The 57,671-nt window shown below is 70.3% G+C and carries 47 protein-coding genes and 1 pseudogene (2 of these 48 cut by a window edge); 28 read left to right on the forward strand and 20 right to left on the reverse strand.

The window, feature by feature from the left end:
- Together mptB and F4553_RS40710 are read left to right on the forward strand one after the other, a co-directional pair.
- On the forward strand, positions 1-452 hold the 3' end of the coding sequence (mptB, locus tag F4553_RS06470; RefSeq protein WP_221469799.1) for a polyprenol phosphomannose-dependent alpha 1,6 mannosyltransferase MptB. 1,033 nt of this gene lie to the left of the window's left edge; only the last 452 of its 1,485 coding nucleotides appear in the window; the start codon falls outside the window, past its left edge; it ends in the stop codon at positions 450-452.
- Between the two features lie 134 nt (positions 453-586).
- Positions 587-1,297 (forward strand): annotated as a pseudogene (locus F4553_RS40710) (glycosyltransferase family 87 protein); the annotation flags it as partial.
- 279 nt (positions 1,298-1,576) lie between these two features.
- On the opposite strand, the gene F4553_RS06480 reads toward F4553_RS40710, so the two are convergent.
- Both F4553_RS06480 and F4553_RS06485 read right to left on the reverse strand, forming a co-directional pair.
- Positions 1,577-2,770, reverse strand: a complete 1,194-nt coding sequence (locus F4553_RS06480; RefSeq protein ID WP_312875119.1) for a glycosyltransferase — start codon at positions 2,768-2,770, stop codon at positions 1,577-1,579.
- Positions 2,767-3,933, reverse strand: a complete 1,167-nt coding sequence (locus tag F4553_RS06485; protein ID WP_184833482.1) for a glycosyltransferase family 4 protein — start codon at positions 3,931-3,933, stop codon at positions 2,767-2,769. The genes F4553_RS06480 and F4553_RS06485 overlap by 4 nt, the downstream gene beginning before the upstream one ends.
- Positions 3,934-4,160: 227 nt before the next feature.
- Here F4553_RS06485 and F4553_RS06490 point away from each other — a divergent pair, with 227 nt between their 5' ends.
- Complete coding sequence (locus F4553_RS06490) at positions 4,161-5,330, forward strand: alkaline phosphatase PhoX (protein WP_184833484.1); 1,170 nt, start codon at positions 4,161-4,163, stop codon at positions 5,328-5,330.
- A 29-nt stretch (positions 5,331-5,359) separates the two neighbouring features.
- The gene (locus tag F4553_RS06495; protein ID WP_184833486.1) at positions 5,360-6,703 is read left to right on the forward strand and encodes a carbohydrate-binding domain-containing protein; all 1,344 of its coding nucleotides are present in this window, start codon (positions 5,360-5,362) and stop codon (positions 6,701-6,703) included.
- A 90-nt stretch (positions 6,704-6,793) separates the two neighbouring features.
- Here F4553_RS06495 and F4553_RS06500 read toward each other — a convergent pair whose 3' ends face one another.
- Complete coding sequence (locus F4553_RS06500) at positions 6,794-7,624, reverse strand: M23 family metallopeptidase (protein ID WP_184833488.1); 831 nt, start codon at positions 7,622-7,624, stop codon at positions 6,794-6,796.
- A 129-nt stretch (positions 7,625-7,753) separates the two neighbouring features.
- Between F4553_RS06500 and F4553_RS06505 the strand changes: the two genes are divergently transcribed.
- Positions 7,754-8,980 carry a phospholipase D-like domain-containing protein gene (locus tag F4553_RS06505; protein ID WP_184833490.1) on the forward strand — a complete coding sequence of 409 codons (1,227 nt, stop codon included), beginning with the start codon at positions 7,754-7,756 and terminating at the stop codon, positions 8,978-8,980.
- Between the two features lie 83 nt (positions 8,981-9,063).
- Here the strand turns inward: F4553_RS06505 and F4553_RS06510 are convergent, their stop codons facing one another.
- Positions 9,064-9,768: a GntR family transcriptional regulator gene (locus F4553_RS06510; protein ID WP_184833492.1), complete on the reverse strand. Its 705-nt coding sequence runs from the start codon at positions 9,766-9,768 to the stop codon at positions 9,064-9,066.
- Positions 9,769-9,917: 149 nt separating this feature from the next.
- Between F4553_RS06510 and F4553_RS06515 the strand changes: the two genes are divergently transcribed.
- The 7 genes from F4553_RS06515 (at position 9,918) to F4553_RS06545 (ending at position 16,511) form a co-directional block, all read left to right on the forward strand.
- A complete protein-coding gene (locus tag F4553_RS06515; RefSeq protein WP_184833494.1) occupies positions 9,918-11,015 on the forward strand; it encodes a TIGR03364 family FAD-dependent oxidoreductase in 1,098 nt (365 codons plus the stop codon).
- Positions 11,012-11,713 (forward strand): phosphonatase-like hydrolase, encoded by a 702-nt coding sequence (locus F4553_RS06520; protein ID WP_376776194.1) that lies wholly within the window; start codon positions 11,012-11,014, stop codon positions 11,711-11,713. Before F4553_RS06515 ends, F4553_RS06520 begins: the two co-directional genes overlap by 4 nt.
- A gap of 194 nt (positions 11,714-11,907) precedes the next feature.
- Positions 11,908-13,071: an ABC transporter substrate-binding protein gene (locus F4553_RS06525; protein WP_184833496.1), complete on the forward strand. Its 1,164-nt coding sequence runs from the start codon at positions 11,908-11,910 to the stop codon at positions 13,069-13,071.
- 27 nt (positions 13,072-13,098) lie between these two features.
- Entirely contained in the window at positions 13,099-13,995 is an 897-nt protein-coding gene (locus F4553_RS06530; protein ID WP_246466201.1) for an ABC transporter permease, read from the forward strand.
- The gene (locus tag F4553_RS06535) at positions 13,983-14,801 is read left to right on the forward strand and encodes an ABC transporter permease (protein ID WP_184833500.1); all 819 of its coding nucleotides are present in this window, start codon (positions 13,983-13,985) and stop codon (positions 14,799-14,801) included. The genes F4553_RS06530 and F4553_RS06535 overlap by 13 nt, the downstream gene beginning before the upstream one ends.
- 1 nt (position 14,802) lies before the next feature.
- On the forward strand, positions 14,803-15,852 hold the full coding sequence (locus tag F4553_RS06540) for an ABC transporter ATP-binding protein (RefSeq protein WP_184833502.1): 1,050 nt from the start codon (positions 14,803-14,805) through the stop codon (positions 15,850-15,852).
- Complete coding sequence (locus F4553_RS06545; RefSeq protein WP_184833504.1) at positions 15,849-16,511, forward strand: HAD family hydrolase; 663 nt, start codon at positions 15,849-15,851, stop codon at positions 16,509-16,511. Before F4553_RS06540 ends, F4553_RS06545 begins: the two co-directional genes overlap by 4 nt.
- A 277-nt stretch (positions 16,512-16,788) precedes the next feature.
- Here F4553_RS06545 and F4553_RS06550 read toward each other — a convergent pair whose 3' ends face one another.
- Together F4553_RS06550 and F4553_RS06555 are read right to left on the reverse strand one after the other, a co-directional pair.
- Positions 16,789-18,231 carry a pectinesterase family protein gene (locus F4553_RS06550; protein WP_184833506.1) on the reverse strand — a complete coding sequence of 481 codons (1,443 nt, stop codon included), beginning with the start codon at positions 18,229-18,231 and terminating at the stop codon, positions 16,789-16,791.
- Between the two features lie 2 nt (positions 18,232-18,233).
- Positions 18,234-19,712: an RICIN domain-containing protein gene (locus F4553_RS06555; RefSeq protein ID WP_221469800.1), complete on the reverse strand. Its 1,479-nt coding sequence runs from the start codon at positions 19,710-19,712 to the stop codon at positions 18,234-18,236.
- Positions 19,713-20,010: 298 nt separating this feature from the next.
- Between F4553_RS06555 and F4553_RS06560 the strand changes: the two genes are divergently transcribed.
- A complete protein-coding gene (locus F4553_RS06560; protein ID WP_184833508.1) occupies positions 20,011-22,179 on the forward strand; it encodes a sigma-70 family RNA polymerase sigma factor in 2,169 nt (722 codons plus the stop codon).
- On the opposite strand, the gene F4553_RS06565 is transcribed toward F4553_RS06560, so the two are convergent.
- The 3 genes from F4553_RS06565 to F4553_RS06575 form a co-directional block, all read right to left on the reverse strand.
- Positions 22,176-22,826: a TetR/AcrR family transcriptional regulator gene (locus F4553_RS06565; protein WP_184833510.1), complete on the reverse strand. Its 651-nt coding sequence runs from the start codon at positions 22,824-22,826 to the stop codon at positions 22,176-22,178. The two genes, F4553_RS06560 and F4553_RS06565, sit on opposite strands and share 4 nt — an antisense overlap.
- Positions 22,827-23,124: 298 nt before the next feature.
- Positions 23,125-23,703: a dienelactone hydrolase family protein gene (locus F4553_RS06570; RefSeq protein ID WP_184833512.1), complete on the reverse strand. Its 579-nt coding sequence runs from the start codon at positions 23,701-23,703 to the stop codon at positions 23,125-23,127.
- Positions 23,704-23,787: 84 nt separating this feature from the next.
- A complete protein-coding gene (locus F4553_RS06575; protein ID WP_184833514.1) occupies positions 23,788-25,545 on the reverse strand; it encodes a hypothetical protein in 1,758 nt (585 codons plus the stop codon).
- Positions 25,546-25,634: 89 nt separating this feature from the next.
- On the opposite strand from F4553_RS06575, the gene F4553_RS06580 reads away from it, so the two are divergent.
- The 3 genes from F4553_RS06580 (at position 25,635) to F4553_RS06590 (ending at position 31,179) form a co-directional block, all read left to right on the forward strand.
- Positions 25,635-26,864, forward strand: coding sequence for a transglutaminase domain-containing protein (locus F4553_RS06580; protein WP_184833516.1), 1,230 nt, complete (start codon positions 25,635-25,637; stop codon positions 26,862-26,864).
- A 110-nt stretch (positions 26,865-26,974) separates the two neighbouring features.
- The gene (locus tag F4553_RS06585; RefSeq protein WP_184833518.1) at positions 26,975-28,354 is read left to right on the forward strand and encodes a serine/threonine-protein kinase; all 1,380 of its coding nucleotides are present in this window, start codon (positions 26,975-26,977) and stop codon (positions 28,352-28,354) included.
- A 194-nt stretch (positions 28,355-28,548) separates the two neighbouring features.
- Entirely contained in the window at positions 28,549-31,179 is a 2,631-nt protein-coding gene (locus F4553_RS06590) for a glycoside hydrolase family 97 protein (protein ID WP_184833526.1), read from the forward strand.
- A 77-nt stretch (positions 31,180-31,256) separates the two neighbouring features.
- Here the strand turns inward: F4553_RS06590 and F4553_RS06595 are convergent, their stop codons facing one another.
- Positions 31,257-32,180: a formylglycine-generating enzyme family protein gene (locus F4553_RS06595; protein ID WP_184833528.1), complete on the reverse strand. Its 924-nt coding sequence runs from the start codon at positions 32,178-32,180 to the stop codon at positions 31,257-31,259.
- A 106-nt stretch (positions 32,181-32,286) separates the two neighbouring features.
- Here F4553_RS06595 and F4553_RS06600 point away from each other — a divergent pair, with 106 nt between their 5' ends.
- Entirely contained in the window at positions 32,287-33,807 is a 1,521-nt protein-coding gene (locus F4553_RS06600; RefSeq protein ID WP_312875120.1) for an arylsulfatase, read from the forward strand.
- Positions 33,808-33,872: 65 nt separating this feature from the next.
- Here the strand turns inward: F4553_RS06600 and F4553_RS06605 are convergent, their stop codons facing one another.
- Entirely contained in the window at positions 33,873-35,513 is a 1,641-nt protein-coding gene (locus tag F4553_RS06605) for a hypothetical protein (RefSeq protein WP_184833530.1), read from the reverse strand.
- A 215-nt stretch (positions 35,514-35,728) separates the two neighbouring features.
- Here F4553_RS06605 and F4553_RS06610 point away from each other — a divergent pair, with 215 nt between their 5' ends.
- The 3 genes from F4553_RS06610 to F4553_RS06620 are packed head-to-tail and all read left to right on the forward strand — an operon-like array spanning position 35,729 to position 37,460.
- On the forward strand, positions 35,729-36,862 hold the full coding sequence (locus tag F4553_RS06610) for a hypothetical protein (protein WP_184833532.1): 1,134 nt from the start codon (positions 35,729-35,731) through the stop codon (positions 36,860-36,862).
- Positions 36,855-37,133, forward strand: coding sequence for a hypothetical protein (locus F4553_RS06615; RefSeq protein WP_184833534.1), 279 nt, complete (start codon positions 36,855-36,857; stop codon positions 37,131-37,133). The genes F4553_RS06610 and F4553_RS06615 overlap by 8 nt, the downstream gene beginning before the upstream one ends.
- Before the next feature lie 30 nt (positions 37,134-37,163).
- Positions 37,164-37,460 (forward strand): hypothetical protein, encoded by a 297-nt coding sequence (locus tag F4553_RS06620; protein ID WP_184833536.1) that lies wholly within the window; start codon positions 37,164-37,166, stop codon positions 37,458-37,460.
- A gap of 131 nt (positions 37,461-37,591) precedes the next feature.
- Here F4553_RS06620 and F4553_RS06625 read toward each other — a convergent pair whose 3' ends face one another.
- Both F4553_RS06625 and thrS read right to left on the reverse strand, forming a co-directional pair.
- Positions 37,592-39,445 carry a M14 family metallopeptidase gene (locus F4553_RS06625; protein ID WP_184833538.1) on the reverse strand — a complete coding sequence of 618 codons (1,854 nt, stop codon included), beginning with the start codon at positions 39,443-39,445 and terminating at the stop codon, positions 37,592-37,594.
- Between the two features lie 80 nt (positions 39,446-39,525).
- Positions 39,526-40,755, reverse strand: a complete 1,230-nt coding sequence (gene thrS, locus F4553_RS06630; protein WP_184833540.1) for a threonine--tRNA ligase — start codon at positions 40,753-40,755, stop codon at positions 39,526-39,528.
- Positions 40,756-41,042: 287 nt separating this feature from the next.
- Between thrS and F4553_RS06635 the strand changes: the two genes are divergently transcribed.
- Complete coding sequence (locus tag F4553_RS06635) at positions 41,043-43,412, forward strand: toll/interleukin-1 receptor domain-containing protein (protein ID WP_184833542.1); 2,370 nt, start codon at positions 41,043-41,045, stop codon at positions 43,410-43,412.
- Between the two features lie 5 nt (positions 43,413-43,417).
- Here the strand turns inward: F4553_RS06635 and F4553_RS06640 are convergent, their stop codons facing one another.
- The gene (locus F4553_RS06640; RefSeq protein WP_184833544.1) at positions 43,418-45,205 is read right to left on the reverse strand and encodes a DUF2510 domain-containing protein; all 1,788 of its coding nucleotides are present in this window, start codon (positions 45,203-45,205) and stop codon (positions 43,418-43,420) included.
- A gap of 386 nt (positions 45,206-45,591) precedes the next feature.
- Here F4553_RS06640 and F4553_RS06645 point away from each other — a divergent pair, with 386 nt between their 5' ends.
- From F4553_RS06645 to F4553_RS06660, 4 genes are all read left to right on the forward strand, one after another.
- Positions 45,592-47,031 (forward strand): cellulase family glycosylhydrolase, encoded by a 1,440-nt coding sequence (locus tag F4553_RS06645; protein ID WP_184833546.1) that lies wholly within the window; start codon positions 45,592-45,594, stop codon positions 47,029-47,031.
- Between the two features lie 374 nt (positions 47,032-47,405).
- Positions 47,406-48,224, forward strand: coding sequence for an ABC transporter permease (locus F4553_RS06650; protein ID WP_184833548.1), 819 nt, complete (start codon positions 47,406-47,408; stop codon positions 48,222-48,224).
- Between the two features lie 26 nt (positions 48,225-48,250).
- A complete protein-coding gene (locus F4553_RS06655) occupies positions 48,251-49,300 on the forward strand; it encodes a taurine ABC transporter substrate-binding protein (RefSeq protein WP_184833550.1) in 1,050 nt (349 codons plus the stop codon).
- Positions 49,284-50,063, forward strand: coding sequence for an ABC transporter ATP-binding protein (locus tag F4553_RS06660; protein ID WP_184833552.1), 780 nt, complete (start codon positions 49,284-49,286; stop codon positions 50,061-50,063). Before F4553_RS06655 ends, F4553_RS06660 begins: the two co-directional genes overlap by 17 nt.
- Before the next feature lie 248 nt (positions 50,064-50,311).
- Here F4553_RS06660 and F4553_RS06665 read toward each other — a convergent pair whose 3' ends face one another.
- Positions 50,312-51,100, reverse strand: a complete 789-nt coding sequence (locus F4553_RS06665; protein WP_184833554.1) for an ABC transporter permease — start codon at positions 51,098-51,100, stop codon at positions 50,312-50,314.
- On the reverse strand, positions 51,097-52,080 hold the full coding sequence (locus F4553_RS06670) for an ATP-binding cassette domain-containing protein (RefSeq protein ID WP_184833562.1): 984 nt from the start codon (positions 52,078-52,080) through the stop codon (positions 51,097-51,099). Before F4553_RS06670 ends, F4553_RS06665 begins: the two co-directional genes overlap by 4 nt.
- Positions 52,081-52,174: 94 nt before the next feature.
- Here F4553_RS06670 and F4553_RS06675 point away from each other — a divergent pair, with 94 nt between their 5' ends.
- Complete coding sequence (locus F4553_RS06675) at positions 52,175-52,951, forward strand: TetR/AcrR family transcriptional regulator (RefSeq protein ID WP_312875121.1); 777 nt, start codon at positions 52,175-52,177, stop codon at positions 52,949-52,951.
- Here the strand turns inward: F4553_RS06675 and F4553_RS43130 are convergent.
- Positions 52,918-55,155, reverse strand: coding sequence for a glycoside hydrolase family 20 protein (locus F4553_RS43130; protein WP_312875122.1), 2,238 nt, complete (start codon positions 55,153-55,155; stop codon positions 52,918-52,920). The genes F4553_RS06675 and F4553_RS43130 overlap by 34 nt on opposite strands.
- Before the next feature lie 190 nt (positions 55,156-55,345).
- On the opposite strand from F4553_RS43130, the gene F4553_RS06685 reads away from it, so the two are divergent.
- Positions 55,346-55,984: an alpha/beta hydrolase gene (locus F4553_RS06685; RefSeq protein WP_221469801.1), complete on the forward strand. Its 639-nt coding sequence runs from the start codon at positions 55,346-55,348 to the stop codon at positions 55,982-55,984.
- On the opposite strand, the gene F4553_RS06690 is transcribed toward F4553_RS06685, so the two are convergent.
- Positions 55,965-56,387: a DnaJ family domain-containing protein gene (locus tag F4553_RS06690; RefSeq protein WP_184833568.1), complete on the reverse strand. Its 423-nt coding sequence runs from the start codon at positions 56,385-56,387 to the stop codon at positions 55,965-55,967. The genes F4553_RS06685 and F4553_RS06690 overlap by 20 nt on opposite strands.
- Entirely contained in the window at positions 56,387-56,779 is a 393-nt protein-coding gene (locus F4553_RS06695) for a ribosomal maturation YjgA family protein (RefSeq protein ID WP_184833570.1), read from the reverse strand. The genes F4553_RS06690 and F4553_RS06695 overlap by 1 nt, the downstream gene beginning before the upstream one ends.
- 228 nt (positions 56,780-57,007) lie before the next feature.
- On the opposite strand from F4553_RS06695, the gene F4553_RS06700 reads away from it, so the two are divergent.
- Complete coding sequence (locus F4553_RS06700) at positions 57,008-57,541, forward strand: hypothetical protein (protein ID WP_184833572.1); 534 nt, start codon at positions 57,008-57,010, stop codon at positions 57,539-57,541.
- 6 nt (positions 57,542-57,547) lie between these two features.
- On the opposite strand, the gene F4553_RS06705 is transcribed toward F4553_RS06700, so the two are convergent.
- Positions 57,548-57,671 carry the end of a helix-turn-helix domain-containing protein gene (locus F4553_RS06705; protein WP_184833574.1) on the reverse strand. The gene runs 137 nt beyond the window's last position, so only the last 124 of its 261 coding nucleotides appear in the window; its start codon lies off the right edge, out of view; its stop codon occupies positions 57,548-57,550.

Below are 57,671 nucleotides of genomic sequence, written 5' to 3' on the forward strand. Positions count from 1 at the left end.
CCGGCTCCGCCTACGCCGCGTCGGCGATCCCGGCCACCCGGTGGCTCTTCCTCGCACTCTTCGTCGTCAGCATCGCGGCACTGTGGCTGCTGCGGCACTGGCTCGGCCCCGTTCTCGCCATCGGGCTCGGGCTCGGCGCGTTCGCGCTCCTCGGCCCCGTGACCCGCCCCTGGTACGCCCTGTGGGGAGTGGTGATCGTCGCCGCAGCCTCCGCCCACCCGGTCCTGCGCTGGTGGTGCGCCGGGATCAGCGCCGGGCTGGCCCTGCTGGTGCTGCCCAGCGGGTTCGGGCCTGACGGCACCCAGCTCCGGCTCGCGGCGGGTGGCGTCGCCCTCGCCACCGCCCTGTTCGCGGCAGCAGCACCCCTGTCACGTTTTGCAGCAAAGCGTGGCTTCGCGCGCGATAACAACCACGCTTTGCTGCAAAACGTGACACCGGCGGTGCTGCGGTGACCGGGCGGACGGGTTCGCCGTCGACCGCTGTCAGGGCGGTCCGGCTCGCCGCGCTCGCGACCGTGATCGGCGTGGTGCTCGCGGTGATCCCCGGGCACCGGGGCTGGTTCGACGTGGGTGTCTACCACGGCGCCGTGACCTGGTGGGTCCACGGCGGCGACCTCTACGAATACCTCCGACCCGGGACGGAGTACGGGTTCACCTACCCGCCCTTCGCCGCGCTGTGCCTGTCGCCGCTGGCGCTGCTGCGGTGGCACCCCGCCGTCGTGGCGAGCATCATCGCCAACGCCGTCGCCGGTGCGCTGCTGGTCCGGTGGCTCTTCGTGCCGGTGCTCCGGCGAGCCGGGCGGCCGGCCTGGGAGGCCTTCGGCCTCGGCGCCTGCCTGCTCGCCGTCTTCGAGCCCGCCCGCGACACCGTCAGCTTCGGCCAGGTCAACCTGGTGCTGCTCGCCCTGGTCTGCGCCGACCTGCGCCTGCTCACCTCCCGCTACGCCCGCTACGCCGGCATCTGCATCGGACTCGCCGCCGCGATCAAGCTCACCCCGGCGCTGTTCATCGTCTACCTGTTGGTGGCCCGGCAACGGCGCGCGGGTCTGGTGGCGGCCGCTGTCAGCCTCGCCGCGACCGGGCTCGCTGCCCTGGTGGCACCGGCGGCGACCCATACCTTCTTCACCGAGGCGCTGTGGCAGACCTCGCGGGTCGGCAACCTCGCCTACGTCTCCAACCAGTCCCTGCAGGGAGTCGTGGCGCGGCTGCACCTGCCGGGCCACGACCGCCTGGTGTGGCTCGCCGCGGTCCTCGCGGTCCTCGTCGTCTGGGCGGCCCGGGTCCGGCGCGCGGCCGCCATCGGCGATCAGCGGGCCGGTTTCGCGCTGACCGGGCTCGCCGCCTGCCTCATCAGCCCGATCACCTGGGTGCACCACCTCGTCTGGTGCCTGCCCGCGCTGATGCTGTTCGTCGAGCGCACCCGCACCCCGTGGACCCGCCGGTCCGCCGCCGCCGTCGTCGGCTACGCCCTGATGTGCAGCAGCGTCGTCTGGCTCTTCGCCAACAACTACGCCGGGTTCATCGGATTCGTCGGCTCCAACACCTATGTCTGGGTCGGGCTGGCGCTGCTCCTCGTCCTACCGGTGCACGGTGCAGGCGATGACGCTGCACTTCATCGAGCCGAAGTCCAGCGCCTCGCCGGGCAAGGCGGGCGGGCCGAACACGAGCTCCTCGAAAACGGCGAGGAACCCGTCGGCGGCGGCCTGCCAGCCGAACTGCTCCGCCCGGCTGCGGGCGGCGGTTCGCCGGTCCCGCTCCGGCCGGGCCAGCAGCTCACGGAGAGCAGGCGTGAAGTCGTCACCCACGGCGCCGAGCCCCGCCGCCCCGAGCACTCCCGGTAGCGCGCTGTCCGCGCTCGCCACGACGGGGGTACCGGTGGCGAGGCACTCCAGCGCGGCGAGGCCGAAGGTTTCGATCGGCCCCGGCGCGATGGCGGCGTCGGCGCTGGCGAGCAGCCCGGCGAGGGTGGGCCGGTCGCTGATCCAGCCGGTGAAGGTGACCGGCAGGTCGGCTGCCGCAGCGGTCAGGTTCGCTCGCAGCGGGCCGTCACCGGCGATGACGAGGCGGGCGGGCACTCCGGCGGCGAGCAGCCCCCGCAGCGTCGTCAGGGCACGCTGTGGACGCTTCTCCACCGACAGCCGGGTGCAGCAGACGATCAGGACCTCGCCTGGCTCGGCGTAGGCCGCCCGGGTGGTCGCCGACCGCAGTCCCGGATGGAACGCGGTGAGGTCCACCCCGAGCGGCACCTGGCGTACGTTGCCCGCCCCCACCCGGTCGAACTCCGCCGCCGCCCACCGGGTCGTGCAGACCACGGTGTCGTAGCGGCGTGCGGTGGCCCGGTTGAGCCGGTCGGCCACCCGCGTCCGCGGCCCGGTGGGCAGGCCCGCGACGGCGAGGAGCCCGTCGAGGCTCTCGTGCGACACCATCACCGAGGCGACACCGTGACGTGCTGCCCAGCGGCCGGTCCACCGCAGCGTGCTGCGGTCGGAGACCTCGATGACGTCGGGGCGGAGCTCGGCGAGCAGCCTCGTCAGCGGCCTGCGCCGCAGCAGCACGCGGTAGCCGCCGAGGCCGGGGACGAGCGGACCGGGCAGCGTGATGACCCGGCCCTGCTCGGTCGAGGAGTCGGAGTGCGCGGGCCCCGGTGTGACGAGGACCGGGTGGTGCCCGGCGTCGAGGTAGCCCCGGCCGAGCTCCCGCAGCGCGGTCCGCAGGCCGCCCGAGCTCGGCGTGACGAAGTTGGCGAGCCGGACGATCCGCAGCGGTCTCACGCGGTGACTCGCAGCCGGGCGGGGATGGCGCTCGGCACCACGACCGGGACGGCGCCGGGCGCGTGCACCGCCTGGCGGTAGTACTCGATCAGCTCGTCGCCCAGCGCCGACCAGGTGCGGTCGACGACCGAGGCCCGGGCGGCACCGCCGAGGCGTTCGCGCAGCCCCGGATCGTGCAGCAGCCGGGCCACCGCCGCCGTCATCGCCGCCGGGTCGCCGGGCGCGACGAGCAGGCCGGTCCGCTCCTGCGCGATCAGGTCGATCGGGCCGCCCGCGCCGGGAGCCACCACCGGTACGCCGCTGGCGAGCGCCTCCTGGATCGTCTGGCAGAACGTCTCATGTGGACCCGTGTGGGCGAAGACGTCGAAGCTGGCGTAGAGCCGGGACAGCTCGGCACCGTGCCGGGTGCCGAGCAGGACGGCTTCGGGCATCGCCCGCCGGACGGCACGGCGCATCGGTCCGTCGCCGATGACGACCACGGTCACACCGGGCAGGGCGGCGGCACCGGCGAGGAGCTCGACCTGCTTCTCCCGGGCCAGCCTGCCCACGTACCCGACGATGAGGTGGCCGGGCGGGGCGAGCGACGCGCGCAGGTCGGCGCTGCGGTGGCGGGGGTGGAACCGTGCGGTGTCGACGCCCCGCCCCCACCGGTGGACCTGGCCGACCCCGTGCTCGGTGAGCTGCGCGGCGGTCGCCGACGACGGCGCGAGGGTGATCGTCGCCTGGGCGTGCAGGCGGCTGATCCACCGCCAGGCCATCGCCTCGGCCGGTGCCGCCCGGTAGGCGCGGGCATAGCCGGGCACGTCGGTCTGGTAGACGGCGACGATCGGCAGGCCCAGCCGCGACGCGGCCCGAGCACCCCAGCGGCCGAGCACGAACGGGCTCGCGAGGTGCACGACATCCGGCTGGAAGTCGCGCAGCGCGTCCTCGATCCGGCGGCTCGGCGGGGTGAGCCGCACGCTGGCATAGCCGGGCAGCGGCAGCGACGGCAGGCGTACCACCGGGAAGGGTGACGGGCCGGCCTGCGCGAGGCGCATGGGCCTCGGCGCGATCACCATCGGCTCATGGCCGTGGTCGACCAGGTGCTCGGTGACCCGGGCTACCGAGTTCGCCACCCCGTTGACATCGGGAGCGAACGACTCCGTGATGATCGCGACCCGCATGGGCAGACGGTAGGACCGCCGGTCGTACACATCAGGGCCATTGGGCGGACGGCAGGCGACACCCGACAGAACAGCGCGAGGCGCGTGCGCCCTCGCACCGAAGCCGAGAACCGTATCGATCGACATCCCGGCGCCACGATCCGTTCACCGTTCGCGGGGTTCGCCGCCGCCTGCGCTGCCTACCCTCGTCGCTATCGCCGACGGATCGATGGTGAAGGAGACAGGACGTGGAGCGTCGCGACATTCTGCGCGTGGGTGCGGTGAGCATCGGTGCCGTGGGCTTCTCCGGTGCGCTGTGGAAGGAGGCGTTCGCCGCCGCCGCCCAGCCGGGCCCGGGGCCCTACGGTCCCCTGCTCGCCCCCGACACCAACGGCATCGCCCTGCCCGCCGGGTTCACCAGCCGGGTCGTCGCCCGGTCGGGCCGCAAGGTCGGGACCACCGCGTACACCTGGCACTGGGCTCCGGACGGCGGCGCGTGCTTCGCCGAGGGCTCCGGCTGGATCTACGTGTCCAACTCGGAGATCCCGCTCTTCGGCGGCGCGTCCGCGATCCGCTTCAACGCCGCGGGCGACATCATCTCGTCCTATCGCATTCTCGCCAACACCAACCTCAACTGCGCCGGTGGCGCGACGCCGTGGGGCACCTGGCTCTCCTGTGAGGAGATCGCCCTCGGCCGGGTCATGGAGACCGACCCGCGCGGCATCAAGCCCGCCGTCGAGCGGACCCGGCTCGGCCGGTTCAAGCACGAGGCCGCCGCCTGCGACGCCGACCACCGGGTCGTCTACCTCACCGAGGACGAGACCGACGGCTGCTTCTACCGCTTCGTCCCCGATGTCTGGGGCGACCTCGACACCGGCCGGCTCCAGGTCCTCTGCGCTCCGGCGGGTACGACTTCCGGGCCGGTGACCTGGCAGAACATCCCCGACCGTGACGGCATCCCGACGGCGACCCGGTCGCAGGTGGGTGCCGCGCTGCGCTTCAACGGCGGCGAGGGCTGCTGGTATACCGGCGGCGTCTGCTACTTCACGACGAAAGGCGACAACCGGGTCTGGGCGTACACCGCGGCGACCCAGACGATCGACCTCGCCTATGACGACTCGCTGGTCCCGCCCGGCACCGCACCGCTGACCGGCGTCGACAACATCACCGGCAGCCCGTCGAGCGGCGACCTCTTCGTCGCCGAGGACGGTGGCAACCTGGAGATCTGCGTCATCACCCCGGACGGCGTGGTCGCGCCGTTCCTGCGCATCACCGGCCAGGACAGCTCCGAGGTCACCGGGCCCGCGTTCAACCCGGCCGGAAATCGGCTCTACTTCTCGTCCCAGCGTGGCACCTCCGGTTCCTCGACCGGCTCCGGTGGAATCACCTACGAGGTCAGCGGCCCGTTCCGCGCCTGATCGTCCAGCTTCGCAGAAACGGAGTGCGCATGTCCCAGCGCATCATCGCGGCGGCGGCAGCCGCAGCGCTCGTCCTCACCGGCGGCGCCCTCGCCGGCAGCGCCGCGACTGCGGCACCGCCGTCGCAGTTCACCGTCGTCAACGGCGCGATCCGCACCGCCACCGGTACGCCGGTCCCGGCCTCGGGCACCCACGCGTCGCTCTGGGCCAATTCGAGCTACGCCACGACCACGATCACCGGCTCGGGCCGGGTGCAGATCGGCGCCATCGGCGACAACTGCGAGGGCTGGCCGACGATCCGCGTCACGGCTGACGGCGTGGTCAAGGGCACCACCACGATCGTCAGCGCCACCAGCTACGGCACCTACCCGGTCGGCTCGGCGATCGCCGGTGGCACCCACACCATCAAGATCGAGTTCATCAACGATCTGAGCACCTCGGCGTGCGACCGCAACGTGCACATCGGCTACGCCAAGATGGAGACGGCGACCACCGACACGAAGTTCAGCTTCGCGGTCATGCCCGACACCCAGCAGGAAGTGCTCAACACCACCGACACCCGGTTCCTGAACCGCACCAATTGGCTGGTCGGCAACCGGTCCACCCTCGACCTGCGGTTCGTGACGAGCTCCGGCGACGTGGTCAACTGGGACACGCCCGACCACTCCCAGTACGTCATCGCCCGCAACGCCATGCGACCGCTCGAAACGGCGGGGATCCCCTACTCGCTGGCGATCGGCAACCACGACACCCAGGCGACCGGCGTCGGCGGCTCGGCCCGCGACCCCGCCCACACCCGCGAGCTCGTCCGCGACACCACCGTCTTCAACCAGTACTTCACCGCCGCCCAGTACGGCGCCGTCGCGGGGCAGTTCGAGGCGGGCAAGGTCGACAACTCGTACTCCACCTTCTCGGCGGGCGGGCTGCAGTGGCTCGTGATGACCCTGGAGCTGTGGCCCCGGGTCGAGGCCGTCACCTGGGCGAAGGGCGTCGTCGCGGCGCACCCGCTGCACAACGTCGCCGTCGTCACGCACGACTACATCGACGGCAGCGGCAACATCGAGCAGAGCTCGGGTTACGGCGCGACGAGTCCGCAGTACCTCTTCGACAACCTGATCAAGCAGTACGCGAACATCCGCTTCGTCTTCTCCGGGCACACCGGCATCGCGGGGAGCCGGACCGACACCGGGGTCAACGGGAACAAGATCTACACGTTCCTGCAGACGTTCCACTCCAACACGACGAACCCGGTGCGGCTGGTCGAGGTCGACACGGCGGCGAACTCGCTGCACACGTGGATCTACGGGCCCTACAACAACCAGACCTTCACCGAGTACGACAAGGTCGTCACGGGGATCGGCTTCGTACGCTAGGCATCCCGTCGGGGCTCGAACCCTTGCCGATGGTGACGGGTTCGAGCCCTTTCGGACACCAGATCTCAGGTCGCGACAGTGTCCGGCACATCAGCCGATGCCGTCGACCGCGGCCCTCAGCGCGGCGATCGACGGATCCCAGGTGAAGTTCAGAACCGGGATGCCGGATCCGGCGGCGTTGCTGTCGCCGCCGAGGACCACCGCCCGCGGCTTGCCGGTGCCCTGCGGGACGATGAGGTACCAGCTGCCCTTCACATTCGCGATGAACACTTCATCTACCTCTCGGTCGGGCGGGTTCGGGTGGGTGACGTCTCCGACGTAGGTCTCGAAGTCCACCGTCGCGCGGAAGTTCGTCGGGCTGCCGGTGTTCAACCAGAGACTCGTGTGCACATGCGGTCCGACTCCGCTGTCGCTGCCGTTCGCCGAGGAGCCGGAGTACGCGATCGTCTGGCCTCGCGACACCCGCTGCCCGGTGGCGACGGTGATCCTCGACAGATGCAGGTGTCGGCTGTAGTTGCCGTCATCATGGGCCATCCCCACGACGCGGCCGGTCGCGGTGGAGGTGTCGGTCTTCACGTACCGGATCGTGCCGCTCGTCGCGGCCGCGACGGGGGTGCCGACTCCGACTGCGTAGTCGGTGCCCGGCTCGCCCGAGGGCGGCGTCCGGTTCCGGTGGTCCTGCCAGGAACTCGAGATCGGGACGTTCCCGCACGGCCGCTGATAGCCGCCGGCAGCCTGAGCGGAGTCGGGCAGCAGCGCGAAGGCGGCCGACACCCCGGATGCCGCCAGCGCGGCGCCGGTGAGGAACCCGCGTCTCGACAGGCTCCGCAGGTAGGCGACGCCGTCGAGATCCTCGGGCCGCAGATCGCCGTGGCCGGCGTTCCGGGGAGGGTCAGGGCCGGGTTCCCCACTGAGGATCATCAATGCAACCTAAGGCCACTTCCGCTCAAGGGCAAGGGCTTGCCGGCCATCGCCGCGAGGCGCCCGGCGAGAACCGCCGATCAAGCGAGCCATTGACATGTGAAACTCTTCTTCACATGATCTACATTCATGAAGCTTTTCTCGCATGTCGGCCACCTCCGGCGCGCAGCGGTCGTGGCGGTCCTCGCCGCGACCGGCGCCCTGCTGCCCATTACCCCGGCCATGGCCGCGGTCCACCAGGCGTCAGCGACGATCGGCGGCTACCCCGTCTGGGCCCACTTCGCCAACCCCACCGCCGGGCGCGACTACACGATCATCACCGAGCTGCAGCGGCTCATCGACAACGCCTCGGCGGGCTCCACCGTCAAGGGCACCATCCACTCGCTGAGCATCGACTCCGTCGCCGATGCGCTGCTGCGCGCGCAGACCCGCGGCGTCACGGTCATGGTCGTGATCGACGGCAAGAACGCCCCCTCCACCGACCCCGCGGTCACCACCATCAAGAAGCTGACCAATCACAAATTCTGCACCAACGCCAACGGCGGCACCGGGTGCATGAGCACCAGCCCCGACGGCGACATGCACACCAAGATGTTCACCTTCACCTCGACCACCGACCCCGCCGGGGTCCGGCGCGGCAACGTCTCGTGGTTCGGGTCGGCCAACCTCACCTACGCCACCGGCACCGACGCGTTCAACAACACCATCACCGTCTACGGCGACACGGCGCTGTTCAGCGGCCTGAACGCCAACTTCTCCGACCTGTGGAACCGCCGGCACTACTCCGGCAACGACTACTACGACTCCGCTTCCGGACGGGGCTACTACCAGGCGACCGCAGCCGACGCGTACGCCTCGCCCGAAGGCGCGGGCCAGACCGACACCATCGCGACCCGGCTCAACGACCTGACCCCCACCAGCAGCTGCCGGCTGCGGATCGGCATGGCCTCGGTCACCAGCGGTCGCCCCAAGGTCGTCGACGTGGTCAAGTCCTACCGGTCCGGCGGCTGCAACGTCTGGATGGCGGTGGGCACGGACTCCTCCGGCGGCATCTCCATGACCGAGTCGGTCTACGACGAGCTGCTCGCTGCCGGGGTCGCCATCCACCGCAAGGACGACATCCACAACAAGTTCTTCATGGCGTACGGCAGCTACGGCGGCACGTATCAGTACCGCGTCTATACCGGATCGCAGAACTGGACCCAGGACGCCCTGAACGAGAACGAGGAGCTCTTCGTCAAGATGGGCCCGGAGACCGGCACCGCACACCCGCTCTACGACGCCTATTACACGCACTTCAACGAGGCCTACAACACCGGCACCGCCTGCACGAAGACCAACTATCCCTGCCGCTGAATCCCACGTCGGGCGTAAGGGCGGTTCAGGCCTCTTCGGAAGGAACGGCCTTGAGCCGCTCGCGCTCGACCAGACTCGTCGCGCTAACCCTGCAGGTCGACGACGAGGCGGAAGACGTCGGTGCGCAGCCAGGAGTGGGTGATCTCGACCCGCCGGCCGGTGCGGTCGCTGTCGGTGCGGCTGTCGATCCGCACCACCTCGGTGTTGCGCGGCAGCTCCAGCGCCGTCACCACGTGCACCGGCGGCGCCACGATCTCCGCCCGCAGCGCGTGCCGCACCGGCTGCAGCCCGTAGGCGCCCTCGATCGCCGCGAGCAGCGAATCGTGGCGCGGTAGCGCCTCGGTGAGCCCGGGAACGAGGTCGGCCGCGAGCCAGCTCGTCTTGAACAGCGCCCGCTGCCCGTCGACCCGGCCCACCCGCTGCACCACGAGCAGCGGTCCGCTCACCCCCAGCGCGGCACCGATCTCGTCGGGTGCCGCCGCGAGCTCGGCGCCGACGACCTCGGCATGCGCGGTGCCGCCCGCGGCACGAACGAGCTGCGCCCAGTTCGGCATCGCGAGCGGCGAGACGATCACGTCGTAGCGCCTGCTGACGAAGGTGCCGCTCCCCCGGCGGCGACGCACGACCCGGCGCTGCTCCAGCTCGTCCAGCGCGGCCCGGGCGGTGAGCCGGTTGACGCCGTGACGCCGGGCCAACTCGTGCTCGGAGGCGACCCTGGCCCCGGCCGGCTCGGTGGCGAGCAGCCGCTCGAGTTCGTCGGCGAGAGCCAGGTATGTCGGTGCCTCCATGTCCGACACCGTATCAGTTGTCTACTCAGCTCGGGTCACCATTGGAGCAGGGTTCGGCGGCCCGGCAGGCTCCGTTCACGCTCCGGTCACCGAACCCCGCCACAGTCTCCCTTGAAGTTATCTACACAACTTGTGAGGGAGGTGGCGCCATGCGGGTGATCGTCGTCGGCGGCGGCATCCTGGGCCTGATGCACGCCCATGCCGCGATCGGGCGCGGCCACGAGGTGATCCACCTCGAACGCGAAGCGGGCACGCGGGGCGCGAGCGTGCGCAACTTCGGCCTGGTCTGGGTCTCCGGCCGCACCACCGGCCCCGAGCTCGACCTCGCCCTGCGGGCTCGGCAGCTCTGGCAGGAGATCGGCGCCGTGATCCCGCGGGTCGGCTTCCGCCCCAACGGTTCACTGACCATTCTGGGTACGCCCACCGAGCTCGCCGTCGCCGAGGAGGTCTGCGCCCGGCCCGACGCCGAGAGCCGGGGCCTGCGACTGCTCGACCCGGCCGAGGCGCGCCGGATCAACCCGTCGCTCGGCGGCGACCTGCTCGCCGCCGTGCACAGCGACCGCGACGCCGCCGTCGAGTCCCGACTGGTGCCGCAGGCGATCCGGGATGCGCTCGACGCGACCGGCCGATACACGTGGCTGCCGGGCCGGGAGGTCCGCGAGCTCGGCGACGGACCGTCCATCGTGGACCATCTCGGTGACCGGCACGACGGCGACCTGGTCATCCAGTGCACCGGCGCGGCGCACACCGGCCTGTCCGGTCGGCACCTGTCGGCGGCGCCGCTGCGACGCGTACGCCTCCAGATGATGCAGACCGCGCCCTTCGGCACACCCGTGACCACGTCGATCGCCGACGCCGACTCGATGCGCTACTACCCCGCCTGGGACACCCCCGCCCGCGCCGCCCTGCCCCCGCAGCACCCGGTCGCGGCGGAAGGAAAGATGCAGCTCCTCCTGGTGCAGCGCCTCGACGGCGGCCTGACGATCGGCGACACCCACGAGTACGCCGAGCCCTTCGCCTTCGACCTCGACGAGCGCTACTACGAGTACGTCCGCGAGGCCGCCGAGCGGATCCTCGGCCGGACCCTGCCGCCGATCGTCCGCCGCTGGGCCGGGGTCTACTCGCAGACCACCGACGACGCCATCTACCACCGATCGCAGCCGAGCCCCGGCGTGATCGTCGTGACCGGACCGGGCGGACGGGGCATGACCCTCTCCCCCGCCATCGCCGAGGAGACCTTCAAGTGACCCACGACTGGACCACCACACCCCGGCCGCGCCTGGCCTGCCTGGACATGGCCGGGACCACCGTCGGCGACGACGGCCTCGTCGAGCGGGCCGCCTCGGCCGCGCTCGCCGGGCAGGGGCTCGACCCCGGCACGGCCGGCCACGCCGCCGCACTCGACGTGGTGCGCCGCACCATGGGCCAGTCGAAGATCACCGTCTTCCGGGAGATCTTCGACGGCCGGGAGGAGGCCGCCGTCGCGGCGAACGCGGCGTTCGAGTCCGCTTTCACCGAGTTCGTGGCGGTCGGCGAGGTGACCGCGCTGCCCGGCACCGAGCAGGCCCTCGCCGAACTGCGCGAGGCAGGGCTCGCCGTCGTGCTGACCACGGGTTTCGCCCGCTCCACACAGGACGCCATTCTCGACGCCCTGGGGTGGCGAGACCTGATCGATCTGGCGCTCGTCCCCGGCGAAGCGCTGCGCGGGCGTCCCTTCCCCGACCTGATCCTGCACGCGGCACTACGCCTAAGCATCGACGATGTACGATCTATTGTGGTCGCGGGCGACAGCGTCAACGACATCGGCAGCGGCGTGCGGGCCGGGGCCGCGGTCGTCGCCGGTGTCCTCGGCGGCGCACACGACGCCGACGCGCTGGCCGCGGCGGGCGCCACGCACCTGATCGGCAGCGTCGCAGAGCTGCCCGGCCTGCTGCGGCAGGAGTAGACGGTGATCGCGAGGCGGCACCGCGTCGTCGCCCCGCCGATCCCGGGCTGCTGTGAAGCCGCGCACAGCGCGCGCTGTCACGGAGCCCTGTTCAGTCCGGCGCGGCCGATTGATCCCACGATGTTCAGCTCGCAGACACCACCGTCGTGCCTACTGGGCGCGCCTGTAACCCCATCATCCCTTGGGAGACCAGCATGACCTCGTCACTCACCCGCCGGGCCGGTCGCCTGGCGGCCTGCATAACGCTCTCGGCCGTCACGGCACTCGCCGCCTCCGCGTGCGGCGCCAAGAAGGAGGAGGCGCCCACCACCACGGGCGTCGCCGCCGGCAAGGCCGTCTCCGTCGCCGACTTCGGCGGCATGGAGGCGCTCGTCGCCGCCGCTAAGAAGGAGGGCCAGCTCAACGTCATCACGCTCCCGCCGGACTGGGCCAACTACGGCGAGATCATCAAGGCGTTCAGCGACAAGTACGCCATCAAGGTGAACAGCGACAACCCGGATGGCTCCAGCGCCGACGAGATCGCCGCGGTGAAGACCCTCAAGGGTCAGGACCGGGCCCCCGACGTGCTCGACCTCGGCGTCGCGTTCGCCCTCAGCGGCGCGGCCGAGGGCCTCTTCGCGCCCTACAAGGTCGCGGCGTGGGACAAGATCCCGGCGGCGCAGAAGGATGCGCAGGGCCGCTGGTTCAACGACTACGGCGGCTACGTCTCGATCGGCTGCGACGCCAAGCGGATCGCGGTCTGCCCGCAGACCTTCGCCGACCTCACCAAGCCGGAGTACAAGGGCAAGGTGGCGCTCAACGGCAACCCGACCAAGTCCGGCTCGGCGATCGCGGCCGTCTACGCCGCGTCGCTCGCCAACGGCGGCTCCTTCGACGACATCCAGCCCGGCATCGACTTCTTCGCCAAGCTGCACAAGTCCGGCAACTTCATCCCGGTCGAGTCGACCCCGGCCACGGTCGAGAAGGGCGAGACCCCGATCAGCCTCGACTGGGACTACCTCAACGCCGGTTACGCCAAGGAGTTCGCGGCGAAGGGCGTCGACTGGAAGGTCGTCGTGCCGACCGACGGCAAGTACGCCAACTACTACTCCCAGGCGATCAACCTCGACGCGCCGCACCCGGCCGCCGCGCGCCTGTGGGAGGAGTACCTCTACAGCACCGAGGGTCACAACCTCTGGCTCAAGGGCTACGCCCGCCCCGTCCTGCTGCCCGCGATGATCGCCGACGGCACCGCGTCCGCCGAGTTCGTCGCCGCGCTGCCCAAGGTCGAGGGCGAGCCGAAGTTCCCGACGCCGGACCAGAACAACAAGGCGAAGGCCACCCTGGTCGAAAAGTGGGCCAAGGCACTGGCCGGCTGATCGATGCCCCTCCACACCGCAGAGTCGTTGTCCGGTCCGGGTGCCACTGCGGCGCCCGGCCGGGCTCCGGCCCATCCCCGCCGCCGCCGCTCGGCCACCCTGCTCGCCGCCGTGCCGCTGCTCGCCTTCGTCGGCTTCTTCTTCGGGCTGCCGATGCTCGCCGTCCTCATCGGCGCCGTCACCACCACCGACCCGGTCGCGCACACCACCACGCTGACCACGCAGAACCTGAGCCGGTCGGTGCAGGGCGCATACCTCGACGCGCTCGAATCCAGCGTCAAGCTCTCCGCCGTCACCGCCGCGCTCGGCGTCCTGCTCGGCACGGTCCTCGCCCAGGCCGTCGTCGCCAGCCGGTGGCGCGGGCTGCGCAACCTCGTCGTCACCGCCTCCGGCGTGCTCGCCAACTTCGGCGGCGTGCCGCTCGCCTTCGCCTTCATCGCCACCCTCGGCATCTCCGGCGTCGTGACGCAGCTCCTCGACCTGGGCAGCCTCGGCTGGAGCCTCTACACCCCGGCCGGGCTCGCCGTCGTCTACCTCTACTTCCTCATCCCGCTGATGGTGCTGGTGATCGCACCGGCCCTCGACGGGCTGCGCCCGCAGTGGCGGGAGGCCGCCGCCAACTGCGGTGCCACCGGCCGGCAGTTCTGGCGCCACGTCGGCCTGCCGGTGCTCGCACCGTCGCTGCTGGGCGGGTTCGTGCTGCTCTTCGGCACCGCCTTCGCCGCATACGCCACCGCCGCCGCCATGGTGGGCAGCGTGCTGCCGCTCGTCACGCTGCAGATCGCCGACGCGCTCTCCGGCAACGTCCTCGTCGGACAGGAGGGCGTCGCCTCGGCGCTCGCCCTCGACATGGTCGTCGTCGCCATCATCGTGATGGCGATCTACCTCCCCCTGCAGCGACGGAGCGCCCGATGGCTGCGGTGAAGCCCAACCGGTGGTGGCACGGGCTGGTGCTCGGCGTCGCCGGGCTCTACTTCGGAGCGCCGCTCGTCGCATCCCTCGTCTTCAGCATCGACATCCCGGGGCAGGGGGTGACCGCGCAGGCATACACCGGCATCCTCGACGCGCCCGGGTTCCTGGACAGCCTGTGGCTCTCGCTGCTGCTCGCCGCCTCGACGATCGTGCTGGTCCTGGCCCTCACCGTGCCCGCGATGGTGGCGGCCCGACTGCGACCGGGGCGCCTGGGCAGCGTGCTGGAGGTCGTCTGCACCCTGCCGCTGGTGGTGCCGCCGATCGCCTTCGTCGCCGGGATCGGCTCCATCCTGCGGCTGGGGCCGGACCGGTTGTCGGAGACGCCGCTCTACCAGACGTTCCTCGCGGTGCAGGACGAGAGATTCCCCATCGCGCTCGTGCTCTCCTACACGATCCTGGCGCTGCCGTTCGTCTACCGGTCGTTGGACGCCGGTCTGCGTACCCTCGACGTCGTCACGCTGACCGAGGCGGCGCGCAACTGCGGCGCGAGCCCGTGGCAGGTCCTGCGCCGCGTGCTCCTGCCCAACCTGCGCAGCTCGCTGGCGAGCGCCGCGTTCCTCACGCTCGCGCTGGTGCTCGGCGAATACACCATCGCCCGGATCCTGACCTTCGAGACGTTCCCCGTGTGGATCGTCAAGATCAGCGGCAGTGAGGCGCGGCTCTCGGTCGCGGTCTCGCTGCTCAGCCTGCTGATCACCTGGCTGCTGCTGCTGGCGCTGTCCAGCGCGGGCACCAAGACCACCACGAGCGAGGAGTGACATGAGCACCACCACCGGAGCGCGGGTCGAGTTCCGCGCGCTGCGCCGCACCTTCGGCACGACCGTGGCCCTCGACGGCCTCGACCTCACCGTCGAACCCGGCGAGCTGATGGCGCTGCTCGGGCCGTCCGGCTGCGGCAAGACCACCGCGCTGCGGATGGTCGCCGGATTCGACCATCCCGACGCCGGGCAGGTCCTCGTCGACGGCACCGACATCGTCAACGTGCCCGCCAACCGCCGCGACGCCGGCATGGTCTTCCAGTCCTACAGCCTCTTCCCCAACCTGTCGGCCCGCGACAACGTCGCCTTCGGCCTGCGCATCCGCAAGGTGCCGAGCCACGCCCGGCGCACCCGCGCCGACGAACTGCTGGAACTCGTCGGGCTGCCCACCCAGGGGAACCGGTTCCCACACCAGCTCTCCGGCGGCCAGCAGCAGCGGGTCGCGCTCGCACGAGCCCTCGCCCTGCGGCCCCGGGTGCTGCTCCTCGACGAACCGCTCTCCGCGCTCGACGCCCAGGTACGCCTCACCCTGCGCGAGGAGATCTCCCGACTGCAGAAGGAGCTCGGCATCACCACGATCTTCGTCACCCACGACCAGGAGGAGGCGCTCTCCATCGCCGACCGGGTCGCGGTGCTGCGCGACGGACGCCTCGAACAGTGCGACACCCCCGTCGACCTCTACCGCAGCCCCGCCACAGCGTTCGTCGCGGGCTTCGTCGGCACGATGAACCGGATCCCCGGGCACCTCACCGGCGACGGTGCCGTCACCGTCGTCGGGCAGCGCCTCCCCGTCACCGGGACCGCACCCGCCGGGCCCGAGGTCGACGTCCTGGTACGCCCCGAGGACCTGCGCGTCTCCGCCGACGACGACGGCGACGCCCGCGTCGTGACCGCCTCCTTCCTCGGCGCCACGACCCGTCTCTTCCTGCGGCTGCCCGACGGCGCCGGGGTCAAGGCGGACCTGCCCACCCGTGACGCCGCCGCCCTCACCCCCGGTACGCAGGTCCTGGTCCGCCTCGTCGACCACCCCGTCATGGTCGCCGCCCGATGAGCGGGCTGCTGGCCGTCCTCTGCGACATGGACGGCACCCTCGTCGACACCGAGGGCTGCTGGGCCGCGGCCGTCGAAGCCGTCGCCGCCGAGCACGGGATCCTGCTGACGCCCCGGCAGCTCGCCGACCGGGCCGGGCAGGCCGCACCCGTCACGGCGGCCTTCCTCGCCGGGCTCGGCGCCGAACTCGACGGATTGCAGGAGCAGCTCGACGTCGCCTTCCACGAGCGGGTCGCGCAGGATGGCGTCGAGTGGCGGCCCGGCGCGCAGCGGCTGCTCGACCTGCTCGGTGCCGCCGACGTGCCGCTCGCACTCGTCACCGCGTCGGCTCGACGGATCGCGGACACCGTACTCGCCACGATCGGCGCGGAGCGGTTCGCCGTCACGGTCGCCGCCGAGGACACCGTTCGGACCAAGCCGCACCCGGACCCCTATTTGCTGGCGATGGCGATGCTCGGCTTCCCTGCCGAGAAGTGCGTCGCGATCGAGGACACGCCGACCGGGGTGGCTTCGGCGCTGGCGGCGGGGTGCGGGGTGCTCGCGGTGCCGTCGGTCGTGGCGATCGACCCTGCGCCGGGACTGGTGCTGGTCGACTCGCTGGTCGGGGTCGGGCTCGACCTCTTCGCCGACGCTGTGCGAGCCCCGTCCGGGGTGCGTTGAGCGTGGTGGTGTGGCGGCACGGCCTTGGTCGCGTTGTTTCCCGGAAGCTGGCCCCTCAACAGGTCCGCGAGGGGACTACTTCCCGGAAACAACGCGATCATGCGCCGCATGAAGGCCGGCCGAGCCGGCGGGGCCAGGGAGCGTGCGGACCGCGTACCCGGCTGGGGAGCGCAACCACCGCGCAGCGCGAACCCCTCATCGGGCTGCTTCCCAGCGGGGAGTGGTCCGCTCCCCGCTGCCACGAGCACGTAGCGGCGGGGAGCGGACGCCGTGGGACCTACAGCGGATTCCACCCGTCGGACCCCGCGAGGTATTTCTGCGGGGTGTAGTTGGCGGCCTGCGCGTCGGTCATCTGGGGACGGTTGCCGTTGACGCCGGCTCCCGCACCGGTGTTGCGGTATTCGAAGAACCGGGCGTTCTGCCAGGTGCTGGTCGACATGTCGGTCCACGGCTGGCTGGTCTTGATCGTCGAGGTCAGCGACGACTCGCGGTAGAGCACCTGCGCGTCCTGCCGCCAGGGCCGTCCGAGCTGGGTGGTGTTCGCGACCGCGCCGCTGACGGTGGACCTGTAGATCAGGAAGCCGTAGGTGTTGGCGGCGGGAGTGCTCGCCGCGGTGATCGGTCCGCCGGTGGTGCGCTTCTCGTAGATCTGGCAGGCGTTGAAGACCGCGATGCCGCCGCCGTAGATGAAGTCGACCGTTCCCTCCACATAGGAGTTGACGAAGTAGACCCGGGCGGCGTTGTTGACGAGCAGGGTGTCCTGGTTGCCCAGCAGCCGCACGTTGGAGAAGATCCCCCGGTCGTTGTTGAGGTTGAGCGCCAGCGCCTGTACGCCGATGCCGTAGTCGTTGGAGATCGTCAGGTTCGTCGCGGTGAAGTCATGGCCGAAGACCGTGACCGTCGAGCCGTTGTTGGCGCTGCCGTCGGCGGCGTTGTGGTTGTTGACGATCACCGTCCCGGTCGACGACGAGCCCAGGCCCTGCAGGGTGATGTAGGGCTTGGTGGCGGGGATGACGACCGTCTCGCGGTAGGTGCCCGCCTTGATCGTGATGATCCGCCGGGTGGTGTTGCCGTTCGGTACGGCGTTGACCGCCGCCTGCACGGTGGCGTAGACGCCGCTACCGTCGGCGGCCACGGTCGGCTTACCGGCGGGATCGGTCGGGGGTGCCGAGCCGACGAGGTTGAAGGCGATCTGCATCCGGGCGATGTCGGAGCAGGTCTCCTGCACGATCGGGTTGTTGCCCGCCGTGGAGCCGTCCTTGTCGCTCACGCACAGCGCGGTGGCGGCGTTGACGACGCGGAACTTGCCCGACGCGGCCGAGGACGCGGTGAAGCTCCACAGCTGATTGGTCTGTGCGCTGCCGCAGCCCCACTGCTGGAGCTGCAGCCCGGAGGTGCTCGCACCGCCGGGGACATCGACGCACATGCCGCTGCCGACGTTGACCAGGTTGAACTTCCCGGCACTGGCGGTCACCCGCCACTGCTGCCGGGCGGCACCCGCACTGCACGCCGCCTGCGTCAGCAGCGTGCCGCTCGCGGTCGAACCGCCCGGCACCTCCAGGCACTTGCCGCTGGCACCGGGAACGAGGGTGTAGACACCGCCCGCGGTCGGAGTGCTCGCCGCCTCGGAGGGTGCGGAGAGCAGCAGCGCCGAGAGCGGTACGGCGGTCAGCAGCATGGTCGCGAGTGCTGCCCAGCGAAGGATGCGATGACGGGACATGATCAGGCTCCGATCGTGGACTGCGGACCGGCATAGGTCGTGACCAGGGACGGCACGCTCGACGCGGCGTCGAGGGTGTAGGAGTAGAAGCTGCTCGGGTTGAACGCCGATCCGCTGGTCAGCGCCTTGCCGCTGCAGTTGACCAGGATGCTGCCGCGCTGCACGAGCTGCGCCGTGGACTCCGGGTAGTACGGGTTGGCCACGTTCTCGAAGTAGCTGTTCTCCAGCACCATCTTCGTCGCGCCCCGAGACAGGTTCCCGTAGGAGGTGATGTTCCTGAGGTAGTTGTTGTAGAGGTGGGCGTAGGCCACGTTGTCGGTGCTGGGATTGCGCTGGTTGGTGTCGTGGATGTAGTTGTGGTGGATCGTCATCCGGGACGTGACGTTCGTCGTCCAGCCGATGCCGAACGCCTTGTTGGTGACGCCGAGGTTGTTCCACGACACCGTCAGGTTCGTCGTGTCCTTGCGGCTGTCGATGATCCCGTCGTTGGTCCGCGTGATCGTGTTGTGGTCGATCCACACGTGGTCGGCGGTGTCCATCTGGATGCCGTCGTAGTCGTAGACCTTGTCGTCGGGGTCGTCGTCGGCCATCAGAGTGTCACCGATGGTGAGGTTGCGGATGATGACGTTGCGGGTGCCGACGCCGAGGAAGAAGCCGCCGTTCTTGATCCGGCCGCTCGTCCCGACCCCGATGATCGTCTTGTTCGACGCGACGGAGATCTCCGTGCCGTAGGGCGTCACGGTGATCGTGCCGGCCACCCGGATCACGTACGCGGAGCTGCTGGCGGCGTACCGGACGAGGTCTGCCTGGTTGGTGACCGTGACCGTGGTCCCACCCGCACCGCCGGTCGTGCCGGCCGCGAAGCCGTCGGCCGTGGTGGACCAGGTGCGGCCCGTCGGGCTCGGGGCCGCACCGACCAGGTTGAACGACCACTGCATGCGGGCGATGTCGGAGCAGGTCTCCTGCACGATCGGGTTGTTGCCCGCCGTGGAGCCGTCCTCGTCGCTCACGCACAGCCCGCCGGACGAGGTGTTGACGAGGTACTTGCCCGACGCGGCCGAGGACGCGGTGAAGCTCCACAGCTGGTTGGACTGCCCGCTGCCGCAGCCCCACTGCTGGAGCTGCAGCCCGGAGCTGGTCGCACCGCCGGGGACATCGACGCACATGCCGCTGCCGACGTTGACCAGGTTGAACTTCCCGGCACTGGCGGTCACCCGCCACTGCTGCCGGGCGGCACCCGCACTGCACGCCGCCTGCGTCAGCAGCGTGCCGCTCGCGGTCGAACCGCCCGGCACCTCCAGGCACTTGCCGCTGGCACCGGGAACGAGGGTGTAGACACCGCCCGCGGTCGGGGTGCTCGCCGCCTGCGACGGGAGCATCGAGGCCGCGAGCACCGCGACGGGTACGGCGATCAGCACCGCCGCCGCCGTGGCGAGCCGGCGCACGGCCCACGGGGATCGGGAGGGTGGAACACGGAACATGACGGACCTTCCTGCTCGGGACCGGGCACCGGGCCGAGCACGAACGGGAGAACCGCGCGCCTGCCCGGGCGGACCGGCGCGAGTTCCCGAGTGGACTGCGGTCCGCCGGACGGCGGAGCACAGTGCTGCCCGTTGTAGACGGATCCGGCCCGCAGCAGATAACGGAAACCGACGAAAATACTTTGACGAAAGCCACTGACCAGCCATGACTTTCGATACCTTTACAACCAACTCGCGTCTATGTCAGGATTCGCCGCGTCCGCAGCTCCGTCCCGCGCACACGTGAAAGGGCTCGTCGATGGCGCCCGCCTCCGAAACCAGCCTGGTCACAGCGGCCCAGGCCGGTGACCGGCAGGCCATGGAGACCCTGTTCGCCGAGCACCTGCCGCTCGTCTACAACGTCATCGGCCGCGTCCTCAACGGCCACTCCGATGTCGATGACGTGGTGCAGGAGACGATGCTGCGTGCGGTCGCCGCACTGCCGCGGCTGCGGGATCCGGAGCGGTTCCGGTCCTGGCTGATCGCGATCGCCATCCGCCAGACCCAGGACCGCGGCCGGGCCAGGGGCGCCGTGCTCGGCCGCCAGCTCCCCCTCGACGACTGGCCCGATCCGCCGCACCCCGGTCCAGGGCCCGCCGAGGAGACGATCGTCGCCGTCGACCTCTCGGCGCAGCGGCGCGAGGCCGTGCTCGCCGCGCAGTGGCTCTCGGCCGCCGATCAGCGGCTGCTCGCGCTGTGGTGGCAGGAGACCGGCGGGGTGATCACCCGTTCGGAGCTCGCCGCCAGCCTCGGCCTGAGCACCGGCCACGCCGCCGTCCGGGTGCAGCGGATGAAGGCGCAGCTCGACCTGGCCCGCCGGGTACTGCGAGCCAGACGAGCCACCCCGCTCTGCCCCGATCTGCAGGCCATCGGGCGGGGATCACGCCACGGTGCGCCGTCGCTGGTCCGCCTGGGCCGCCATCTGCGCGACTGCCGTGCCTGCCAGCAGGTCACCGAGCTCATGGTCCCGGCCGAACAGCTGCTCACCGGCGGTGTCCTGCTGCCCGTACCGGCGGTGCTGGCGGCGAAGGTCGCCGGACTGCTGGGGTCGGGCACAGCGGGGCTGCACGCCGGGCCCGGACTCCTCCCGGCGGCGGTGGACGGTCTGCGCCGCCTGCTGGGGCGGCTCACGACGAAGACCGCCGTCGTCGGCGGCTCGACGCTGGCGAGCGCGACAGCGGCGGTCGTCCTGGCCGTGCAGTACCTCCCCGTGACCGCACCGGAGGCCGCCGCCGCTCCGCCGAGCCCGACGCACTCAGTCACCGCCGGTCCGAGCCCCGCGCCCGCTCCGACCACGGCCCCCGCCACGCCGTCACCCTCCACCCGAACCTCGTTCACCGGCGTCGCGGCGGCCGACATCTACGTCGCCCCCGACGGCCGCGACGATGATCCGGGTACGCTCACCGCCCCGCTCGCCACCCTGGGCCGAGCGGTGGCGCTGGTCCGACCGGGACAGACGATCGCCCTGCGCGGCGGCACCTACCGCCCGACCGCACCCGTCGCCATCACCACCAGCGGGGAGCCGTCCCGGCGGATCACCATGAGCAACTACCGCGGCGAGAAGCCGGTCATCGACGCGTCGCTGATCCGCTCCAACCAGTGGTTCATCACCCAGCGAGCGTCCTACTGGACGGTGCAGGGCCTCACCGTGCAGGGCAGCCCGACCTTCCCCTACGTCTGCGTGGGCTGCCGCAGCACCGTCTTCCAGCGGTTGACGATGTTCGACAACGGAGCCACCGGGCTGGTGCTGCGGGGCCCGGGGACGATCGCCAACCAGGTGCTCGACAGCGACTTCCACGACAACCACGACGACGCCGCGCACGGCGCCAATGCCGACGGGGTGGCCTTCAAGGACGGCTCCGGCACCGGCAACCTGATCCGCGGCTGCCGCGCCTTCCGCAACGCCGACGACGGCGTGGACCTCAGCGGATTCGCCGATCCGGTCCGCATCGAGCACACCTGGGCGCACGGCAACGGGGTCAACCGGTGGGGCCTGTCGGACTTCGCCGGTGCGGGCACCGGATTCAAGCTGGGCGGCGGTGACCCCACCCCGGCGGTGGCGCACGTCGTCACCGACAACGCGGCCTGGGACAACGCCAGTTACGGGTTCACCGAGCAGAACAACAAGGGTGTCATCGTGGTGACCGGCAACACGGCCTACCGCAACGGCGGCGACGGGTTCGCGTTCTGGTTCTCCCCGTCGGTGCTGCGGGCCAACCTCGCCCAGGGCAACGGGCGCGACGACAACCGCGGTGACACCGTGCAGGAGTTCGGCAACTCGTGGAACCAGGCCGACTGGAACCCTGCTCTGCTCCGCGCGACGGACCAGCGGACGGCCGAGGGCGCCCGGCGAGCCGACGGCAGGCTGCCGCGCACGGCCTTCCTCACCAGCGGTCGCAGCGGAACCGGCGCGACGATGACACCCTAGGGCACCTGCGGCATCAGCGCTGCCACCAGGTCGCGCATCGGACCGGTGAGGTCCTCCTCGGTGGCGGACGCGAGCGGCTCCAGGCCCGAGGTGGCCCGCAGCACGGTGACCCCGAGCGCGAGGGCGAGCACGAGCTGGGACCGCAGCATCAGGTCGTCGCCGCCGGGGTCGTCGGCATGCCAGCCGGCGGTCGATGCCAGGCGCTCGGTGAAGGTACGTAGCAGCCCCACCCGCATCCGCTCGGCGCGCTCGTCGCCGGAGGAGCGCAGCAGGAGCATCAGGACCTCGTTGGGCAGCTCGCCGGGGGCCGCGCCGAGGACCTGCTTGACGATGGCATCGGGAACCTTGCTCGCGCCGGAGACGGTGCCCGCGACGCGCTTGAGCTCCTCGGTGGCGGAGACGAGGCAGGCCTCGAAGAGCCCCTCCTTGGACCCGAAGTAGCGACTGATCAGGGCGACGTTGACGCCGGCGTCGTCGGCGATGTCGCGCACGGTCGTCGCGGAGTAGCCGTCGTGGGCGAAGCGCCGACGGGCCGAGTCGAGCAGGAGCTGGCGGGTCCGCGCCGCGTCCCGGGGACGGTGAGCGGCAGGCTCGTCAGCCGCGCTGGCCACGACAGCCTTCGTCGGCCCGGGGCTGTCTGCTGTCATCGGCGTCCCTTCCTCCCCCGGATTGTAACGGCCGTGTCAGCACTTTGTAAACATTTGTTGACATGCCGAGGGAAGGCCGAGCGGCCTCCCCTCGGCGATCAGGGCAGGTCCGGTGCCTTCAGAACTCCCGCCTCACAGTGGTAGCAGTGGAAGGTGTCCGCGTCGGCCCTGAACCACTCGTGCTCACGGCAATCCTTCGCCCCCCGGGGAAACAGGCCCGTCGCCCAGAACGGCAGGGCCACTCGCACCCTGGTCCGCCACCGGTAGCGTCCCTTGACCACGGCCGGCTGACGCCGGGTCACCGGTCCGCGAGGAAGTCGAGCACCCGCCTCGTCAGCAGGGCCGCCGCGTCCCGGTCATAGGCGGCGAGGCTGGAGTCGGCGAAGAGGTGCTGATCGCCGGGGTAGAGGAAGAGCTCAGCCTGATCGGTCGACGCGACGAGCGAGCGGGCCGCGTCGAGGTCACCGTCCTCCTCGGTGAACCAGGGGTCGGCGTCCATGCCGTGGATCTGCACCGGCACGCCGTCCGGCCAGGCCGGTCCGAACTCCCCGAGCGGGATGCACGAGTGCAGCAGCAGCGCGCCCCGGGCGCCGGGCCGGGTCTGGGCCAGGCTCTGCGCGGGCATCGCCCCGAGGGAGAACCCGGCGTAGACCAGCTCCGGCGGGAGCCCGTCGGCCGACCGCGTGCCGAGCTCCAGGAGCTTGCCGAAGCCGATCTCCCGGGCGTGCGCGACGCCCTCCTCGACGGAGTCGAAGGTGCGGCCGTCGAAGAGGTCCGGAGTGTGCACGGTGTGCCCGGCCGCCCGCAGCTCGTCGGCGAACGCGAGAAAGCCCGGGGTCTGCCCCTGCGCGTGGTGGAACAGCAGCACGTCAGCCATGGTCGCCCGTCCTTAGTCTGAGTAGCGGGATGCGCTGTCCACGATCCTAGGCACCCCCACCGACATAAGCCCGCCGAACGCCCGCTAGGGCGTGACGATGGTGACGACCAGCGGATCGACCTTCGGCCGGACCAGCAGGGCCTGCCCGTCCGGACCCGCCGCCAGCAGCCAGAACTCCTGCGGGAGCAGACCGGGCCAGCCACTGCTGCTGCTACCGCGGCGCTCCACGGAGACCCGCACCCGCCGCCATGGCTCCGCGCACCGGAAATCGGCGCAGCTCAGCAGGTCGGCCTCGATGTAGCTCAGACCGGGGCCGGACTGCACGATCATCCCTTCGGGGCCGCGATTGTGCTGCTCCACGGCGAAGACGCCGCCGCCGGGAGCCGCCACCGCCGGTCCGGGAAACTCGTCACCGCACTTGCTGTCACAGGGGCGCATCAGGTCGCGGTAGAGCGCGGCAACGGTCTGGCTGCTCAGCCCATGCTCCGTCGGGAAGCCCGTCCGGCGCTCGGCGCAGGCGGAGGTCACGCACCAGTCGAAACTGACCGGAGCCGAGTTGTAGAAGGCGACGACCGGCACGCCGGTCGGGTCGACCCTGATCGCGAGCTGCCGCATGTTGAACTCGTCGAGGAGCTGGATGGGTGACCTCTTGCCGAGCTCCGCCCAGTCGGAGGTGCCGCAGCGCGGATCGCGGCAGTGCAGGACGCCCAGCTGCGTACCCGACACGTCCTTGAGGGGTGACGCCGTCGCGATGAGCAGGTCCCCGGCGGGGTTCACCGTCATCGCGGTGAGGGTCGCGGGCAGCAGCCGCGCGATGGCGCTGTTCTCGCATTTCCGGGCCGCGTCGCAGGTGAGCAAGGTGTTCCGGTTGAACGCCAGCACGGAGCCGTCCGGCCGGATGATCACACTGGCGCGGTGGGGTGAGAGCTCGACACCGTGCGGGAAGGCGGTGAAGTCCGAGCAGCGGTCGTCGACGCAGTCGAGGATGCTGTCGCGCGTGACGAGAATCGGGTGGTGCCCGGCCGGCCAGGCGACCTGCACGACGGTGTCGGACGGGACCGCCGGGCTCGTGATCAGCCGGGGCACGTCCGCGACCGCGACGGCCCCGCCGACGAAGACCGCCGGGACGAGCAGCGCCAGCCCGCCGAGCAGCGCGACCCAGCGCCGCGCCGGCCAGGCCGTCGGAGGACGATCGGCCTCCGGCCCCGGATGGGTACGCCGGTACAGCCCCGCCAACGCCCACGCCTGCGTCGCGGCGACCCCCACCAGCAGCAGGTCGCGCAGGACCTCGGCGATGAGACCCGCAGTGGGGCTACCGGACGGCAGCCCGGTCATGATCAATCGCACGGCGAAGCCCGACGCCATGACGGCGATCACGAACGGCACGCAAGCCCGCCACCACCGGCCCCGTAGCGCACCGACGGCGGAGAAGGCGGCGAACCCGCACTCCTGCACCACGGCCACGACGCTCACCAGTGCCAGTGCCGTCGCGAACCCGAACAGCAGCACGCCTGCCCCGACGAAGATCAGCGGTGACGGCGGCAGGACGAAGAACAGCGTCAGCAGGGCCAACGCGAAGGCCGCGACGCAGGTGAACGCCACCGGCAGCGCCCGCAGCACCGGCTGGGGCCGACCGTCGAGCACCGCGGCGCCGAGCAGCACCGCCACGATCCAGCTGACCCAGATACCGACGGCCACGACCCAGCTCTCGTCGCTGATCGTCAGCACGTCGTCGATGACCCGGGCATCGCCGGCCAGCACCGGCCACGCCACGCGCAACAGGAGGGCGGGGGTCAGCGCGAGCGCAACCACCGGAACCGATCTCAGACCGTTCGACGACATGGCGGCAGGGTAGCCGAGCCCCGCATGCGCCGGGACCCGTCGCCGCCGGGGGCAACGCGACGAGCGGTCCGCTCCTACACTCGGGCGGCATGGAGGACCTGTTGGAACTGCGGCGCACCGCACAGGACCTGAGCCGGGCGGAGCGCTGGCCGGAGTTCCTGGACCTGGTGCCGAGGCTGCGCGGTGACGAGGAGTTCTGGGCGTCCTACTGGGCACCGATGGCCGCCATCGGCGCCGGTCTGCTCGGCCGGCCGGAGAAGCGCCGCCTGCTCCAGGACGCGATCGACGCCGGATTCTGCCAGCCGGAGATCTTCGAGCCGGAGCTGACCGGGGTTTTCGGAGCCGACGAGGACTGGCCCGAGCTGCTCGCGCGGATGGCGGCCAATGTGCCACCGCCGACGCTGGAGCTGCTCTCCTGGCCGACCCTGACACCCATGGAGCCGCTGGAGCTCTTCCGGCTGACCGCCGACCGCGAGGAGCTGCTCCGCGCCCGGATCCCCGCGCCCGAGCCCACCGCCTGGGCGACCGCGCAGACGCTGCTGCGGTGGGTCTCCACCCGCTGGACGCACAACAACGAGCACGTCGACCGCCCCGACGCCGTGGAGCTCCTCGACCGGGTCGACGCCGGTGAGCGGTTCGCCTGCTCGGAGTACTCCATCCTGCTGACCCAGGCGCTGAACGCGTCGGGCATCCCCGCACGGCAGGTCGGGCTGCGCAAGGCCAACCACCACACCGGGATGGGTGGCGGGCACGTCGTCACCGAGGCGTGGATCGACGACCTTGGCCGCTGGGTGGTGCTCGACGGGCAGAACGGCATGTTCTGGTCCGATGTGGACGGAACCCCGCTGGGGCTGCTGGAGCTGATGGACCGCTTCCACTCCGGCGGGCCGCCGTCGGCCATCGTCTGTCTCGCCGAGCCGCAGACCGAGGCCGCTCGCACGGGGTGGTGGATGTACTTCGCCGCCGCCTACACGACCGGGGCGGCGTGGGTCGAGCACGGGTTCGTGCCGATGGTGGACGGCAGGTTCTACCGGTCGCCGCGGCTGATCCGGGAGGCTTCGCTCGCCTACCCGGACCTCGCTGAACTCGCGGTGAGCATCGCCGTCACCGACGACGTGCCGCTGCTGCGACCGCACCTGCGGCACCCGTTCGCCACGGCGGTCCGGGTCACCGACGGCGACTCCGGCGGCGAGGTCCCCGTGGACGGCGGCTGGCCGCTGCGGCTCTCCCCCGCTGGAGATCACCACGTGGAACTGGCCGTGGTCACGCCGTTCGGTGTACTGCGCCCCGCGGAGATCCGCTACCGCACAGCCGAATGACTGTTTCGACTCGGCACCTTGATGGTAACGAGAAGCGCCCAGTTCACGATTTGACGCACGCGGGGAGCACCCTATTGACATCAGCATGATCCATGCAGCAACGTGCCCGCATGACCGATAACGGCCTGCGCGCCGGTGATCTGCTCGGCGAGCGGTACCGACTCATCGACCGCATCGGCGCCGGTGGCATGTCGGTGATCTGGCGGGCCAAGGACGAGACGCTCGATCGACTGGTGGCGATCAAGGTTCTCGATCCCGATCTCGCCGGGGACGAGCGGCTGCGCGAGCTGGCCCGCCGGGAGGCGTGGGCGGCGGCCCGGCTCAACCACCCCGACGTGGCGAGCGTGCACGACTTCGTCCGCACCACCCGCCGCGGTCAGGAGATCGCGATCATCGTGCTCCAGCTCGTGCCGGGCGACCCGCTCGCCGAGAAGATCGCGATGGGACCGCTGCCCTGGCAGGAGGCGGTCCGCATCGGCGGCCGCGTCGCCACGGTCCTCTCGGTGGCGCACCGCGCGGGCGTGGTGCACCGCGATGTCACGCCGGACAACATCATGGTCCACGGGCACAAGGTCACCGTGCTCGACTTCGGCATCGCGGCCCGGATCGGCGAGCCCGACGACGACAGCACCGGCGCCACCTTCGGCACCCCCGCCTATGTCGCGCCGGAGCGGCTCGACGGCACCCCGGCCCAGTCCGCCACCGACATCTACGCCCTCGGCGTGGTGCTGCACGAGATGCTCACCGGCACGGTCCCGTTCCGCGTCCGCGGCTGGGAAGACGTCGCCAACGACCACGGCCGCCCGCCCGCACCCGCGGTCGCCGGCCTGCCGCGCCCGGTCGTCGAGGTGCTGCAGCGCTGCCTGCGCCGCGACCCGCACGAGCGGCCGCACGCGACGGAGCTGGCGATGGTGCTGGACCGGGCACTCGCGGCCCCGCCGAGGCGGTGGCCGCGATACGCGGCAGTCGGCGGCGTCGTGGTGCTGCTCGCCGGATTCGGCACCGCCTGGTGGCTCGTCGACGACCCGGCCTCGCCGCCCTCGGCGAGCCCGTCCGCGAGCGCTTCCCCGGCTCCGTCCCCGTCCGCATCGGTGAGCGCTACTCCCATCCCGGCCGGTTCCGCCACGGCCACCGTCCCGGCATCGCCGAGGGCGTCCACCGGCGGCGGCACCCGGCCGAGCGCGAGCCCGCCCACGATCCCGGTGCCCGTCACCCCGACCGTCGACGAGGCGCTCGCGACCGCGCTGGAGACGGTCGACGAAGGGCTCAGCAAGCAGGAGATCCGCAACGACGTCGCGCTGGACCTGCGCCAGACCATCCGCAACATGGCGCGCAACCCGAAGACTCGCGCTCAACTCGACGAGGCGGCGCGGGGCACCCGGGAGAAGATCGCGTCGCGCGAGGGGGAGGGCAGCCTCTCCGCCGGGTACGCCGCCCGGCTGCGCGCCGACGTCGAGCAGCTCATCGCGGCGATCGCCAAGAAGCTCTGACGCTCCACCCCGGGGTCACGTTTTGCAGCAAAGCGTGGCTTCCCGGTGCCGGATGGCCACGGTTTGCTGCAAAACGTGGCGGGGGGTGGGCGGGGCACTGCGTGACAACGTTGACAGGCCGGAGATGTTCATCTTTGATGGTCGATGTAATGCCACGCCTGCACGGTCACCGTCCCGTCCGTGAGAGGAACCCCATGCATCGAGAAACGCCCCGCCGCGCCCTGCTCCTGGGTTGCGCGCTCGCCCTCGCCCTGCCGACCGGAGCCGTCATCGCCGCCGGCCCCGCCGCCGCAGCCGTCACCTGGACGGTGACCGGCCCGTCCGCCGGCTCCCCGACTAGCGCACAGGTCACCTTGGACAACGGAGTGCCCAGCTTCGCGGTCCTGCGCGGCGGCACGACGGTGCTCTCGCCGTCACCGATCGGCATCGAGACCGCCGCCACCGACCTGACCAAGAGCCTCGTCTTCACCCAGCGCGCCGATCAGACGGTCACCGAGACCTACGCGATGACGACCGGCAAGAAGCGCAGCCGGCAGACCGCGTACACCCAGACCACACTCTCGTTCACCGGCACCGGCGGAGCGCGGCTCGACATCGTGGTGCGCGTCTCCGACACCGGTGCCGCCTACCGCTACGTGCTGCCGGGCAGCGGAACGGTGACCGTACGCCGAGAGGCCTCCTCCTGGACCGTCCCGACCACCGCACCCGCGTGGTTGGTGCCGACCCAGTCGGAGGACCAGGGAGTCTGGTTCGAGACGACGGCCGGGAGCGCTCCGGCCGCCGACTTCGCCGCACCATCGCTCTTCGAGGTCGGAGCCAACTTCGCCCTCGTCGCCGAGACGGACCTCGACGGCCGCTACGCCGCGAGCAACCTCACCCACCGCGCCGGGACCGGCACCTACACCACCTCGATCATCGGTGCCCCGATCACCGCGACGCTGCCGCTCGCCACCCCGTGGCGGACAGCGGCCGTCGGCGACCTCAAGACCGTCACCGAGTCGACGATCGTCGACGACCTCGCCCCCGCGTCGAAGGTCGCCGACACCTCCTGGGTCCGGCCCGCCACCGCCGCCTGGTCCTGGCTGACCGACCACGCCGCCCAGTCCGACCCGGTACGCCAGAAGCAGTACATCGACTTCGCCCAGCGCAACGGCTGGGGCTACGTCCTCATCGACGAGGGGTGGCAGTCCAGCTGGATGCCCGACGTGGTGGCCTATGCCCGTGACCGCGGCGTCGGAGTCATCCTGTGGTTCAACTCCGCCAACCTCCAGACCGCCCAGCAGCGCGAATCCTGGCTGCCCCAGATCAAGGGCTGGGGCGTGGCGGGCGTGAAGGTCGACTTCATCTACCAGGACACCCAGCCGGTGCTGAAGTGGTACGACGCGATCCTCGCCCGCACCGCCGAGCTGAAGCTGATGGTCAACTTCCACGGCGCCGCCACCCCGCGCGGCCTGCAGCGCACCTGGCCGCACGTGATGACCGCCGAGGCCGTCTACGGCACCGAGCAGTGGCGCAACCGGGCCGCCTTCAACACGATGCTCCCCTTCACCCGCAACGCCATCTCCAGCATGGACTTCACCCCGGTCACCTTCGTCGTCTCCGACCGCGACACCAGCGACGGGCACGAGCTGGGGACCTCGGTCGTCTTCGAGTCCGGATGGCAGCACTACGCCGACAGCACCGCCAGTTACGAGGCCCGGCCCGAGGCGCTGACGATCCTCAACCAGCTGCCGACCGCCTGGGACGAGACCCGGCTGCTCGGTGGACGGCCCGGCCGGGAGGCGTACGTCGCCCGCCGCAACGGCGGCAGGTGGTATGTCGGCGGCATCTCCGCGCTCGCCGCGAAGACCTTCTCGTCCCCGCTGAGCTTCCTCGGCGGCGGGCAGTGGCTCGCCGAAACGGTACGCGACGGTGCCCCGGGTCGGCTGCTCCGCGAGACCCGCGTGGTCACGAGCGCCGACACCCTCTCGATCGCGATGCCCGACCGGGGCGGCTTCGCCGGTGTCGTCTGCCCCTACACCGCCGGGATGACGACCTGTGGACCCGGCTACTCGACCGGCACCCTCAAGGGCCAGGAGTCCGGGATCTGCGTCGACGTGCCCGACAACAGCCAGGTCAACGGCACCGCCGTCAAGCTGTGGGACTGCAACGGCGGCCCCAACCAGGCCTGGACGGCGACCGCGGGCAAGCAGCTCAAGGTCTATAACACCAAGTGCCTCGACGTCGCCGGTGGCGGCACCGCCGACGGCACCGCGGTGCAGATCTACGACTGCAACGGCACCGGCGCGCAGCAGTGGACCGTCAACGCCGACGGTACGGTCGTCAACACCGGCTCCGGCAAGTGCCTCGACGCCAACAACCACGGCGTCGCCAACGGCACCACCCTGCTGATCTGGCCCTGCAACGGCCAGCCCAACCAGAAGTGGGCCCGCGCGAGCATCGGCGGGATCCTCAAGGGACAGCCCTCGGCGAGGTGTGTCGACCTGCCCAACAGCGCCCAGGCCAACGGCACCCGGCCCGCGCTCTGGGACTGCAACGGCGGCACCAACCAGGCGTGGCTCTCGACCAACACCAACCAGCTGCGGGCCTTCTACACCAAGTGCCTCGACGTCGCCGGTGGCGGCACCGCCGAGGGGACCGCCGTGCAGCTCTTCGACTGCAACACCACCGACGGCCAGCGGTGGCGGGTCCGGTCCGACGGCACGGTGGTCGGGGTCGGCTCGGGCAGGTGCCTCACCACCGTCGGCAACGGCACCGCCAACGGCACCCTGCTGGTGATCTCGACCTGCACCGGCGCCGCCAACCAGAAGTGGAACCGCACCTAGCCCAAGATCACCGCAACTCTTGAAGAGTTGGTCCTAAGAGCGCGCGCCCCATAGCACCAACTCTTGAAGAGTTGGTGCTATGGGGCGCGGCTGACGGTGCGGAAGCCGAGGTGGCAGGTGGTGGTGTCGACGGGTTGTGCCATCCGGGCCGGGGGCCGGTAGCGGCGGCAGTAGTTGGGGGCGCAGAGGAACGACCCGCCCTTGGTGACCCGGCGGCCGATGCGCAGGTGCGGGGTGGCGGGGTCGTAGCTGTCGTGTTCCGCCGGGGTCGCGGGCTGCCCGCAGCAGCTGCTCTGCGCCGCGGGCCTGGCGTACCAGTCGGTGGTCCACTCCCACACGTTGCCGATCATGTCGTGCAGGCCGAAGCCGTTGGCCGGGAAGGCGCCGACCGGCGAGGTGCGCTCGTATCCATCGGTGGCGAGGTTCACCAGCGGAAACTCCCCCTGCCAGGTGTTGGCCATGTGCTTGCCGTCCGGTGCGAGTTCGTCGCCCCAGGCATACTCGCCGGTGGCGGCGCCGCGGGCGGCGTACTCCCACTCGGTTTCGGTGGGAAGCCCGCCCCCCGCCCAGAGTGCGTAGGCGACGGCGTCGTCGTAGCCGATGTGAACGACCGGGTGCTGGTCGAGGCCATGGAGGGTGGTCCCGGGGCCGTAGGGGTGCCGCCAGTCAGCGCCCGGGACGTAGCGCCACCACTGCAGGTGGTCGCGCAGGTCGACGCGGTGCGGCGGGCTGACGAAGACCACCGACGCGGGTACGAGCAGCGCCGGGTCCGCACCGGGGTAATCGGCCGGGTCGGGTGCCCGCTCAGCCGCCGTGACGTGCCCGGTGGCCGCGACGAACTCGGCGAAGGCGGCGTTGGTCACCGGCACGGGGTCGATCCAGAACCCGCCGACCGTCGCCTGCCGGGCGGGGGCCTCCTCCGGGTAGTGGTGGTCGGAGCCCATGCGGAAGGTGCCGCCGGGGATCCACACCCGGCCCGGACGTGTGTGCTGATGGGACATGGTGCGCGCCTGCCGGAGGGTTCGGTTCAATATGACATTCGCTCATAAAAGCGCCTAATTATCACGATACTGGAGTCCTAGACCAGACCCGGCCAAGGGAGACAGTGTGGCGACCAAGAAGACCCCCGCATCCGAGAAGCCGAACATCCTGGTGATCTGGGGCGACGACATCGGCATCAGCAACCTGTCCTGCTACAGCGACGGCCTGATGGGGTACAGCACCCCCAACATCGACCGGCTCGCCGACGAGGGCATGCGCTTCACCGACTACTACGGCGAGCAGAGCTGCACCGCCGGCCGGTCGGCGTTCATCACCGGCCAGAGCGTGTTCCGCACCGGCATGAGCAAGGTCGGGATCCCCGGCTCGCCCGTCGGCCTGTCCGCCGAGGACCCGACGATCGCCGAGCTGATCAAGCCGCAGGGCTACGCGACCGGCCAGTTCGGCAAGAACCACCTCGGCGACCGCGACGAGCACCTGCCCACCATGCACGGCTTCGACGAGTTCTTCGGCAACCTCTACCACCTCAACGCCGAGGAGGAGCCCGAGTCGGCGAACTACCCGCCCGCGAAGGACTTCCCGAACTTCCGCAAGAACTTCGGGCCGCGCGGCGTCCTGCACAGCTGGGCGCTCGCCGACGGCTCGCAGAAGATCGAGGACACCGGCCCGCTGACGCGCAAGCGGATGGAGACGGTGGACGACGAGTTCACCGAGGCCGCGATCGACTTCATCAAGCGGCAGAAGCAGGACGCGAAGCCGTTCTTCGTCTGGTTCAACTCCACCCACATGCACTTCCGCACCCACCCGAAGCCGGAGAGCATCGGGCAGGCCGGGCGGTGGCAGTCCGAATACCACGACACGATGATCGACCATGACCGCAGCGTCGGGCGGCTGCTCGACACCCTCGACGAGTTGGGCCTGGCCGAGAACACCATCGTCATCTACGGCACCGACAACGGGCCGCACATGAACTCCTGGCCGGACGCGGGCACCACGCCGTTCCGCAGCGAGAAGAACACCAACTGGGAGGGCGCGTTCCGCACGCCCGCGATCGTGCGCTGGCCCGGGAAGATCAAGCCCGGGTCGATCAGCAACGAGATCGTCAGCCACCTGGACTGGATGCCCACCTTCCTCGCCGCCGCCGGCGTGCCCGATGTCAAGGAGAAGCTGCTCAAGGGCCACAAGGTCGGCGCGAAGAAGTTCAAGGTGCACCTGGACGGGCACAACCTGCTGCCCTATCTGACCGGTCAGGAGGAGCACAGCCCGCGGGAGGGGTTCTTCTACTTCTCCGACGACGGCGACCTGGTGGCATTGCGCTTCGACAACTGGAAGGTCGTGTTCATGGAGCAACGCTGCCAGGGCACGATGCAGATCTGGGCCGAGCCGTTCACCGTGCTGCGGCTGCCGAAGATCTTCAACCTGCGCACGGACCCCTATGAGCGGGCCGACACCACGTCCAACACGTACTACGACTGGTTGATCAGCAGCGCGTACATCGTGCTCGCCGGGACGACCCTCGTCGGGCGGTTCCTGGAGACCTTCGTGGACTACCCGCCCCGGCAGAAGGCACCGAGCTTCAGCATCGACCAGGCGATCGCCAAGATGGAAGAGGGCTTCGCCAGCCACTGACCCGACGAGACCTTGAATGGTTTCTGTCGCCGTGGCAGCAGAAAGCATTCAAGGTCTCCTCGCGGTTAGGAGGCCGGCGCCAACTGCTCCTGGACCGACACGTTGCACAGGGGCTCGCCCTCCAGCATCACCGTGTGGACGATCTTGTAGCCAGCGCCCGGATCACCGTTGGTCAGGCGGAACACCGGCTGCCCCTCTCCGATCGACACGAAGTTGTCCGGCAGGTCGGCCTCGGTCAGGCTGTTCCACGAGACCTCGTCGCGGAAGGTCGGCTCCCCCGGCGTGTAATCCCGGTAGTGCTCGCCCAGCCAGAGCGCCCCGGCCCGCGTACACGTGCCGTAGTAGGTGCTCTCGTAGTTGTGCCGCGCCGTCGTGTAGCCGCCGGCGACCGGGCTGAAGTAGGAGTACTCGTAGGGGTAGATCCGGGCCACCGCGACCGCGACCTCCACCTGCCCGAGGATCGCCGCACCGATCAGCGTCCAGGCCAGCGCGGTCTTGCCGTCCTTGAAGGCGGCCTTCGCCCACCGCACCAGCAGCACCGCCGCGAGCAGGATCATGCCGGGCGCGATGAAGAGGAACTGCCGCAGGCTGTTGTAGAGCGTCGAGTGCGCCCCGATGATCAGCACCAGCGGCAGCAGGATGTAGCCGCCGATCAGCAGCAGCCGCGAATCGACCGGCCGGCGACGCACGAGCGCGTAGACGAGCGCACCGGCGGATGCGAGCGTGAGCAGCACGGTCGGCAGCGGGGAGCCGATGATGAGCCACCAGGGCGCGTAGTACCAGGGCAGCTCGGTGGAGCGGACCATCTCGCCGCCGAAGAGGATCGGGTTGTCCCAGTCATAGGCGGCCATCACCTCGACGGAGCGTCGCAGCCCCTCGATCGGGTAGACGAGCAGGTAGGGCCAGAGCAGCGACATCACCAGGTAGCAGTTGGTGCCGATCACCATGACGGCACCGGCCTGCCGGGCGAGTTCGGCGCGCAACTCGGCGCCGCGCAGCTTGCGGCCGTGCTTGATCCAGAAGCCGATGACGAGGAGCGCGAGCAGGGCGACCCAGCTCAGCGCGTTGACCCGGATCGATCCGGCGAGGCCCAGCGCGGCACCGATGCCCATCAGTTCGAGCACCTCGAAGCGGCGGGTCTCGGCGGTCCAGCGGCGCATCAGCCGCAGCACGAGCCAGAGCACGAGCAGCATGGCGACGGCGAGGGGCACGTCCTTGGAGTTGTTGTGCATCGCACCGGCGTAGCGGGGGTAGAGGGCGAGCCCGGTCGCGGCGGCGAAGGCACCCCACGGTCCGGCCATCTCCTTGCCGACGAGCGCCATGATCAGCAGGCCGATGAGGCCGGCGATGCCGTTGACGACGGTACGCGTACCCCACTGCTCGTTCGTGAAGTGCTGCACCCAGGCGATCATGAGCTCGAAGCCGGACCCGTGCTCGGGCATGTGGAGGTAGTCGGGCATCTCCAGGAAGCCGCGGTCCGAACCGCCGGAGAGGTACCACCGGAGCACGGCGGCGCCGTAGTCGTCCTGGAGGTACTCGTCGTAGGTGCGCCCGTGCACGCGTCCCTGCGTGAAGGTGAACCAGGTGAAGACAGCGAAGAGCAGCCCGAGCAGGCCATAGGGCAGATAGTCGCGACGCCACCACGGCTCCGGTGTCTCCGCAGCCTGCTCCAGCGGCGCCGCGTCGCGGACATCGATGTCAGACATGATCCTCCAGTCAGGGACTCCCCGGAGAGGATAGCCGCCCCGCGGCCCTCGGACACCCCGGCGAGCGTGGCGAATTACGCGCCCGCGCACTGATCGTCACGTACCAGTGGATAGGCGGCGGACTATCTCGCCCAAACGGATATTCCACTGTGCCGATGGCTGCCACATATTCATGGTGCCGCCAGCGGAACACGCGGATCAGGGTGAGGAATGAGATGTCATTAGGGGACCGGCTCAAGGCGATCGCGAAGGAAACGCGCCGCACCGCCGCCGAACAGGCCCAGCAGGCGGCCGAGAAGATCAAGTCGAAGGACGAGGGCCGTTTCGACCAGGCCGCGGCGCTGGCGGCGACCGCAGCCGACTCGGCGACGGGCCTCGCGGGCAAGGCCGGGGACGCCCGGGACCGGCTCGTCGAGCGCGGCGGCCAGACCAGGGTCGGCGGCGGCCTCGGCAAGGCGGTCCGCACCATCGGCGGCGAGCTGAGCAAGCTGCCGCTCCTCTCGCTGCCCAGCGACGTCATGACGGAGCGCAACGGCATCACCGAGCTCACCGCCCTCGTCGCGGCCGAGCCGACCGACCCGGCCCGCAGCCTGTGGCTGGGCCAGGCGCTGCGCGCCATGGAGCGCGACCAGAAGATCTACTTCGCGGTCCGGTCGGTGGTCGACCCCACCAAGGTGGTGACGCGCCAGCTCGTCGGTGCCGCGGCCGAGATGGGGGCAACCAGCCGGGTACGCGTCTCCGAGCGCATGCTGAAACGCGCGCTCGCCCTGGCGATCCTGCGGTTGAAGGACGACCCGAAGGACACGGCGGCCCTGGAGGTCGCCGCGAGGGTCTACCTGATCCGCTCCGGCGCCGACAAGGCGATGCGCACCGCGAAGCTCGCCGTGGCGACGGCGCCCAAGGGCAAGCGCGGGTCGCAGCTGGTGACGCTCGCCCTCGTCTACCTCGCCGCCCAGCAGATCGAGTCGGCGGTGAAGGCGGCCGACCTGGCGGTCAAGTCCGGCCACACCATGGGCTACCAGGTCATGGCCGACGCCCTCTACCAGGGCGAGCAGGCCGAGAGCACGGCCCGGGAACGCCATCGCGAGTTCGTCCGCCTCGCCGGCCAGGTGACGCCCGATGACCGGGTCGCCTACCTGGGGTTCCTGCCGAAGACCGATGCCGTCTTCAAGGCGGTCGCGACGAGCCAGCGGGACCGGACCCTGGAGTCCGCCGCGCGGGCCAAGCAGGCCGCCGGTGACCTGAGCCGGACGGTCGGGTCGGCGGCACGGCAGCGCCTCGACGCGCTGCGGCAGCGCACCCGCCCCGAGCTGCCCGCAGTCGAGGGATCGGCGGCCGACCGTGGATGACCTCGCCGATCTGCAGGACGGCATCGCCGACCTGCTCGTCCAGCTCACCGACACCGATCTCGACCTGGACCTCGACGGCCTCTGGACGGACCCCGGCGATCTGCTGGAGATCAGCCTCGCCGACGGCGAGGACCCGGGCGGGATCACCGCCCTCTACGACCTGCCGCCCGCCGCCGAGCTCGACCCGTTCCTCGCCTCGATCGAGGACCCGGAGACCTCGTGGCTGCCGCCGATCCTGCTGCCCGCACCGGAGTTCGACCAGGACTCCTGATTCACCACCCACACCCAGGAAAGGCACCACATGTTCGACAGCGACGACTTCGTCGAGATGGACACTGTCATCTTCGACGCCGTCGACACGAATCTCGACGACGTTCCCGACACGATCGAGTTCTACGAGAACTCCGACGGCCTGCAGGCGCTCGGGGTGGACGTCGACGACGACAACTTCCTCGACGCGGTCGCCTACGACTTCGAGGGTGACGGCGTCATCGACGCGGTCGAGGGCGACCCGGCCGATCTGGGCCTCGACCCGGCCGCGTTCACCGCTCCGGTCGCCGAGGTGGTCACCACCACCGAAACCGTCGCCGGCCAGTAGCCCCTCGTCACGTTTTGCAGCAAAGCGTGGCCATTTCGCGCCACGAGGCCACGCTTTGCTGCAAAACGTGACGGCGTTGCCTTTAGGGCCAACTCTTGAAGAGTCGGCCCTAAAGGGTTGGCCCGGTGGAGCTACTGCTGGGTGATCTTCACGTCGTCGACGCCGGCCTCGACGAGGCTGGCGCCGCTCGCGTCGGCCGCCTCGATGAGGATCCGGATCGTCTGCCCGGCATAGGCGGAGATGTTCACCGTCTGCGTGCCCCAGGCGCCGTCGCGGTTGGCGGCGGCACCGGCGACGGAGTGCAGGACCGTCGTGCCGCCGTTGTGGATGATGCTCACCCGGAAGAAGTCGGCGCTGGAGGCGTTGCTGCCGTGGGCGAGGTACCAGGAGTAGGACAGGTTCAGCGTGCCCGACGAAGGGAGCGTGACGGTGGTGGAGCGGATGCTGCTCGTACCCCCGTCGAGGTCGTAGTCGCCCGCGGCCGTTCCGGCGAGACGGCCTGTGACCAGGTCGTTGGTCCCGCTGACCGTGGTGCCGAGCTGCTTGGTGCCCGAGGAGGTCGTCGCCTCCGGGTCACCCCGCTCCCACGCGCCGGTGGTCGCCGTGTCGGTGCCGTTGGGGTTGGTGGTCCAGCCCGTCGCGGTCTCCAGGGTGTCGGACCAGACCGTGGTGCCGGGGTTGGCGTTGCAGTACTGGACCTCCTTGCCGATGGCCCGGTAGACGCAGTCCGCGTACTCCGAGAGCATCAGGAAGGCTTCCCTGTTGCGGGTCGTCTGCGGCACGATCTGCTCGTCGGGCGGGTAGAAGCCGCCGCCGCTGCCGGACTCGCCGGGGTAGAGCTCGAAGGTGTAGGCGAAGATCCCCTGGTTCTGGAACTCCCAGTCGATGATCGTGCCGTCGGCGATGTAGAGGTCGCTGGACTGCTCCGGGGTGTAGCCGTTCGTCGCCGCCATCGCGTTGCCGATGGTCTTGAAGACGTTGTTCTGGTCCACCGTCATGTCGGTGCCGGTGTCGGCCGTCTTGTAACCGTAGGGCCACAGGATGAGCTGCGAGTAGGTGTGGATGTCGACGCTGACCTTGATCTGCTGCACCCCGCCGATCCGCCGGCTGAGGATGAAGTCGCGGATCCGCTGCGACTCCGGTGCCGAGAAGGCCGACGGGCCGCGGTAGGTCTCCGAGGAGGTGCTGCCGCTGGAGCCGCCGCAGCAGCCCCACTGGTAGCCCCAGTTGCGGTTGAGGTCGGTGCCGACATAGGTCGAGCCCGAGTTGGGCTGCCGGTTCTTGCGCCACGACCGGTAGGAGCCGGTGGCGACGTCATATTCCGCGCCGTCGGGGTTGACCGAGGGCAGGATCCAGATCTCGCGACTGTTGACGATGTTCGCGATCCGCGAGTCGGTGGTGTAGGAGTCGGTGAAGAGGTTCGCCAGGTAGAGCGCCTGCTCGACGGTGAGGTGCTCGCGGGCGTGCTGGTTGGCGTTGAAGAGGATCTCCGGCTCTGCCTCGTCGGTGCCGACGTTGTCGGAGATCTTCAGGCCGACGATGGCGCGGCCCTCATAGGTGGTGCCAATATTGATCTTCGAGGCGATGGCCGGGTGGTCGGCGACGATCTTGTCGACCTCGGCGACCATCTCGGTGTAGTTGTGGTAGGCCGAGTCCGCCGACGGGAAGTCGTAGAGCTTCGCGTCGGGTGCCTTGACGGGCGGCGGGATCAGTTCGAGCTTGAAGCCGAGCGCCTCGATCTGCCTCGCTTCGCTGCGGGTCGCGCTCACGAAGATCTTGCCGTGCTCGATGAAGTCCACGGCGGCGCCGGTACGCGCGACGGCGTCCCGGTCGGCGAAGGTCTGCGGCCCGATGACCTTGTACTGGGCGACGGTGTTGCCGAGCGGCTCCACCACGACCATCGGACTGCTGACGGCAGGACCGCCCTGGACCAGGGCTGCACCCAGGGCCAGGACGGAGATGACAACGGCGACGTGTCGTCGCATGAAGGGCCTCCCAAAGGGGTTGAGGAGGCCCTGAGGACAACATTCATCAACCGCTATGTCAATGATCGCTGTATGCCAGCTTAACGCGGCGCCAGCTCTGAACTCCTTTCCTCCACAATGGAACTGATAAGCCCGATCGCCGCCGCCGCGGGCATCGCCGGCAGCTGTCGGCCGTCGCGCAGGCGTAGTGACACCTCGCCCGCCTCTGCCTCCCTCGGGCCGATCACCGCCACATAGGGCACCCGGCGGTGCCGGGCCTCGCTCACCCGGGCACCGAGCGAACCGTCCGCACTCACCTCGGCCCGCAGCCCCCGGCGCATCGCGTCACCCACCAGTCGCTGCGCCGCCTCCCGCTGGTCGTCGCCGATCGGGACCGCGACGAGCTGGACGGGTGCGTACCAGACCGGGAAGGCGCCCTGGTGCACCTCGATCAGATGCGCGAAGAGCCGCTCCAGGCCGCCGACTATGCTGCGGTGCACCATCACGGGCCGGGCCTTCGCGCCGCCCCGATCGGTGTAGGAGAGGTCGAACCGCTCCGGCTGGACGAAGTCCACCTGGATGGTCGCGAGGGTGAACTCCCGGCCGGCGACATCGCGTACCTGGATATCGATCTTTGGCCCGTAGAACGCGCCCTCCCCCGCCGCCTCCTCGAAGGCCACACCCGAGTCGACCAGCGCCGACCGCAGCAGACCTTCGGCGCGGTCCCACCGGTCCGCCTCGCCGAGGTACTTCCCCTCGACGAGATCACCCCGTTTGGACAGCCGGAACCCGTCGGCGGCGAAGCCGAGCGCCCGGTGCGCCTGGCCGACCATCGCGAGGATGCCCGCCACCTCGGCCGCGACCTGGTCCTCGGCGCAGAAGATGTGCGCGTCGTTGAGCCAGATCGCCCGGACCCGGGTCAGTCCGCCGAGGACGCCGGAGCGCTCGGAACGATACATGCCGCCCAGCTCGGCGATGCGCAGCGGCAGCTCGCGATAGGAGCGCCCGCGCGCCCGGAAGACCATCGCGTGGTGCGGGCAGAGGCTCGGCCGCAGGACCAGCGGCTCCGGCTCGTCGTCGCCGCCCATCGGGCCGAACATGTCGTCGGCGAACTTCTCCAGGTGGCCGGAGCGGGCGTACATCTCCTGCTTGGCGACGGGCGGCGAGTAGACGTGCTGATAGCCGGCGAGCCGCTCCTCCTCCCGGATGAACCGCTCGATCTCGTGCCGGGCCGCCGCGCCCGCGGGCAGCCAGATCGGCAGTCCCGCGCCGATGAGCGGGTCGGTGTGGAAGAGTTCGAGCTCGCGCCCGAGCTTGCGGTGATCGATCATGTCGCTCTCCTGTGATGGGTACGCGCACCGGGCGCACCACACACAGCAGGAACGGCTGTCGGGTGACACCCGACAGCCGCGTAGTTGACGTGATTTCAGCAGGCCAACATCGACGCGCCGGGGAGTCCCGGCGTCGTCGTCACGCTGGCATGACGCTGCATGGATTCACCATACCCAGCGCCCCCTCGGTTGCCGCAACCTCTTAACAGGCGAGGCGGCCCAGGCACTGGATCGGTCCGTCAGAACAATAGGCGTTCTGAGCGCATCGTATGGGCGGAGACATCTGGATGGCAGCGTTCGTCGTGGGCGAATCGGTTTTCACCGACGAAAGCCTCGAAGACTACGAGGCGCTCTATACATTCCTCCAGGTAGCGGAGGAGCGCGGCCACAGCGCCCCGAGCGTCGTGGTTGATCAGGACGGCCGACCGGTCACCCACCCGGCCTACAGCGACCGGATGGGCGCAGCCCACCTTCGAGCGGGCCTCTGGGCGTTCAGCCGGGAGACGACGGCCGAATCCCTGGGGTTGCCGACCGGCACCGATTGGGTCCGCGACGGAGCAGCACACATGATGTTCTCCAGCGGCTCCCCTTACCGACCGGTGCCGCACTTCTACTCACAGCCCTATGTGCAGCGATTCGGCGACCCCCAGCCGCACCTGTTGATGCCGGTCAGTTCAGCGGGTGTGGTCGCGTTCAGCAGCGACGGCTCGCGGCTGTGCACGATGGAGGAGCGGCTGGGACACCTGGCCGACGGCACCGGCGCGGCCACCTTCGTACTGTGGGAGTACGAGCTCGCATTGGGCAAGCGACGGATGGTCGCGGGCTTTCCACACGACGCCCGGCTGGGGCTGGTGGAGCTCTCCTACAGCCACGACGGCGCGTACATCCTGGTGTGCGATTGGGGCGGCGGTCGCAACCTGCTGGTCCGAGTCTCCGATGGCCTTGTCATCACGTTGCCGGCCCGTGAGTCGGCGATGGCGTGGAACCCGCGGGCCGGGGCCGGCTGCATGGTGGTCATGCGCACGGACCGGGCGTCCGGCAGGCTGCTCATCGAGGACTACGACCTCGCCACGGACAGGTCGACCCTGCGAGCAGAGATCGCGCCGCCGCATGGCATCCCCGTCGAGGTACGCCACCTCACGGTGTCGGTGGACGAGCGCGCCCTGGTCACAGCAAACGTGGGCGTCTACGGAACCGATCTGCTCGCACGCGGTGGAGTGCACATCGCGGCGTCAGTAGATCTGGACACCGGAACCATCGAGCCGCTCCTTCCGGTGCGATTTCAAACCCCGGGCGCCGAACGCCGCCACACGAGCCCGCGGTGGTGCGAGGACATCACCACGATCGCCCGCAGCCCGATCACCATCGCCGATCACCTGATGGAGTCGGGCCGGCTGCAGCCGTGCGAGCCCGATCCCGCCCGGATCGCGGAGGACTCGGTGCGCCGCTGGTCGGAGTCGGCCGAGGGGATTCTGTCGGCGTGGGAGACAGGCCGCCTGCCTCGGACAGCTCTCGCCCAGGACTTCGCTCAGTACATGATCAGCTGCAACGAGACCGACGCGGACTCCGTAGCCCACCTTCGGGACCGTCTTGAGCAGCTCGGGCGCCTGGACCCCGACGGCCGCCGTGTCCAAGCCTTGATAAGAACCGGGCACCGGTTGGCGTTTCGGCCCATACCGGAGCAGCCCCCGGAGACGGCACTGCGGGAAGCGCCCGGATTGAACAGCGCGGCTGTGGCAGCGCTGGATCTGATGATCTCAGCGACGACCACCGCACAGATCCTCCCGGCGGTACGCGCGATCGTCTCCGCCGCCCATCGAGCGGGTCGGGTGCCCGGAGCGGCGTGGGAGTGGCTGGCGGAGGCGAGCGCCGCGGCGCTGAGACGGCGCGACTACGAACTCGCCGCTCGCATTGCGCTGGCCATGCTGCTCTGGGTAAGAAATCACATGAGGGCGGATCGGGCCGTCACCTCCTACGGATTGGGACCGGTCGACGAGCACGAGGCCACTGCCATCACGCTGAACGGGTTCGAAGCATGCACTCATCTCTCGGCACGGACGGTCTTGGGCCGAACAGCAGCGCAGATCTTCGATGCCGAAGACATCCGGCTACTCTGCCGCGGCGCCCTGACCCAGCTCCCGGTCGATCATCACGTCGCCACCACGAAGCGCTCGTCGACCTTTCGGCACGGCCAGGCCCCGCCGGACATCCAGCAGTCTTCCACCATCACCGGTAAGGGACTGCCGTTCATCTCCTACCTGCATGAGGACGCCGATGTCGTGGCGACCATTGCCCGGCGGTTGGCCGAAGCCGGGGTCGAGGTCTGGCGTGACCGGTCGAATCTCCGGGCGGGTGAGCTGTGGAGGCGTGGCATCGCCAGAGCGATCAGGGATTGCTCGCATTTCGTCGTCTGCTTCTCCTCGTCGTACGGGGTCAAGCACGAGACCTACATGGATGACGAGATCCGGCTTGCGCTGTCTGAGCTGCGGCTCATGAACCGAGGACGAGGCTGGTTCGTGCCTGTCCTTCTCGACGACTGCCGCATTCCCGCCATCCGGGTGAGCTCCGAGGAGACCATCGCCGATCTGCACTTCTTCGACTTCCACGCGGATCCCGCAACGGCGATGCGGCGACTGATCGAGACCCTGAGAACCTGAGACGATCACAGTCCCGGGGCCCGGCGAAGGGGCGCTGTCCAGGGCCGCCACTGCTGACCCGTGCGGGTCCGCGCCTCGTCGGTCCAGTCCTGGCCGTCCCAGTAACGCTGCCTGGACACGCGCCCGGTGGATTCCGGGTCAGGGCTGTGAGGATCCGGGTACCAGCCGGGGTCGATCATCCGTGTCGGCTCTGAGACGCCGCTGCCGTCCGAGGGGAAGGCGCCGATGTAACCGCAGTGGGTCAGGCGGGCGATGATCACACATGCCCAGGCGATGATGTCGAATGCCGTTTCGCGAGTGTTCCGATCCGCGCTCTCGAAAAGGTGCCGGTATAGGTCGATGCCCTGGCCACCGGCTACATCGGGCGGCATGGTGATCGCGATGAAGATCGTGGTGCTGTATCCGTGCAGGCCGTTGACGCGCTCCATGACGTTGGCGGGCAGAGCACCACGCAGATCCGCTCGCAGGCCGCTCTCGCTCTCAAATCCCACCGATGCCATGGCGACGGGCAGCAGGCCGCTCCAGCCGCCCTCGCCCGACCTCAACGCGGACTCCAGCATCGTCATCGTCCGGGCCGTCACCCACGCGTAGAGCGCCTGATCCTGCAGGAGAACCTGCCGGACCTCGTCCGCGGCCGGCTTCAGCCCGTAGATGTCGGTGATGGGTTCACCGTATTCAGACGCCGCGCTCACCGGCAGCGACCTGATGCGACTGAGGCATGCCGCGGCGAGGGCGTCGACGCGGGGCAGGGCTGGTAGCGATGTTCCGTGATCCGGTGCCGTGCTGAGGTCGCTCTCCCCGACGCCGACGAGCTTCGGCAGGGACGCCTCGATCCGGAGCAAGGTGTCGGTGGCCTTGAACTGTCCGGTCCAGTCGCCGCCGAGGACTGTTCCGCCCGGAAGCCGACGCAGCGCCTCGATGGAGGTGCGGTAGATGAATGCCTGGACCGCCACCGGCGCCTCGACCAGCGCACCCATCTGGATATCGGCATCCTGCGGGATGAGCGAACTGTTCCAGAGCCAGCACAACAGGCCGATCCTCGCCGAGAGGACGTCTCGTCCGTCAGCGTGTGCTGACCGGCACACGAAGGCGAGCCAGCGCCACGGCCGCTCCAGGAGTTCGTCCACACCCTCCTGATCGGTGATCCGATCGGATGGATCACGGGGGCTCGGCGTGGCGATGAATATCTGTTTCGCGGCGGCGTTGGCTCGCCCCATGTCACCTCCACAGTTCAGGAGGTCCTGGATATGCCGCTCCAGGGCATCGGTGGGGGCGACCTCGAACAGCGCCGCCTCGCCGGCGGCGAGTGTCAACTCGCTGGCATCGACGGCCGGGCTTGGCCGCGGTGGTGCGATAGTCGCGGCGGCGGGCGGTGGGGACGACCGCTTCTGGCGAAGCCGCAAGCGTACCCATCGGTCGCCGGGGCCTCTCCATCCGTAGTTCGGCGCCCGCCCACCGCTGCTGCGGTCGACCACCTCGTAGCCATTCGCTCGGGCGACGTCCACGTAGGGAGCTTCCACCCCTGTCCCCCACGACAGCGGATAGACATCGACCTCGTTGAGCTCAATGTCCACCATCTCCGGCCGCGAGGATCGCAGATCCTCATCCAGGTCTTGCCTATTCCTGGGGCGCAGCACGATGCCGACAGCCCGAGCAGGCGCCGAGGACATATCAGCGGTGGCACGGCCGGGCGAGTTGCGTCCTCGATTCGAAAGGTAGATGGCAGCAGCGATGACAGCTATGAACAGCAGGCAACAGATGATCTCGGGACTGGCGCTGCCGCTGTTCTCCATGTGCCATACCTTCCGCTCGGGAACTTCAGCATGGACATCTCATCTCATGTCCATGCGCGAATGGCTCGGCTGATCTACCCATGTAATTGGGGCGATCATCAACGCATACCAGCCGCTCATACGCCACTGACAGGGCTACCCGTCCACGTATCGGCAGAAATCCGGCCGCCCCGGGGAGGCGGATCGCGAGCCGGCCCACCGATGAACTTCAGTGGGCCAAATGTTGCGGTGACGTTACCGGCGCCCTAAGCTCCGACTCGTGGGAGCGCTCCCGGCGCTCCTTCTACACCGGATCGTTCCGTCGCCAGAACCACCCAGCGGACCGCTCCGGCTCCCCTGTTCTCCACCGCCCCTTGTCCCCGCCCGGACAGAATGGACACCGCTTCATGAGACTCCTCCCCCGCTTCACCAAGCGCCACGCGATCGCAGCCGCGGCCGTCGGCGCGCTGACCCTCGGCGCGCTGGCCGCACTCCCCGCGACCAACGCCATGGCGGCCGCCGGCTGCTCGGTCACCTACACGACCAACCAGTGGACCGGCGGGTTCACCGCCAACATCTCGATCAAGAACCTCGGCGACCCGATCAGCAGCTGGACCCTCGGCTTCACCTTCCCCGCCAGCGGCCAGCAGGTCGGCCAGGGCTGGTCGGCGACCTACAGCCAATCCGGCTCGGCGGTCACGGCGCGGAGCATGGACTACAACGGCGCCCTCGGCACCGGCGCGTCGACCGGCATCGGCTTCAACGGCACCTGGACGACGAGCAACCCGGCGCCGACCTCCTTCACCCTCAACGGCACCGTCTGCACCGGCACCACGACGCCGACCTCGCCCAGCGCCTCGGCGACGGCGTCACCGCGGCCCAGCAGCTCCCCGTCGCCGAGCACGCCGCCGACCGGACAGACGCCGGTCGCCGCCAACGGCCAGCTGCACGTCTGCGGCGTCAACCTCTGCAACCAGAACAACAAGGCGATCCAGCTGCGCGGCATGAGCACGCACGGACTGCAGTGGTTCGCGAACTGCTACAACGACGCCTCGCTGGACGCGCTCGCCAACGACTGGAAGGCCGACCTGCTGCGCATCGCCATGTACGTGCAGGAGCAGGGCTACGAGACGAACCCGACCGCCTTCACCAACCAGGTCAACACCCTCGTCGACAAGGCGCAGGCCCGCGGCATGTACGCGCTGATCGACTTCCACACGCTGACCCCGGGTGACCCGACCTACAACCTGGCGCGCGCCAAGACCTTCTTCGCCGCCGTCTCCGCCCGCAACGCCAGCAAGAACAACGTCATCTACGAGATCACCAACGAGCCCAACGGGGTGAGCTGGCAGACGATCAAGAACTACGCCGAGCAGGTCATCCCGGTGATCCGCGCCAACGACCCGGACGCGGTCATCATCGTCGGCACCCGCGGGTGGTCCTCGCTCGGCATCTCCGACGGCTCCAACTCGACCGAGGTCATCAACAACCCGGTCAACGCGAGCAACATCATGTACACGTTCCACTTCTACGCCGCATCGCACCTGGACAACTACCGGGCCGAGGTGGAGCGGGCCGCCGCCCGGATCCCGCTGTTCGTCACGGAGTTCGGCACGGTCACCTACACCGGTGGCGGCAACGTCGACATCTCGAGCAGCACCACGTGGCTCGACCTGCTGGACCGGCTGAAGATCAGCTACGCCAACTGGACCTACTCCGACGCGAGTGAGAGCAGCGCCGCGTTCCGGCCCGGCACCTGTGCCGGCGGCACGTACGCCGGGACCGGCGTCCTGCAGGAGTCGGGCAACTTCATGCGCACCCGCATCCGCACCGCCGACAACTTCTGACCCTCGGACCGGAAAGGGGCCCCTCGCGAGGGGCCCCTTTCCCATATCCGCCCCGACGTTCATGATTCCTTCGCACTGGACATCTCGTCCACGCAGGTCAGCACCGCTGTGGCATGCGAATTCGCCATCGTCGGCACGGCGGACTTCCGCATCCTGAACAAGATCCGGACACCGGCAGGCCGCCTCCATAAGATCCTCGGCATGACGACGACCGGCGAGCAGCGGCAGGCACTGAGCCTGGCCCTCTTCGCGGTCGACTCGCACGCGGTCCACGACACCCTCTGTCGCCGCTGACGCATCCCCTCCACCCGACCGCACCGGCACCGCCGCTGCGGTGATGCCGTCTGCCCAGCCCTGCCGATGAGGACCCCGCCATGAGCACCACCGATCGCGATCGGGTGACCGGACCGCGCCTGCTGCGCGGGCTGGCGATCCGGGTGCTCGCCGTCGCCGTCCTCATCGGAGCGTGGTGGGCGGTCGCCGAGGCGGAGATCTGGCCCCCGCTGTTCGTACCGCCCCCGGCGGACGTCTGGGAGCAGCTCCTGCGTACGTCGACCACGCACGACGGGATCCGCGGCTACTCGGGGTACCTGCTCATCGAGCACCTCGGCGTGAGCCTGCGCCGGATCGGGCTCGGCAGCGCCTACGGCGTCGCGGGCGGGCTCGTCGTCGGGCTGCTCATCGGGTTGGTGCCGACGGCGCGGGCCCTCTTCGGCCCGGCGATCACGTTCCTGCGGACGCTGCCGCCGCTCGCCTACCTCAGCCTGCTGGTGATCTGGTTCGGCATCGAGGAGGAGCCGAAGATCTGGCTCCTGCTGCTCGCGGCGCTCCCGCCGGTCGCGGTCGCCACCGCCGACGCCGTCCGGGGCGTGCCGACCGACTACTTCCACGCCGCCCGCTCACTGGGCGCACCGGCATGGCAGCTGCCGTGGCGGGTCGCGCTCCCGGCCGCGCTCCCCGAGATCCTCACCGGGGTCCGGGTCGCCGTGGGGGTGGCCTACACCACGGTCGTGGCGGCCGAGACCGTCAACGGCGTACCGGGGATCGGCGGCATGGTCCGCGACGCCCAGCGCTACAACAACACCGCCGTGGTGGTGCTCGGGATCATCGTGATCGGCCTGTCCGGCCTGCTCATCGACGGCCTGCTGCAACACCTTCAACGCCGGCTCACGCCCTGGCGCGGCCGGGTCTGACGAACACCCCTCATAGGAGAACGCATATGTCCACGCCACTGCGGCGACGCAGCGCGCTGCTCGCCCTCACCCTGCTCGCCGGCGTCGCCCTCGCCGCGTGCGCCACCGACGACAAGGCCGGCGACAACGGCGCGGCCAAGGTCGACCTGCGCATCGGCTACCAGCTCATCCCCAACGGTGACCTGATCGTCAAGGACCAGAAGTGGCTGGAGGCGGCGCTGCCCGACGTGAACATCACGTGGAGCAAGTTCGACTCCGGCGGCGACGTCAACACCGCGATCGTCGCGGGCAGCATCGACATCGGGCTCGCCGGCAGCAGCCCGGTCTCGCGAGGGCTCGCCAAGCCGCTGAGCATCCCCTACCAGGTGCCGTGGATCTTCGATGTGATCGGCGAGAACGAGTCGCTCGTCGTCAAGGCCGACAAGGGCATCAACAGCGTCGCCGACCTCGCCGGGAAGACCGTCGCCACCCCGTTCAGCTCCACGGCGCACTACAGCCTGCTCGCGGCGCTGGCCGAGGCCGGCGTACCTCAGGACAAGGTCAAGATCATCGACCTGGAGGCGCCGGAGATCCTCGCGGCCTGGACCCGCGGCGACATCGCCGGTACCTATGTCTGGACGCCGACCCTCGCCGAGCTGCGCAAGACCGGCAAGGTCCTGGTCACCAGCCGCGAGCTCGCCGCGAAGGGCAAGCTCACCGCGGACCTCGCGGTCGTCCGCACGGCCTTCGCCAGCGCCCACCCCGACGTGCTCAAGACCTGGCTGCAGCAGCAGGACCGCGCCGTCAAGCTCGCCCGCAGCGACAAGGCCGCCGCGGCCGCAGCGATCGCCCGACAGCTCAGCATCACCCCGGCCGAGGCCGAGGCGCAGCTCGCCGAGCTCGTCCTGCTCGACGCGGCGCAGCAGAAGTCGGCCGACTATCTGGGTACGCCCGCCGCCCCCGGCAAGCTCGCCGAGAACCTGCAGTCGGCAGCGGAGTTCCTCAAGTCCCAGGGCAAGCTGGACCAGGCACCCGACCTCGCCACCTATCAGGCGGGTCTCGCCGTGAAGGAACTCAGCGGTGCCTTCCCGTCCTGACGAGGGCTCGGCGGTCGCGCTGCGGTCGGTGACCCACCGGTACAGCAGCCGCGGCCGCCACATCGACGCCCTCCACACGCTCGACCTGTCGATCTCGGCGGGCGAGTTCGTGGTGGTCGTCGGGCCCTCAGGCTGCGGCAAGAGCACCCTGCTGGGTCTGATCGCCGGCTTCCACCGGCCGACGACCGGGACCGTCCAGGTGGACGGCGCCCCGGTCGTCGGGCCGGGGCCCGATCGGGGTGTGGTCTTCCAGCAGCCGCGCCTCTTCCCCTGGCTCTCGGTGCTCGGCAATGTCGAGTTCGGACTGCGCGGGCGGGGAATCAGCCGGGCGGACCGGCGGGCCCGGGCCCTCGCCAAGCTCGACCAGGTCGGTCTCGCCGACGTCGCCGGGCTGCGACCCTATGAGCTCTCCGGCGGGATGCAGCAGCGGGCGGCGATCGCCCGGGCGCTCGCCCCCGATCCGGGGGTGCTGCTGATGGACGAGCCGTTCGCCGCGCTGGACGCGCTGACCCGCGACCGGATGCAGGAGGAGCTGCGGGCACTGTGGCGCGACACCGGGCGCACGGTGCTCTTCGTGACGCACAGCATCGACGAGGCCGTCTATCTGGGGACGCGCATCATCGTGTTCAGCGCCCGCCCCGGCCGGGTCGTCCTGGACGAGGCGAGCGACATCCCCGCGCAGGGCAGGGACCGCGACCACCCCGACTTCGGCACCCTGCGCACCCGGATCAGCACGGCGGTCCGGAGCGCCGCCGCCCCGTAGCTTGCGCGGGCTCGGCTTGATCGCGTCACTTCCAGGAAGGAGTCCCCTCAGACCCGCGTCGGGGCCCTACCTTCCCGGAAGTAACGCGATCACGCCGCGCAGCAGGAGACATCACGTGCGAAGGCAGCGCCGCCCAGCGCGCCCGCCGCCGGTCGTTGATCGCGTCATTTCCAGGAAAGAGTCCCCTCACGCCGACGCCGAAGGGCCAGCTTCCCGGAAACAACGCGATCAAGCAACGCCCGCGAGCGCTACTTGCTGAGCCGCCGGTAGGTGCGGACGGACAGCGGCGCGAAGACGGCGATCAGCACCAGCGGCCAGGCGACGGCGAGCAGGACGGCGTACTGGTCCACGAAGGACTCACCGCCCCAGACCGGGCTGCCGAACAGGCCACGGGCGGCAGCGGCGGTGGCGGAGAGCGGGTTCCACGCCGCGATGGCGCCGAGCCACGCGGGCATGGTCGCCGGGTCGACGAAGACGCCGGAGAGGAAGCCGACCGGCCAGACCAGGATCTGGACGGCGGCGACCGACTCGGGCCCCTTGACGATCAGCCCCAGGTAGACGCCGACCCAGAGCAGCGCGAAGCGCAGCAGGATCAGCAGCCCGATCGCCCCGAGCGCGGCGGCGAGGCCGTGGTGCCAGCGCCAGCCCAGGGCGAGCCCGGCACCGATCATGACGGCGAGCCCGACGACCGAGTTGAGCATGTCGGCGAGGCACCGGCCGAGCACGACCGCCGACGCGCTCATGGGCAGCGACCGGAACCGGTCCGTGACGCCCTTGGCAACGTCGGTGGAGACCGCCAGCACCGTCGTCTCCAGCCCGAAGAGCATCGTCAGCGCGAGCACCCCGGGCAGCAGAAAGTCCAGGTACTCCCCGCCGGGGACGGTCATCGCACCGCCGAAGAGCCCGGCGAACATCAGCAGGATCATGATCGGGAAGAACCAGCCGATCGCGATCGCCCACGGCTGCTGGCGCCAGTGGGTCAGGTCCCGCCGGGTGACCGTCCAGGCGTCGGCCAACCCCCATCGCAGCGTGCTCACGCCGCCACCTCCCGCTCCGCGCCGCCGGTGACATGAAGGAACACCTCGTCGAGCGTCGGCCGCCGCAGCACCACGTCGACCGGCTCGATCCCGTGCTCGGTGAGCGCCGCCGCCACGAGCATCAGCGCCCGGGCCCGCTCCGCCACCGGCACGCTGAGCCGCGCCTCGGCGGCGTCGACCTCGATCTCCCCGGTGCTCAGCGGCCGAACCGTCTCGACCGCTCGGCCGAGCAGCGCGGCATCGCCGAGGACGATGTCGATCCGATCCCCGCCGATCATGGACTTGAGCTGCTCCGGCGTCCCTTCCGCGACGACCCGTCCCGCCGTCAGCATCGCGATCCGGTCGGCGAGCTGGTCCGCCTCCTCCAGGTACTGCGTGGTCAACAGCACGGTGGTGCCGCCGTCGACGAGGTCGCGGATGGCGGCCCACACGTCACGGCGCCCCTGCGGGTCGAGCCCGGTGGTGGGCTCGTCGACGAAGAGCACCTCGGGCGCGACGATGAGGCTCGCAGCGAGGTCGAGGCGCCGCCGCATCCCGCCGGAGTATTTCGCGACGGGCTTGGCTCCCGTGTCGGCGAGGGCGAAGCGTTCCAGCAGTTCGTCGGCGCGCGCCCGGGCGGTCCGGACGGGCAGGTGGTGCAGCCGGCCGAAGAGCTCCAGGTTCTGCCGGCCGGTGAGGATCTCGTCGACCGCAGCATGCTGTCCGACGAGGCCGATGCGCCGCCGGACCTGGTCGGACCGGCGCCGCACGTCGAAACCGGCGACCCGCGCCTCGCCCGCGTCGTGGGCGAGCAGCGTGGCGAAGATCCGGATCGCGGTGGTCTTGCCCGCCCCGTTGGGCCCGAGCAGGCCGCAGACCGTCCCGGCGGGCACCTCCAGGTCAAACCCGTCGAGTCCCGGCCCTTTAGGGCCAACTCTTGAAGAGTTGGCCCTAAAGGTGCCGTAGTGCTTGTGAATCCCGCTGGCGGAAATGGCGTTCATGAAACCCTCCCTCGGCTCGCTACCGTACACCGTACCGTACGGCGTACGCCAGTGGCGTGATCGGGTTGATCCGCCCGTGCTGGAGAATGTTCCCGTGAGCGGGAAGAGTGAGTTGGTTCGCAGCCTGGGGCTGCTGTGGGGCGCGCAGACCAAGCCCGGGCGCTCCGGGTTGACGGTGCGCGCGATCGTCACCGCCGCCATGGAGCTCGCCGACGCCGAGGGCCTGGAGGCAGCCGCGATGCGCCGCGTCGCCGAGCGCCTCGGTGTGGGCACGATGTCGCTCTACACCCATGTCCCCGGCAAGTCCGAGCTGACCGATCTGATGTTCGACACCGCGCTCAGCGAGCTCTATACCGGCGTCGAGGAGCCGTCCGCGCAGCCCGGCGGGTGGCGCGGCGGGCTCGCCTTCATCGCCCGGCGCAACTGGGACCTCTACCAGCGCCACCCGTGGCTGCTGCAGCTCAGCGGCGCCCGCCCGGTGCTCGGACCGCACACGATGCTGAAATACGAGGCCGAGCTGCGCCCGCTCGACGGCATCGGCCTCACCGACGTCGAGATGGACTCGTCACTCACCCTCGTGCTGACCCACGTCGAGGGCGTGGCCCGGGTCCGGGCCGCCCTGCACCGCGACCAGCAGGGGCTCAGCGAGCAGGAGTGGTGGCTCACCGCCGCCCCGGTGCTGGAGCAGGTGATGGACGACCGGCACTTCCCCGTCGCGGCACGGGTCGGCTCCGCCTCGGGCGAGCAGTACCAGGCCTCCGCCGACCCGGCGCACGCCTTCGCCTTCGGCCTGGACCGCATCCTCGACGGCATCGAGCGCCTGATCGAGGCGAACGCTCAGGAGAAGGCCTCGACCGACCAGAGCGAGTAGCCCCAGGCCGTGGCGCGGGCGGTGCCGTAGACGCGGAGGTACCGGCCCGACCCGGACAGGCCGGTCAGATCGTCGACGCCGCCGTCACCGGCGGCCGTGGTGAAGATCGTGGTCCAGGTGGTGCCGTCCGCCGAGGTCTGCAGCTGGTACGCCCGCCCGAAAGCCGTCTCCCAGCTCAGCCGGACCCGGGAGATCGGATACACCGCGCCCAGGTCGATGCGGAGCCACTGCGGATCGGTGTAGAGGCTGGACCAGCGGGTGCCCGGGTTGCCATCGGTCGCCCCGGACGCCGGGAAGGCGGCCGTCTCGGTGCTCGACGCCGTCGCCGCCCGCCCCAGCGCCAGGTCGATCGGCCCGGACGGCGCGTAGACCTCCAGCTCGTAGAGCGAGTAGCCGAACGTGGTCCCCCGGGTCACGCCGAGCATCCGCAGGTAGCGGCCGGTGCCGGTGAGCCCGGTCAGGTCGTCGGCACCGCCGTCGCCGGCTGCGGTGGTGTAGATCGTCGTCCAGGCGGTCGCGTCGTTGGAGACCTGGATCTGGTAGCCGCGCCCGTAGGCCGCCTCCCACCGCAGGATCACCCGCCCGATCGGCTGGCTGGAGCCGAGGTCGACACGGAGCCACTCGGCGTTGGTGTAGAGGCTGGACCAGCGGGTACCCGAGTCGCCGTCGGTGCCGTAGGACGCGGGGAAGGCCGGTGTCTCCACACTGGACGCCACGGTCGGCTTGCCGAGGGCGAGGTTGCCGGGCAGTCCCGCGCTCGCATACCCGGGTGCCCGGCCGATCGTCGCGATGACGGACTGGAACGCGGCGTAGGTGGGGACGGCTTTCGGCGTACCCCACGTCTGTTGGGCGAGGCCGCGCAGCGCGTCGCGGATGCCGCCCGCGACCTGGTCCTCGGTCTCGGCCGCGGGGTTGTCGCACCAGACGTGGACGGCGGCGCCCGCGTTGCGCGCGGGGTCGGCGAGCGTCGTGCCGCCCTGGAAGATCTCGGGTGTCCAGGACTCGTAGAGGTAGGCGTTGTCGGGTTTCGCACCGCCGAGGACGTAGTAGGTCGGCGTCCAGCTGCTGTTCATCACCCGGTGCCCGCGCGCGACGAGCTGCTGCGGGGTGAGGCCGTAGTTGTACCAGTAGTCCACGACGATGTCGGCGTTGGGCGTGATCGTGCCGTCACCGGACTTGATGCCGTCGTTCCACATCCGCATCGTCTTGCCACCGGCCCGGACCAGCCCGTCGGCCCAGTTGATGAAGCCGTAGTAGGTGTCCTTCGCCGTCGCGCTCGCGCCGTAGTGCGCCCGCGCGTAGGTGAGCAGCTGCGGGTAGGCGGTGTAGTTGGTGACGTATTCGTCCGCGCCGAGGTGCCAGAACGGGCCGGGGAAGAGCGGGAGGTATTCGTTGATCAGGTCCCGCATCAGTGTGTAGGACGCGTCCTTGGCGAGGTCGATGAAGCCGTTGTTCACGCCGCCGCCGCTGTCGACGAGCTTGAGCTCGGGATGGTTGGCGAGGATGACGTCCATGTGGCCGGGCATGTCGATCTCCGGCACGATCGTGACGTGGTACTGCGCGGCGAGCGCGACCAGGTCGGTGATCTCCTGCTTGGTGTAGCGCTGCGCCGAGACGACCTCGGGGTGCGTCGTGCTCTCCAGCCGGAAGCCCAGGTTGTCGGAGACGTGCAGGTGGAAGTAGTTGAGCTTGAGGTAGGCGAGGTCCTTCACATGGTTGCGCAGCCAGCCGACGCTGAAGTATTTGCGGCCGTTGTCGACCATCAGGCCGCGCTCCGGCTTCGTCGGCCAGTCCCGGCCCACCCCGGCCGGGATCGTCGGCGCCTGCTTGATGAGCTGCAGCAGCGACCGGGTGCCGTAGAACGCGCCCGCGTCGGTCCGCGCGTCGACCGTCACCGACGAGCCCACGGTGATCCGGTAGCCCTCGGTGCCGAGCTGGGTGTCGGTCGAGCCGAGCGCGAGCCGGATGTCGCCGGGCTGCGCGGTGCCGCCGGTGAGCACCGGGATCGTCAGGCCGGTCAGCGCCGTCAGGTCCGCCGCGAAGGTCGCGCCGGTCGCCTGCGTCGCCGTGTCGACGAGGATGCGGGTCACCGATGAGAAGGTGTAGGAGCCGCTGCCCGCGGTCCACTCCCGCAGCGTGGGGATCATCACCCGCGACGCCGGGGTCTCCGACCGGGCCGGTCCGGCCAGGCTGATAGCGGCCACGACCAGGGCACTAGCGAGCAAGATCCGGGGCAAACCGCGCATGGACGGCTCCGCATCATCGAACACGGCTATCGGCAACGAGAACTATCAATCCGATCAACGTAACTGTCAAGTAACCGGATGGACCCATCCTCGACTCCTCCGGCTCCGAACTGCTGACGGCGATTACCGTGACGAGTAGGGGGCACGAGTGAGCAGAGCAGTGATCGAGGTGGAGGGCAACGGGCCCGAGGGCGACGATGTCACGGCGATCGCGATGGTGCTGCACGGCGGTGCCGCGCACGGCCACGCGCCGGTGCACAAGGCACGCCTCGCCTACCTGCGGATGCGGCCCTTCGCCACCGAGGTGCACCGGGGCCTGCGGCAGGAGGGCGTCGCCGTCTGGCGGCTGCGCTACCGCTACCGCGGCTGGAACGGGGCTGACCGCGACCCCGTCCACGACGTCGAGTGGGCCCTCGCCGAGGCCGCCGGGCGCCATCCGAACACGCCGGTCGTGCTCATCGGCCACTCCATGGGCGGGCGGGCCGCGCTCTGGGCGGCCGGATCACCCAATGTGATCGGCGTCTGCGCGCTCGCGCCCTGGATCGAGCCCGCCGATCCGCTCGGCCAGCTCAGCGATCGCCGCGTGCTCATCGTCCACGGCGATGCCGACCGGATGACCTCGCCGATCGAGTCGCGGCGCTATGCCGCGCGGGCCGCGCAGCTCGGCGTCGACATCCAGTTCATCGGGGTACGCGGAGCAGGGCACACGATGTTGTCGCAGCCCTCACTGTGGCACCGCCTCGCCGCCGACTTCGTCCGCGACACCCTCACCCTGCGGGCGGCGTAGGCGGCCGCTCCCGGGCCTCCTGCTCGCGGGCGGCGTGCCAGGCCCGGACCACCGCCACCACGTCGAGGTCCTGATAGGAGACGGTCGGCCCGTCGACGAGGCCCTGCCGAGCGCTGGCGATCCGCTCGTTGAGCTGCGACACGAGCTCCCGCACCGCCCACTCGGACTTCTTCGCCGCTGCGGTCTGCGCCACCTCCTCGACCTCCTTGCGGAGCCGGAGCGTGCCCGGGGCGAGACCGGTCAGGTTCTCCCGGCGGATCAGCTCCTTGACCCACCAGTTCTCGTCATAGCGCTCACCCCGGTCCGGCAGCGGCTTGCCGAGGCCCGGCAGGTCGTCGAAGTCGCCCCGCTCCTGCGCCTCACGGATCTGGCGGTCGATGTGCGACTCGTAGGCACTGGTCATCAGCCCTCCCCCGGTGCTCGCTTCGGCCAGCGTAACCACGCCAGGTGCAGTCCGGCCACGGTGATGATGCCCACGGCGTACCAGGCGAGGTCGGGCGGGTTGAAGGTGCTGCCGAGCACGAGCCGGGCCAGGGTGCTGCGGGCCGACAGCTCCGCCGGATAGGGGCTGAGCTGTGCGAACTCGGCGAGCCAGCAGATGGCGAGGGCGATCGGGGCGGCGGCGAGCGGGCGGATGCGGGGGGCGAGGCAGACGACCAGGGCGTAGATCAGCGCGGCGTAGAGGGCGACACCGGCGTACTTGGCGAATGCTCCGGCCGTCAGCGCGCGCACCGCGAGGCCGAGAAGCAGGACGACCACCGCGGCGACAGCCGGGCGGATCCGGGGACGGAGCATGCGGCGACGATACGTGCCCGGGCCGGATCGGGCACTCGCCAGGGCACGGACCAGGCACATTCGTCCCCAGCTTGAACACCTGGCCGTGGAGCGGGAGCGAGTTCAGTATCAATCCGCCCGGACTGCCAACATTTCACGGCTCAGCCGCGTCGTGTCAGGGACCGGCGGCCTGCTCCACATCATGGGGGGCCGGCTCGATACGCCTATGCGTGACCGACGGGGGCAGACATGTCGCAGGATCCAGTAAGGCTCGGCAGCGGGGCGGGCCGGTTGCCGCCCGACGCCGCACGGGTGCTCTCCGTCGCGCTGGTCACCAGGCTCGTCGCGGTGGCGGAGCGCTTCGACGTGCCGCTGCGCAGCCTCGTCCTCGCCGCGTTCTGCTCGTCCTGGGCGCAGGTCACCGGCGTGACCGACGTCGAGACGGGGCTGATCCGTGATCGGCCGGGCATGACGGAGGTGCTGGCGATCCGGGTCGCCACGGCCGGGCTGGGCTGGCAGCGGCTCGCGGTGGAGCTGCACGAGACCGAGCTCGACGCGAAGCCCGCCGGGCACGAGCAGCCGGTGACGGTCGGCTTCGCCGGGCAGTTCACGCCGGATGCCCCCGACGGACTGCCGGTGCTCGTCGAGTTCCACCGGCGGCCGGTCGGCGGCGAGTTGGCGGTCGAGATCAGGGTCTCGCCACCGGTGGACCGGGAGATCGCGGTGACGCTGGCCGAGGCCGTGGAGACCGCGCTGCGGACCGTCTCCCACCTCGGCGGATGAGGGTGGTCAGACCGCGATCGGCTCCGGCGCGGCGCACTGGCTGGCGATGCGGCCGATCGGCAGGTCGAGGGTCTCCGCGAGCGCGACGACCGTGAAGAAGGCCGGAGTGGGGATCCGACCGGCCTCGATC

It is taken from the genome of Allocatelliglobosispora scoriae (genome assembly GCF_014204945.1).
Classification (GTDB): domain Bacteria; phylum Actinomycetota; class Actinomycetes; order Mycobacteriales; family Micromonosporaceae; genus Allocatelliglobosispora; species Allocatelliglobosispora scoriae.

Excerpts from the sequence above, each read along its gene's own strand:
- F4553_RS06555 (WP_221469800.1), bottom strand. The coding sequence starts at position 19,712 with ATGTTCCGTGTTCCACCCTCCCGATCCCCGTGGGCCGTGCGCCGGCTC.
- F4553_RS06605 (WP_184833530.1), bottom strand. The coding sequence starts at position 35,513 with ATGTCTGACATCGATGTCCGCGACGCGGCGCCGCTGGAGCAGGCTGCG.
- F4553_RS06540 (WP_184833502.1), top strand. The coding sequence starts at position 14,803 with ATGAGCACCACCACCGGAGCGCGGGTCGAGTTCCGCGCGCTGCGCCGC.
- F4553_RS06510 (WP_184833492.1), bottom strand. The coding sequence starts at position 9,768 with ATGGAGGCACCGACATACCTGGCTCTCGCCGACGAACTCGAGCGGCTG.
- thrS (WP_184833540.1), bottom strand. The coding sequence starts at position 40,755 with ATGATCGATCACCGCAAGCTCGGGCGCGAGCTCGAACTCTTCCACACC.
- F4553_RS06495 (WP_184833486.1), top strand. The coding sequence starts at position 5,360 with ATGTCCCAGCGCATCATCGCGGCGGCGGCAGCCGCAGCGCTCGTCCTC.
- F4553_RS06610 (WP_184833532.1), top strand. The coding sequence starts at position 35,729 with ATGTCATTAGGGGACCGGCTCAAGGCGATCGCGAAGGAAACGCGCCGC.
- F4553_RS06505 (WP_184833490.1), top strand. The coding sequence starts at position 7,754 with ATGAAGCTTTTCTCGCATGTCGGCCACCTCCGGCGCGCAGCGGTCGTG.
- F4553_RS06585 (WP_184833518.1), top strand. The coding sequence starts at position 26,975 with ATGACCGATAACGGCCTGCGCGCCGGTGATCTGCTCGGCGAGCGGTAC.
- F4553_RS06650 (WP_184833548.1), top strand. The coding sequence starts at position 47,406 with ATGAGCACCACCGATCGCGATCGGGTGACCGGACCGCGCCTGCTGCGC.
- F4553_RS06690 (WP_184833568.1), bottom strand. The coding sequence starts at position 56,387 with ATGACCAGTGCCTACGAGTCGCACATCGACCGCCAGATCCGTGAGGCG.
- F4553_RS06655 (WP_184833550.1), top strand. The coding sequence starts at position 48,251 with ATGTCCACGCCACTGCGGCGACGCAGCGCGCTGCTCGCCCTCACCCTG.
- F4553_RS06485 (WP_184833482.1), bottom strand. The coding sequence starts at position 3,933 with ATGCGGGTCGCGATCATCACGGAGTCGTTCGCTCCCGATGTCAACGGG.
- F4553_RS06670 (WP_184833562.1), bottom strand. The coding sequence starts at position 52,080 with ATGAACGCCATTTCCGCCAGCGGGATTCACAAGCACTACGGCACCTTT.
- F4553_RS06695 (WP_184833570.1), bottom strand. The coding sequence starts at position 56,779 with ATGCTCCGTCCCCGGATCCGCCCGGCTGTCGCCGCGGTGGTCGTCCTG.
- F4553_RS06515 (WP_184833494.1), top strand. The coding sequence starts at position 9,918 with ATGCGGGTGATCGTCGTCGGCGGCGGCATCCTGGGCCTGATGCACGCC.
- F4553_RS06645 (WP_184833546.1), top strand. The coding sequence starts at position 45,592 with ATGAGACTCCTCCCCCGCTTCACCAAGCGCCACGCGATCGCAGCCGCG.
- F4553_RS06700 (WP_184833572.1), top strand. The coding sequence starts at position 57,008 with ATGTCGCAGGATCCAGTAAGGCTCGGCAGCGGGGCGGGCCGGTTGCCG.
- F4553_RS06635 (WP_184833542.1), top strand. The coding sequence starts at position 41,043 with ATGGCAGCGTTCGTCGTGGGCGAATCGGTTTTCACCGACGAAAGCCTC.
- F4553_RS06570 (WP_184833512.1), bottom strand. The coding sequence starts at position 23,703 with ATGGCTGACGTGCTGCTGTTCCACCACGCGCAGGGGCAGACCCCGGGC.
- F4553_RS06575 (WP_184833514.1), bottom strand. The coding sequence starts at position 25,545 with ATGTCGTCGAACGGTCTGAGATCGGTTCCGGTGGTTGCGCTCGCGCTG.
- F4553_RS06595 (WP_184833528.1), bottom strand. The coding sequence starts at position 32,180 with ATGTCCCATCAGCACACACGTCCGGGCCGGGTGTGGATCCCCGGCGGC.
- F4553_RS06580 (WP_184833516.1), top strand. The coding sequence starts at position 25,635 with ATGGAGGACCTGTTGGAACTGCGGCGCACCGCACAGGACCTGAGCCGG.
- F4553_RS06640 (WP_184833544.1), bottom strand. The coding sequence starts at position 45,205 with ATGGAGAACAGCGGCAGCGCCAGTCCCGAGATCATCTGTTGCCTGCTG.
- F4553_RS06525 (WP_184833496.1), top strand. The coding sequence starts at position 11,908 with ATGACCTCGTCACTCACCCGCCGGGCCGGTCGCCTGGCGGCCTGCATA.
- F4553_RS06625 (WP_184833538.1), bottom strand. The coding sequence starts at position 39,445 with ATGCGACGACACGTCGCCGTTGTCATCTCCGTCCTGGCCCTGGGTGCA.
- F4553_RS06590 (WP_184833526.1), top strand. The coding sequence starts at position 28,549 with ATGCATCGAGAAACGCCCCGCCGCGCCCTGCTCCTGGGTTGCGCGCTC.
- F4553_RS06535 (WP_184833500.1), top strand. The coding sequence starts at position 13,983 with ATGGCTGCGGTGAAGCCCAACCGGTGGTGGCACGGGCTGGTGCTCGGC.
- F4553_RS06500 (WP_184833488.1), bottom strand. The coding sequence starts at position 7,624 with ATGATCCTCAGTGGGGAACCCGGCCCTGACCCTCCCCGGAACGCCGGC.
- F4553_RS06545 (WP_184833504.1), top strand. The coding sequence starts at position 15,849 with ATGAGCGGGCTGCTGGCCGTCCTCTGCGACATGGACGGCACCCTCGTC.
- F4553_RS06620 (WP_184833536.1), top strand. The coding sequence starts at position 37,164 with ATGTTCGACAGCGACGACTTCGTCGAGATGGACACTGTCATCTTCGAC.
- F4553_RS06550 (WP_184833506.1), bottom strand. The coding sequence starts at position 18,231 with ATGTCCCGTCATCGCATCCTTCGCTGGGCAGCACTCGCGACCATGCTG.
- F4553_RS06565 (WP_184833510.1), bottom strand. The coding sequence starts at position 22,826 with ATGACAGCAGACAGCCCCGGGCCGACGAAGGCTGTCGTGGCCAGCGCG.
- F4553_RS06560 (WP_184833508.1), top strand. The coding sequence starts at position 20,011 with ATGGCGCCCGCCTCCGAAACCAGCCTGGTCACAGCGGCCCAGGCCGGT.